The organism is Kitasatospora humi, assembly GCF_020907985.1.
In the GTDB taxonomy this organism is placed as follows: Bacteria; Actinomycetota; Actinomycetes; order Streptomycetales; family Streptomycetaceae; genus Kitasatospora; species Kitasatospora humi.
In genome coordinates this window covers 1-57,482 of sequence record NZ_JAJJPA010000034.1, presented here as the reverse complement: position 1 = coordinate 57,482, position 57,482 = coordinate 1, and the positions used below count along the sequence as shown (strand labels likewise).

The window sequence follows — 57,482 nt, the reverse complement described above, 5'->3', positions numbered from 1 at the left end:
CGCGCTGGACGGCACGCAGGTTTCCTACGAGGTCGTCGCGGTGGACGACGGCAGCGCCGACCGGACCGCCGAGCTGTTGGAGGAAATCCGGCTGACCTGGCCGGAGTTGCGCATCGTCAAGCTGCGGCGCAACTCCGGGCACCAGGCTGCGCTGACGGCGGGTCTGCACAGCTCGGTGGGTGCCTACGTGGCGAGCATCGACGCCGACCTGCAGGACCCGCCGGAGAAGATCCCGGAGATGCTGGACCTGGCGCGGGCTCAGCACCTGGACATCGTCTACGGCGTCCGCTCGGACCGGAGCACCGACACCGGGTTCAAGCGCTGGACGGCCGGCGCCTACTACTGGCTGATGCGCCGGATGGTCGGCAAGCGGGTGCCGTCCCAGGCGGGCGACTTCCGGCTGCTCAGCCGGGACGCCGTCGAGGCGCTCAAGGCGCTGCCGGACCAGCAGCAGGTCTACCGGCTGCTGGTGCCGTGGCTGGGCTTCCCGAGCGGGCAGGTCAGCTACTTCCGCGAGGAGCGGGTCGCGGGTGAGACCAAGTACCCGCTGAGCAAGATGGTCCGGCTGGCCGTCGACAGCATCACCAACTTCTCGGCGGCGCCGCTGCGGATCGCCACCTGGCTGGGGATCGCGAGCTTCTTCGGCTGCTTCGGCATGCTCGCCGCGACCCTGGGGATCTACATCGCCGGCCACACCGTGCCCGGCTGGACCTCGCTGTTCGTCGCGATGCTGTTCCTCGGGGGCATCCAGCTGATCTGCGTCGGTCTGCTCGGCGAGTACATAGGCCGGATCTACACCGCGGTGCAGAAGCGCCCGACCTTCTTCATCGGCTACGACTCGGCGAAGCAGGAGCAGGCCTCCTCGGTCGGCGTTCGCGGCTGAGACACGCACTCGGGCGGCCCGTGCTGTCGGCGCCGGGCCATAGACTCGAAGGGCCATGAGTAGCCTCTTTGACGACCTCCCGCTGCCCGGCTTCGAGCCCTTCGAGGCCAAGCCGGCGCCCGCCGACGCGGTGACCTTCGACTTCGCGGTGGAGCCGCCGCCTCCCGAGGAGGAGTACGGCGGCCATGGCTACGAGGAGGAGATCCCGGCCGACCTCTTCCAGACCGACTACGCGGCCCAGGCGGAGCGCGACGCCTACCACCGCAACGGGGCGCACCGCACCGTGGTCGATCCGGCGCAGCTGCTGGAGGGGATGAACGACCCGCAGCGCGAGGCGGTGCTGCACGCCGGCTCCCCGCTGCTCATCGTGGCCGGCGCCGGCTCCGGCAAGACCCGGGTGCTCACCCACCGGATCGCCCACCTGCTCGCCGCCCGCGGCGCGCACCCGGGGGAGATCCTGGCGATCACCTTCACCAACAAGGCGGCCGGCGAGATGCGCGAGCGCGTCGAGCAGCTGGTCGGCCCGCGGGCCCGGTCGATGTGGGTGGCCACCTTCCACAGCGCCTGCGTGCGGATCCTGCGCCGGGAGAGCAAGCGGCTGGGCTTCACCTCCAGCTTCTCGATCTACGACTCGGCCGACTCCCAGCGCCTGATGTCCCTGGTCTGCCGGGACCTCGACCTCGATCCGAAGCAGTTCCCGCCGAAGTCCTTCAGCGCCAAGGTCTCCAACCTCAAGAACGAGCTGATCGACCACGAGAGCTACGCGGCCCAGGCGGCCAACCCGATGGAGCGCAAGCTCGCCGAGGCGTACGCGCTCTACCAGGCCCGGCTGCGCGAGGCCAACGCGCTGGACTTCGACGACATCATCATGACGACGGTCAACCTGCTGCAGGCCTTCCCGGACGCGGCGGAGCACTACCGGCGGCGGTTCCGGCACATCCTGGTGGACGAGTACCAGGACACCAACCACGCCCAGTACATGCTGATCCGCGAGCTGACCGGCGGCGCGGCCGGCAGCGCGCCCAGGCGCACCGCGGACGGCGACTTCGTCAACCCGGCGCAGGCCGGGCTCGCCGAGCTGCCGCCGGCCGAGCTGTGCGTGGTGGGTGACGCCGACCAGTCGATCTACGCCTTCCGCGGCGCCACCATCCGCAACATCCTCCAGTTCGAGGAGGACTACCCGGACGCCACCACCATCCTGCTGGAGCAGAACTACCGCTCCACCCAGACCATCCTGTCCGCCGCCAACGCGGTGATCGAGCGCAACGCCAACCGCCGCGAGAAGAAGCTCTGGACGGCCGGCGAGCACGGCGAGAAGGTGGTCGGCTACGTCGCCGACGACGAGCACGGCGAGGCCCAGTTCATCGCCGACGAGATCGACCGGCTCACCGACTCGGGCGCGGCCCGACCCGGCGACGTGGCGGTCTTCTACCGCACCAACGCGCAGTCCCGGGTCTTCGAGGAGGTGTTCATCCGGGTCGGCCTGCCGTACAAGGTGGTCGGCGGGGTGCGCTTCTACGAGCGCAAGGAGGTCCGCGACGTGCTGGCCTACCTGCGGGTGCTGGCCAACCCGGAGGACACCGTGCCGCTGCGCCGGATCCTCAACGTGCCCAAGCGCGGCATCGGTGACCGGGCCGAGGCGATGGTCGAGGCGCTGGCCGCCCGGGAGCGGATCTCCTTCGCCCAGGCGCTGCTGCGGGTCGACGAGGCGTACGGGATGGCCGCGCGGTCCGCCAACGCGGTGAAGAAGTTCAACGCGCTGCTGGCCTCGCTGCGCGAGGTGGTGGAGTCCGGCGCCGGGCCCGCCGCGATCCTGGAGGCCGTCCTCGAGGAGACCGGCTACCTGGCCGAGCTGCAGGCGTCCACCGATCCGCAGGACGAGACCCGGATCGAGAACCTCCAGGAGCTGGCCTCGGTCGCCCTGGAGTACGAGCAGGACCCGGGGGAGCGGCCGGACGCCGACGAGGAGGGCGCGCCGCCGGTCGGCTCGCTGGCCGACTTCCTGGAGCGGGTGGCGCTGGTCGCCGACTCCGATCAGATCCCGGACGACGAGGAGGGGCAGGGCGTCATCACCATGATGACCCTGCACACCGCCAAGGGCCTGGAGTTCCCGGTGGTCTTCCTCACCGGCATGGAGGACGGGATCTTCCCGCACATGCGGGCGCTCAGCCAGGTCAAGGAGCTGGAGGAGGAGCGGCGACTGGCCTACGTCGGCCTGACCCGGGCCCGCAACCGGCTCTACCTGACCCGCTCGGTGCTGCGCAGCGCCTGGGGCCAGCCCGCCTACAACCCGGCCTCCCGGTTCCTGGAGGAGATCCCGGCCGAGCTGGTGGAGTGGAAGCGCACCGGCGCGGCCGCCGTACCGCCCGCCCGCGGCCTCTCCACGAGCGGCTCGCGCAGTGGCTCGGGCGGCTCCGGCGGCCTGAGCAGCACGGCCGGGCCGAAGGCCGGCTGGGGCCGGTCGGCGCGCACCATGACCGAGCGCGAGGTGGTCGGCCTGGCCGTCGGCGACCGGGTCAGCCACGACAAGTTCGGCCTCGGCACGGTCGCCGAGGTGGCCGGCAGCGGCGACCGGGCCAAGGCCACCATCGACTTCGGCTCGGCCGGCCGCAAGGTGCTGCTGCTGCGCTACGCACCGGTGGAGAAGCTGTGACCCGTCGGAGCTGACACCGCGGCACGCACCACGCACGGCCCAGGACTCGTCCGCCGGTCCTGGGCTGTGATTTTCTCATCACTTTGGCTCGGGGACGGTGGACCCGGGGGCACGGGCGCTAACCTCCCCTCAGGTCGGTTATTGCTGGTTAACGTGGAGGCAGTGATGGGTGTGTCTGGCCCGATCCGGGTCGTGGTCGCCAAGCCGGGGCTCGACGGCCACGACCGGGGCGCCAAGGTGATCGCTCGCGCACTGCGCGACGCCGGCATGGAGGTGATCTACACCGGCCTGCACCAGACGCCCGAGCAGGTCGTGGACACCGCGATCCAGGAGGACGCGGACGGCATCGGCCTGTCCATCCTCTCCGGTGCCCACATGACGCTCTGCGCCCGGGTGATCGAGCTGCTCAAGGAGCGCGACGCGGCCGACATCAAGGTGTTCTGCGGCGGGATCATCCCGGACGCGGACATCGCCGAGCTGAAGGCGATGGGCGTGGCGGACATCTTCACCCCCGGTACGCCCACCAGCGACGTGGTCGCCTGGGTCGAGGCCAACCTGCGTCACGCCGGCTGAGTCACCCACCAGCGGCGTGGTCGCCTGGGTCGAGGCCGACCTGCGTCACGCCGGCTGAGTCACCCACCAGCGGCGTGGTCGCCTGGGTCGAGGCCAACCTGCGTCACGCCGGCTGAGTCACCCGCGCCGGGTCGGTCCCGGCCGGGTGTCACCCCGGTGCCGCCGGGCCGGCCAGTTCCGCGAGCATCGCGGCCCGGAACCGCAGGGTCCGGGCCAGCCGGTCGAAGGTCTCGGCCCAGGCGGTGTCGGGGGCGGCGTCGGCCGCCAGCGCCGCCACGGCCGGCGCGGTGGCCGGCGCCAAGGAGCGCTCGGTCAGGCCGAGCACCCCGCTGTGGCTCCACGGGTAGGCGCCGGAGGCCGCGGCCCGCTCCAGCGCCGCCACCACCGCGGTGGACAGCGGCGGCGTCCACGGGGTGGCGCAGGCACCGAGCAGCTGGAAGGCGTCCCCCAGCCCGTGGCCGCGCAGGAACGCGGCCGTCCAGCCGGCCCGCTCGGCGGGCGGCAGCACCGCGAGCAGCTTGGCCGGCGCACCGGCCCCGCGCACCGGCCGGCCGTCCCTCGGCGCCGGACCGAGCAGCACCCGGGCCCAGCCGGTGTCGCGCTGGCGCACCGCGGCCCGGGCCCACGCCTCGTGCAGCTCCTCGCGCCACAGCGCCCCGCCGTCCGCGGCGTCGGCCACCGGCAGCGCCAGCAGCTGAGCCGGCGTCAAGCCGAAGGTGCCGGTCCAGGTGTCGAGCGGAGTGGCGGCCAGCACCTCGCCCAGCCGCCAGGCCTGCTCGCCGCGCCCGGTCGGGGAGTCGGGCGCCACGCCGTCGCGCCGCATCCGGGCCGTGACCTCGCCCGGCGGGGTGACCAGCAGCCGGCTGCCGTCCGCGGCCAACTCCACGGCGGCCAGCGCCCGCCGGGCCATCCGGCGGCCCAGCGCGGAGCCCGGCAGACCGGCCAGCAGCTCGGCGGCGGTGGCCCGCACGTTCTTGCTGCGATCGTCCAACGCGGCCTCCAGGAACGGCTCGTCGGCCAGGCTCAGACCCTCCTGCAGCGCGTCCAGGAAGAGCAGCCGGTCCTCGGCCCGCTCCCGCGCCCAACTGCCGGTCAGCAGCGCCAGCCCAGCGGCCGGATCGCGACGGCGCAGCCTGGTCAGATGGGTGACCCGCTCGGCGAACAGCCCCTCCTGCCAGATCCGGTCGGCCTCGGTGGGCGACTCGGCGGCGGTGGTGCGCAGCACGAACCGCCACTGCGGGTTCCGCTCGGCCAGCCAGCGGCCGAGCGGTCCGGCCAGCGCCACCGCGTCCGCCCGCACCTCGTTCCTGGCCCGCGCCGCCTCCAGCAGCCCGGGCACCAACGCGGCGGGCGGCCGGTAGCCGCGACTGCGGGCCTCGACCAGCCACTGCGGCAGCAACTCGGCGAGGTTGGCGGGGCCGCCACCGCCCCGGCCGGCCAGCAGCACGGTGAGCCGGCGGGCGGCGGCCTGGGGCAGCTCGGGGCGGGGGTCGGGTGCGGCGGGCACGGGCGCCCCGGTCGGGGCGGGCAGCGGCAGCAGACCGGCCCGGCGGCGCACGGTGGCCAGCGCCGCCTGCTCCAGCAGGGCGGTGGCGTGGTCCGGGCCGGCCAGCTCGGCGGCCGCCGCGCGGTAGGCGGGCGGGCCGGCGGGGGGCGGCAGGGGCCGGCGGTCGGTGCCGAGCAGGGCGGTGCCGAGCAGGGCGGACCAGTGGTCGGCAGCGGTGTCGGCGGTCATGCGGCTGCTCCCGTCGCCGGGGTGACGCTGCTCGGCCGGCCGGTGCCGTCCCACACCGTGACCGGACGGAACCCCTGGTGGCCGCACTCGCCGAAGACGGTCACCGGGTGGCCCCCGGAGACCGCCGCGAGCAGCCAGCGGGCGGCCTCGGGGGTGTCCGGGTGCAGCGGCAGGGCGTGTTGACCGCCGGACAGCAGCCAGCCGTCCGGCCCGGGCACCACGGCCACCTCCGACAGCACCACCGGCCAGGCGGTCTGCCACGGGTCGGCGGCGACCGCCTCGCCGTAGTCGGCGGCGGCATCGGCGGGGCCGCAGCCGGGCGGCGGGTCGAGCGGGCCGGGCTCGGGCACCCCGTAGGACGCACCGAGCACCGCGCGCAGCGGGGCGGCGGCCGGGTAGTAGGCCAGCTCCGCCTCCAGCACCCGGCCGACGGGCAGCGCGAGTTCGGGCAGCCGGCCGGGCGGGGCGTAGCACAGCAGCAGGGCGGGACGGCCGGTCTTGGTGCCGTGCAGCCAGATCCGGCGCTGCGTCAGCCGGTCGTCGGGCAGGTCCTGGCTGCCGAGCACCAGCCAGCGGTCGCGGACCGTGCGGCCGGCCAACAGCTCGGCGGAGTCGGTGGTGAAGCCGACCCGGGTGCGCACGGTGGCGGCCAGCGGCTCGGGCAGCTCGTCGACCCGCTGGTAGGCGGCGGCCAGCAGGTCCAGCAGGGCGATGCCGGCCAGCTGCTGGTCGCCCGTCAGCCCGGCCAGCTCGCGGGCGCCGGCGGCCAGTCCGGGGGCCTGCGCGTCGACCATCCGGGCCGCCACCTCTCCCCAGCCGCCCGCGGTGCCCGGATCGGCCAGGCCGCGCCGGATCCGGTCGGCCAGCCGCAGCCGCAGCTCCTGGGCGCCGGCCGCCACCCGGGCGGCGCGCCGCTCGGCCCGGCGGGCGGCGGCCGGGTCGGCCGGGGCGGTGCCGTGCGCGGTGCCCTCCAGCGGGCTCGGCACCCGCTCGGCCAGCCAGGAAGCCGCCCAGCCGGGCGGTTCGGTGCTGCCGGGCACCGCCTCGGGGCTCGCGGCCCACAGCAGCAGCAGGCCCAGCACGTGCCGGCAGGGGCGCTGCCGACCGGCGCACCCGCACTGCCAGTCGGGCCCGGCCGGCTCGACCACCACCCGGTACGGCGCCCTCCCGCCGCCCCGGCACAGCCCCCAGACCGCCCCCCGGCCGGCCCCGGCCAGCGCCCAGGGCGCCGGCTCGGCCAGCCGCTCGGCGGCCCGCAGCACGGCGCTGTCGGACGTCAGCGCGCGGACCCGGTCGGTGCTCCAACGTTCGTCCATGGAGGGAACGTTAGGGCGGGGGACTGACAGCGGGTCAGCGCGGCGGCTTGGGCGGGTAGACCTTGAAGGCGGAGGTGTCGAGGGGGAACGCGAACGGCTCGGGCAGCTCGATGGGTTCCCCGAACTCGCCGCGCTCGACGATCCGGTAGTCGCCGCCCCGGGCACCGGAGTGCAGCTCCCAGACACCGTCGTTCGGGTCGATGATCACGTAGAGCGGGACGCCGCTGATGGCGTACCAGAAGCGCTTCTTGGCGTAGTCGCCGTCGCGGTCGGTGGAGACGATCTCCACGGTGATGGCGGCGCGCTCGGCGGGGAACGGATTGAGGTTGTCGGCGGCCAACTCATGGGTGGTGACGGCGATGTCCGGCTTCGGCTCGAACGAGGCCTCCGGGGACACCAGGGCCTGCTCGGTCATGGCCCACCAGCCGCGTTGGATGAACTGACTCGCGGCATTGGCTTGGATGAAGTTGTGGAACGGGGCGGCGGACGGGAGCATCACGATCTTTCCGTCGATGAGCTCGACGCGGTAGGCGTCCAGCTCGGGGATCGATTCGAGCAGGCGCACCAGATCGTGTGCGTTGGTCGTCGCCATGGCGGTCATCTCCGCGCCTCCTCCAGCTCATCTTCATCGTAGCCGCGGCACCCTCCGACACCGGTGACTTGTCAGTCCCTGGGTGCAGAGTGGTTCCCGCAAGCCGGTCGCGGCGACCGCGCCGACGCCTGCCACCTGCAGTGATGCTCCCAGCCACCCACCGACCCCGGGCACCGTGCCCGCCGTGTCGGGCGACGAGGAGGAGCCCTCGAATGAGCGATGAGAAGACCACCGCACCGGTCCTGCGCGCCCACGCGGAGGAGGCGTTCGCCGGGGAGCTGGCGGCGCTGGCCGCGTCGGACGACCGGCCGCGCCCGCCGGGGTGGCGGCTGTCGCCGTGGGCGGTGGCCGCGTACCTGCTGGGCACCCGGCTGCCGGACGGCACCGTGATCACGCCGAAGTACGTGGGGCCGCGGCGGATCGTCGAGGTGGCGGTGAGCACGCTGGCCACCGACCGGGCGCTGCTGCTGCTCGGGGTGCCGGGGACGGCCAAGACCTGGGTGTCCGAGCACCTTGCGGCCGCGATCAGCGGCGACTCCACGCTGCTGGTCCAGGGCACCGCGGGCACCGCGGAGGAGGCCGTGCGGTACGGCTGGAACTACGCCCAGCTGCTGGCGAACGGTCCCAGCCGGGCCGCCCTGGTGCCCTCGCCGGTGCTCCGCGCGATGGCCGACGGCAAGATCGTCAGGGTCGAGGAGCTCACCCGGATGCCCTCCGACGTGCAGGACGCCCTGATCACCGTGCTGTCGGAAAAGACGTTGCCGATACCGGAGTTGAGCAGCGAGACTCAGGCTGTCCGCGGGTTCAACCTGATCGCCACCGCCAACGATCGCGACCGCGGAGTGCATGACGTCTCCAGTGCGCTGCGCCGCCGTTTCAACACGGTGGTCCTGCCGCTGCCGGCGACGCTCGACGACGAGGTCGAGATCGTCAGCCGACGGGTCGGGCAGCTGGGCCGCGCCCTGGAACTGCCCGAGCTGCCGGGCGGTGCGCAGGAGATCAGACGGGTGGTGACGGTCTTCCGCGAGCTGCGCGACGGCCTGACCATCGACGGCCGGACCAAGGTCCGGACCCCGACCGGCACCCTCTCCACCGCCGAGGCGATCTCGGTGGTCACCAACGGACTCGCGCTCGCCGCGCACTTCGGTGACGGCGTGCTGCGTCCGGCCGACGTGGCAACCGGCGTGCTGGGCGCGGTCGTTCGGGATCGGACGAGCGACCCGGCGGTGTGGCGCGAGTACCTGGAGGGGGTGCTGCGCGACCGGGACGGCTGGCAGGACTTCTACCGGGCGGCCCACGAACTGGCCGACTGAGCCAGGCGGTCGAAGGACGGCCGGGGCTCCGGCCGAGCAACGAAAAACAGGGGGAGAGGAACACGAAGATGACTGGCGAGGTGACCCTGCTGGGAGTGCGCCACCACGGGCCCGGTTCGGCCCGCGCGGTGGTCGCGGCACTGGCCGCGCTGCGGCCGGACGCGGTGCTGGTGGAGGGGCCCCCGGAGGCGGATCCGATCATCGCCCTGGCGGGGCGGGAGGAGATGGTGCCGCCGGTCGCGCTGCTGGCGCACGCGGTGGACGAACCGGCGCGCGCGGCGTTCTGGCCGTTCGCGGCGTTCTCGCCGGAGTGGGTGGCGATCCGCCACGCGCTGGACGCCGGCGTCCCGGTCCGGTTCATCGACCTGCCGGCCGCCACCGGCTTCGCCCTGGACCGGGCGGAATCCGCGCCAAGTCACGGTGACGGCAGGGGAATCGATCCGATCGTCCGACTGGCCGCGGTGGCCGGCCGGGCCGACGCGGAGGCCTGGTGGGAGGACGTGGTCGAGCACCGGGCCCCGGGGGAGGACCCGCTCGCCTGCTTCCACGCGGTGGCCGAGGCGATGGCCGCCCTGCGGTTCGACGATCCGGTGGGGACCCCGGGCTCGCCCGGGGTCGCCCCTGCCGGGCGGCGCGAGCAGCTGCGCGAGGCGTTCATGCGCCGGCAGCTGCGCGCCGCCCGGCGGGCGGGCCACCGGCGGATCGCGGTGGTCTGCGGCGCCTGGCACGTGCCGGCCCTGGCCACCGCGAGCGCCCCCGGCAGCGCGACCGCCGACCGGGAGCTGCTGGCCGGGCTGCCGAAGAAGGTGCGGACCGAGGTCACCTGGGTGCCGTGGACCCACCGCCGGCTGGCCCAGCACACCGGCTACGGCGCCGGCGTCGAGTCCCCCGGCTGGTACCAGCACCTGTTCGAGACCGCCGGGAGCCGGCCGGCGCGCGCCGTGGCCGGCTGGCTGGCCCGTGCCGCCGAGCTGCTGCGGGCCGCCGACCACCCGGTCTCCCCGGCCCAGGTGATCGAGGCGGTCCGGCTCGCCGAGACCCTGGCCGCCCTGCGCGGTCGGCCCCTCGCCGGGCCGGCCGAGACCATGGAGGCCGTGCGGGCGGTGCTCTGCGACGGTTCCGAGGTGGCCCTGGCCCTGGTGCACGACCGGCTGGTGGTGGGCGAGGCGCTCGGCACGGTGCCGCCCGACACCCCGACCGTGCCGCTGCAGCGCGACCTCACCCGGCTGCAGCGGTCGCTGCGGCTGCGCCCGGAGCCCGAGGAGCGCGAGCTCGTCCTGGACCTGCGCAAGGAGCTGGACGCCGACCGCTCCCGGCTGCTGCACCGGCTCCGGCTGCTCGGCCTGGGCTGGGGCACCGAGACCACCGGCCCGGGCCGCTCCACCGGCACCTTCCGGGAGAGCTGGCGGCTGCGCTGGGAGCCGGAGTTCGCGGTCCGGCTGGTGGAGGCCGCCGCCTGGGGCACCACCGTGGCCGCGGCGGCGACCGCCAAGGTGACCGAGCGGGCGGCGCGGGCCGAGCGGCTCGCCGACCTCACCCGGCTGGCCGAGCGGTGCCTGGTCGCCGCCCTGCCCGACGCCCTGCCCGCCGTGCTGCGCGCGCTCGCCGACCGCGCCGCCCTGGACACCGACACCGCACAACTGGCCGACGCCCTGCCGGCCCTGGTCCGCGCCCTGCGCTACGGCGACGTGCGCGGCACCGACGCCCGCGCCCTGCACGGTGTGGCCCGGAGTCTGGCTGACCGGATCCGCGTCGGCCTGGCCCCCGCCTGCACCGGACTGGACGCCGAGGGCGCCGCCGCCATGCGCCGGCGGATCGACGCCGTGCACACCGCCATCGGGCTGCTCGCCGAACCGGCCGACCGGTCGGTGGCGGACCGCTGGGCCGCCGCGCTGGCCGGGATCAGCCGGTGCGAGCCGGCCGCCGGGGCGGCCACCGGCGTGCCGGGCCTGCTGCGCGGCCGCGCGGTGCGGCTGCTGCTGGACGACGGGCGGCTGGACCCGGCCGCGGCCGGGCAGCGGCTGCGGCTCGCGCTCTCCCGGGCGAGCGCCCCGAGCGACGCCGCGGGCTGGGTGGAGGGCTTCCTGGCCGGCGGCGGCGCCCTGCTGCTGCACGATCCGCGGTTGCTCGCGCTGCTGGACGCCTGGCTGGCCGAGGTGCCCGAGGACGCGTTCATCGAGCTGCTCCCGCTGCTGCGGCGCACCTTCGCCGGCCTGGAGGCGGGCGTCCGGCGCGCCGTCGGGGCCAGGGTCGCCGCCGGCCCGCTCGGCGGCGCGGCACCGGCGCCGCCCGCCCCGCCCGTGGACGAGCGGCGCGCCGCCGCCGGCACGGCCACGGTGCTGCGGCTGCTCCGGCCCCACCCCGACGCCCCGAGCACCCCGACGCCGCCCGTCCGTCCGTGGATCCCCCGGCAGAGCGACCGCCGCGCCGCCTGACAGGAGCACCCGCATGACCAGTCCCACCCCCGCACCCGGCGGCGAACTGTCCGACGACGAGCGGCGGCTGCGCCGCTGGCGGCTGGTGCTCGGCGCGGAGGCGGAGAGCACCGGATGGACACCGACCGGCCGGGACGCCGCCGTCGACCGCGCCCTGGCCGCCGTCTACCGCGGCGAGCCGTCGACCGCCGGCGAGCCCGGGGGCCGCCGCACCGCCGGTCTGGGCGGCAGCGCTCCGCAGGTGGTCCGCTGGCTGGGCGACATCCGCAGCTACTTCCCGACCGGCGTGGTGCGGCTGCTCCAGCAGGACGCGATCACCAGGCTGGGCCTGGACCGGCTGCTGCTGGAGCCGGAGGTGCTGGCCGCCGTCGAGCCGGACGTCCGGTTGGTCGCCACCCTGCTGACGCTGAGGCAGGCGCTGCCGGAGAGCACCCGCCGCAGCGCCCGGGAGGTGGTCGCCGCGGTGGTGGCCGAGCTGGAGCGGCGGCTGGCCGACCGGACCAGGGCAGTGCTGACCGGCGCGCTGGACCGCAGTGCCCGCGGTGCCCGCCCGCGTCCGCACGACATCGACTGGGACCGCACCGTTCGGGCCAACCTGAAGCACTACCTGCCCGAGCGGCGCACAGTGGTGCCCGAGCGCCTGGTCGGCTACGCCCGGGCCCGGCGCGCCGCCGCCAAGGAGGTGGTGCTCTGCGTCGACCAGTCCGGTTCGATGGCCCCTTCGGTGGTCCACGCGGCCGTGTTCGGCGCGGTGCTGGCCTCGATGCCGGCCCTGGCCACCCGGTTGGTGGTGTTCGACACCTCGGTGGTCGATCTGACCGAGCACCTCGCCGACCCGGTCGACGTGCTGTTCGCGACCCGGCTCGGCGGCGGCACCGACATCGACCGGGCGCTGGCCTACTGCCAGTCCAGGATCACCCGTCCGGCGGACACCGTGCTGGTGCTGATCAGTGATCTCTACGAGGGCGGCGCCCGGGACGGGATGCTCGGCCGGGTGGCGGAGCTGACCGCGGCGGGCGTGCGGGTGGTGGTGCTGCTCGCGCTCTCCGACGAGGGCGCCCCCGCCCACGACCACGGACGGGCCGCCGCGCTGGCCGCGCTCGGGGTGACGGCCTTCGCCTGCACCCCGGACGCGTTCCCCGAGGTGATGGCCGCCGCCCTGGAGGATCGGGGGTACGGCGAGTGACACTCGTTGTGACGGTTCTCACCATGCACGGAACCGTCCCGGGTGAAGGAGTCCCGTCCCACGGGGATAACCTGCCAGACGGACGTGACGCGCGTGTTGATTGACGTGTGCGCCCGTGGCTGTGTGGGCCGCAAGGCCGTATCTTCTGCGTACCCGCACCGCCCCGACGACCCGCAGCGAAGATCCTGCCGTGGCACGCTCGTAGAGACACAATCCGCGACCACGAACAAGGACGAACACACGTGGACCTGTTCGAGTACCAGGCGAGGGACCTCTTCGCCAAGCACGGCGTGCCCGTGCTGGACGGCGAGGTCATCGAGAAGGCCGAGGACGCTGCCGCGATCGCCGAGCGCTTCGGCGGCCGCGCCGTCGTCAAGGCTCAGGTGAAGGTCGGTGGCCGTGGCAAGGCCGGTGGCGTCAAGCTCGCCGCCGACCCGGCCGACGCCGTCGCCAAGGCCGGGGCCATCCTCGGTATGGACATCAAGGGCCACACCGTCCACAAGGTGATGCTGGCCCAGACCGCGGACATCAAGGAGGAGTACTACGTCTCCTTCCTGCTGGACCGCGCCAACCGCACCTTCCTGGCGATGGCCAGCAAGGAGGGCGGCGTCGAGATCGAGGTCGTCGCCGAGGAGAACCCCGAGGCGCTCGCCAAGATCGCTGTCGACGCGAACGAGGGCTGCACCGAGGCCAAGGCCCGCGAGATCGTCGCGGCCGCCAAGTTCCCGGCCGAGATCGCGGACCAGGTCGTCGAGGTGCTGCAGAAGCTGTGGACCGTCTTCATCAAGGAGGACGCCACCCTCGTCGAGGTCAACCCGCTGGTCAAGACCGGTGACGGCACGATCATCGCGCTGGACGGCAAGGTCTCGCTGGACGAGAACGCCGACTTCCGCCAGCCGGAGCACGAGGCGCTGGTCGACCACGCCGCGGCCAACCCGCTGGAGGCCAAGGCCAAGGCCAAGGGCCTCAACTACGTCAAGCTGGACGGCGAGGTCGGCATCATCGGCAACGGCGCCGGTCTCGTGATGAGCACCCTGGACGTCGTCGCCTACGCCGGTGAGAACCACGGTGGCGTCAAGCCGGCCAACTTCCTCGACATCGGTGGCGGCGCCTCCGCCGAGGTGATGGCCAACGGCCTGGAGATCATCCTGGGCGACGCCGACGTCAAGTCGGTCTTCGTCAACGTCTTCGGTGGCATCACCGCCTGTGACGCGGTCGCCAACGGCATCGTGCAGGCCCTGGAGCTGCTGGAGGCCAAGGGCGAGGCCGTCACCAAGCCGCTGGTCGTCCGCCTGGACGGCAACAACGCGGAGCTGGGTCGCAAGATCCTCACCGACCGCAACCACCCGCTGGTGCAGCAGGTGGACACCATGGACGGCGCCGCCGAGCGCGCCGCCGAGCTGGCCAACAAGTAAGGAAGGGGACTTACAACCATGGCTATCTTCCTTACCGAGGACAGCAAGGTCATCGTCCAGGGCATGACCGGCTCCGAGGGCATGAAGCACACCCGCCGCATGCTCGCCTCCGGCACCAAGATCGTCGGTGGCGTGAACCCGCGCAAGGCCGGCACCACCGTTGACGTGGACGGCACCGAGGTGCCGGTGTTCGGCGGCGTCGCCGAGGCCATGGAGAAGACCGGTGCCGACGTCACCGTCATCTTCGTGCCGCCGGCGTTCACCAAGAGCGCCGTGGTCGAGGCGATCGACGCCGAGATCCCGCTCGCCGTGGTGATCACCGAGGGCGTCCCGGTGCACGACAGCGCCTCGTTCTGGGCCTACGCCGGCGAGAAGGGCAACAAGACCCAGATCATCGGCCCGAACTGCCCCGGCCTGATCTCCCCGGAGAAGTCGAACGCGGGCATCATCCCGGCCGACATCACCAAGTCGGGCCCGATCGGCCTGGTCTCCAAGTCCGGCACGCTGACCTACCAGCTCATGTACGAGCTGCGCGACCTGGGCTTCTCGTCCGCCGTCGGCATCGGTGGCGACCCGGTCATCGGCACCACCCACATCGACGCGCTGCGCGCGTTCGAGGCCGACCCGGAGACCAAGCTGATCGTCATGATCGGTGAGATCGGTGGCGACGCCGAGGAGCGGGCCGCGGCCTTCATCAAGGAGAACGTGACCAAGCCGGTCGTCGGCTACGTCGCGGGCTTCACCGCCCCCGAGGGCAAGACCATGGGCCACGCCGGCGCCATCGTCTCCGGCTCCTCGGGCACCGCGGCCGCCAAGAAGGAGGCCTTGGAGGCCGCCGGTGTCGCGGTCGGCAAGACCCCGTCCGAGACCGCGCGCCTGGCGCGCGAGCTCTACGGCAAGCTCGCCGGCTGATCCGCACCAGCTGACGCACCGGCAGTGCGCCCCGGACCGGTTGGTCCGGGGCGCACTGCCGTCCGGGGCCGGTCGAGCCTTTGACGGATCATCGGACCTACTGGGACACGACGGCCGGTGCGCGCAGTGGCGCGGGCGCCGGGTGGACCATGGCGGCATGACGCACCATCTGACCGGCCGTCAACCCCTGTTCCCGGCCACCCGGCCGGGCCGCGGGCCGGCGGCGGCCGGGGCCAAGGCGGCGCTGCTCGGGCTCGCGGTCACCGGCGTCCCGGTGCTGTGCTGCTGGCTGCTCTCGGCCCCGCCGCAGGACGGCGTCACGGACGCGGCGCGGCTGACCGGCGCGGTGTGGCTGCTGGCCCACGGCGGGCCGCTGGTCCGGGAACCGGGCGGCGCGCCGCTCTCGGTCACCCCGCTGACCCTCACCGCGCTCTGCGTGCTGCTGATCGCGCAGGCCGCCGCCCGGGTCGCCGCCCAGGCGCCGCCCGGTCGCACGGCGGCGGCCTGCGGGGCGCTCTGCGCGGGCTACCTCGCGGTCGCGTTGCCGGTCGCGCTCGGCTGCCGTGGCGCCGGGGCGCTGCGCGCCCAGCCGCTGCCCGACCTGCTGGCCGCCGCCGCGCTCGCCGGGTCGGCCGCCTGCCTGGGCGCCCGCCGGGGGACCGCCTGGTGGCGGGCCGGGCGACGGCGCCTGGCGGCCTGGCTGCGGCGCGGACCGCTGGTGCCCGCGCCGGCGGTGGACGGGGAGCCGCAGGAGGCGTCGCCGCGCCGGCTGCGGGCCTGGCTGGAGCACTGCCGGCCGCTGCCGGCGGGGGTGCTGCTGCCGACGGCCGGTGCCGGGCTGCTGGTGCTGCTGGCCGGCGGTGCGCTGCTGCTGGCCGCCGCCGCCGCGGTGCACTCGGTCGCCATCCAGGTGGTGGTGCGCGAGGTGGCCGCGGATAGCCTCGCCGGGCAGCTGGGACTGCTGCTCTGCTGCCTGCTGGTGCTGCCCAACGCGGCGCTCTGGGCGGTCGGCTACGCGCTCGGCCCGGGCTTCTGGCTGGGCGGCGACAGCCTGGTGGCCGCCGGTCGGGCGCACCCCGGCCCGGTGCCCGACTTCCCGCTGCTGGTGCTCACCCCCGAGTCCGGGTCGGCCTGGCAGCACCTGACCCAGGCGGTGCCGGTGCTGGCCGCCCTGACGGTGGCCGCGCTGCTGGGGCGGGCCGCCGCGGCGGGCGGAACGGCGCCGGACGGCGCCGGCGACCCGGACTCCGACCCGGACGGGCCCTGGTCGAACGCCACCACCGCCCGCACCGCGGCGGCGGTCGCGCTGCTGCTGGCCGCCGGGGTGGCGGTGGCCGGCTGGCTGGCCGGCGGCGCACTGGGCGCGGGCCGGATGGCGCGGCTCGGCCCGGCCGCCGGCTGCGGCCCGGCCGCCGCCGCGTGGTGCCTGCTGCTCGCCGTCCCCGGGGCGCCGGTGGTGCGCTGGTGGTTGCTGCGCCGGGCCCGCGCGGGGGAGGCGGACGGTGAGTGGGCGACGGCGGGGCGGTGACGGGATGCCGCCGCCGACCGGCGCCGGCTCAGTTCTGCTGGTCGGTCGCGCTCACCAGCCAGGCCGGGGCCAGGTTGTCGCAGCTCTGGGTGGCCTGCACGGTCAGCGCGTCGTTCACACAGGTGTAGTAGGGCCGGTAGGCCAGCTGCAGCAGGAAGGAGCCCAGCACCAGGGCCACCGCCACACCGCCGGTGAGCAGACCGCCCAGCGCGGCCGGCACCTGCGGGCGGCTGCGCTGGGCGTAGGGCCAGCCGGCCGGCGCAGTGGCGGTCGGGTTGCCCGGCTCGCCGGCGGCCGGCTCCCGGGTGCCGGTGCGGCGCAGCGCGCTGATGCCCCAGTAGAGCGCCAGCGCCCCGAACAGCAGGGCCAGCTCCTGCAAGCCGTAGAGGCCGCTGAACAGCGCCGCCATGCCGCTGGTCAGGCCGTACCGGGCGCGCCGGTGCACCGGGTCGGTGGGGTCGAACTTCGGCTGCGGCGGCCCCTGCGGCGGAGCCGGCCATCCGGGACCGCCACCGCCCTGCCAGTTGGGGCTCCACGGGTGCGGCGGCGGCACCGGAGGGCGGCCCGGCCCGCTGTCCGGCTGCTCCCCGCCGTCCTCGCCGTCACCGTCGGCCCGACCGCCTCCGGAGTTGCCCGCCTGCTGCGGGAGGCGCGGCTGCCACGGCTGCTCCGGGGCGTCCTGGGGCGGCGGCGCGAAGGGGTTGCGCTCGTCGCTGCTGTTGCCGCTGCTCATGTCGGTCCGGGTCCTCATCGTCGGGGGGCGTCACCGCCCGTCTGGTGGCCCCCGCGCGCGGGCGCCGCGACCCATGATCCCGCAGCCGTCCACACCCGTGCGGTCGGCCTGCCGTTGACCGGGGTCGGACCGGGGCAGCGGGGTGCTCGGAACGGTCGGCCGGGCCGGACGGGGCCCCGGCAGCGCCGACGCCGTTCGTCTACGCGCGTCAAGCAAATCCCAGGTACAACCCGCGTTCAACCAGCCGTTATCGTGGTGACGGTCAGCAGCTCACCCAGGTTCCCGGGCCTCGCAGCGCCGCGTGCGCACCGGCATCCTCCCCGGCCTTGGGCCGGGGGCCCCGACGACCGCCGACCTCCCGCCTGTCCGCAGTGGCCCCACCACCGGGTGGATGTACCAGCGGACGGCACCCGACATACGGAGACCCGCGCCCGTGGCCGCCGCACCCTCGCCCGTCTTCCCGCCCCCGTCCGGCCGTCCGGCCCGGCTGGTCGTCCTGGTGTCCGGTTCCGGCACCAACCTGCAGGCCCTGATCGACGCCGCGGCCGATCCGGCGTACGGCGCCGAGATCGTGGCGGTGGGCGCCGACCGGGGGTCGATCGCCGGACTGGAGCGGGCCGAGCGGGCGGGCATCGCCACCTTCGTCCACCGGGTCAAGGACTACGCGGACCGGGACGACTGGGACGCCGCGCTGACCGCCTCCGTCGCCGAGCGGCAGCCGGACCTGGTGGTCTCGGCCGGCTTCATGAAGATCCTCGGGCCGCGGTTCCTCGCCGCCTTCGGCGGCCGGATCGTCAACACCCACCCCGCGCTGCTGCCCGCCTTCCCCGGTGCCCACGGCGTCACCGACGCCCTCGCCTACGGGGTGAAGGTCACCGGCTGCACCGTCCACCTGGTCGACGCCGGCGTGGACACCGGGCCGATCATCGCGCAGGGCGTCGTCGAGGTGCTCGACGCCGACCACGCCGATGGCGGCGAAGCACTGCACGAGCGCATCAAGACCGTCGAGCGCCAGCTGCTCGTCGACGTCGTGGGCCGCCTGGCCCGCGAAGGTCACCGCATCGAAGACCGAAAGGTATGGATCCCGGCACATGAGTGAGCGCAGCGAACGGAACATCAGAAGGTGCGCGTTGCGCGAAGCGCCCGCCGAGCGCAGCGAGGTGGGAGCATGAGTGCCACCCACGCCACCCCTCCCGTCTCCGAGAACGTCCGCCCGATCCGTCGCGCCCTGATCAGCGTGTACGACAAGACCGGGCTGGAGGAGCTGGCCCAGGGCCTGCACGCCGCCGGGGTGGCGATCGTCTCCACCGGATCCACGGCCGGCCGGATCGCCGCCGCCGGGGTGCCGGTGACCGAGGTCTCCGAGCTGACCGGCTTCCCGGAGTGCCTGGACGGCCGGGTCAAGACCCTGCACCCGCGGGTGCACGCCGGCGTCCTCGCCGACCTGCGCCTGGAGTCGCACCGCGCGCAGCTGGCCGAGCTCGGTGTCGAGCCGTTCGACCTGGTCGTGGTGAACCTCTACCCGTTCACCGCCACCGTGGCCTCCGGCGCCACCCCGGACGAGTGCGTGGAGCAGATCGACATCGGCGGTCCGTCGATGGTCCGCGCCGCCGCCAAGAACCACCCGTCGGTGGCCGTGGTGGTCGACCCGGCCCGCTACTCGGACGTGCTCGAGGCGGTCAACGGGGGCGGCTTCGACCTGCTGACCCGCAAGCGCCTGGCGGCCGCCGCGTTCGCCCACACCGCCGCCTACGACGTCGCGGTGGCCCGGTGGTTCGAGACCTCCGGCTACACCGAGTCCGAGGAGTCGTTCCCCGCCTTCCTCGGCGCCACCTGGGACCGCGCCGACGTGCTGCGCTACGGCGAGAACCCGCACCAGAAGGCCGCGCTCTACGTCGACGGCACCGGCGGCCTGGCCGGCGCCGAGCAGCTGCACGGCAAGGAGATGTCCTACAACAACTACATGGACACCGACGCGGCCCGCCGGGCCGCGTACGACCACGCCGAGCCCGCCGTCGCCATCATCAAGCACGCCAACCCGTGCGGCATCGCCACCGGCCAGGACGTGGTCGAGGCGCACCGCAAGGCGCACGAGTGCGACCCGGTCTCGGCCTACGGCGGCGTGATCGCGGTCAACCGCACGGTCACCGCGGCGCTGGCCGAGCAGATCGCCCCGATCTTCACCGAGGTGCTGGTCGCCCCCGACTACGAGGACGGCGCCCTGGAGGTGCTGACCAAGAAGAAGAACCTGCGCATCCTGCGCGCCCCCGAGGCGCCCTGCGAGCGGCTGGAGGCCCGCCGGATCAGCGGCGGCGTGCTGCTGCAGCAGGTCGACAAGGTGGACGCGCCCGGTGACGACCCGTCGACCTGGACGCTGGCCGCCGGCGAGGCGCTGGACGAGGCCGAGCTGGCCGAGCTGGCCTTCGCCTGGCGGGCCTGCCGGTCCGTCAAGTCCAACGCCATCCTGCTGGCCAAGGACGGTGCCTCGGTGGGCGTCGGCATGGGCCAGGTCAACCGGGTGGATTCCTGCAAGCTCGCGGTGGAGCGCGCGGGGGAGCGGGCCGCCGGGTCGTACGCGGCCTCGGACGCCTTCTTCCCGTTCCCGGACGGCCCGGAGGTCCTGATCGCCGCCGGCGTCCGGGCGATCGTGCAGCCGGGCGGGTCTATCCGTGACGAGCTGGTGGTCGAGGCGGCCAAGGCGGCCGGCGTGACCATGTACTTCACCGGGACCCGGCACTTCTTCCACTGACCGGACCCGAGGAGGACCGAAGGGCCTCGGGATCGCCGATCCCGAGGCCCTTCGGGCTGAACCGCCCCGCGCTTACTGGACCTTGATGACCACGCTGCTGACCAGCTTGTCGGCGAAGGTCTGCCGCTTCTCGTCCCACAGCGGCCACAGGTAGCCGATGAAGCAGGCGATGGCGTCCAGCAGGTGCAGGATGCGCCGGCCTATGCCCAGGCCGGCGCCGAGCACGGTGCCGTCGGCGAGCTTCACGGTGCGCAGCCCGACCACCATCTTGCCCGGGGTCTGGCCGCGGGTGCCCTCCAGGAAGCCGAAGACGACCAGGACGATCAACTCGACCACGTAGCCGAGGGCCTGGCCGGCCAGGCTGGCGATCCCGGCCAGCACCGCGGTGATGACGAGGTCGACCAGGCCGGACGCGAACCGCAGCGGCCAGCCGGCCAGCACCGGGGCCGGGGGCTGCGGGGTGTAGACGTAATTGGGGTCGAGGTTCGGCTGGTACGGGTTGCTCATGGTGTTCCCCTGCGCATGAACGGTGGAATGGTGCGGATGCCGGGCGCCGGCGGTGCGGCCCCGGAGACGTGGGGCGCGGTCAGGCGCGGATCACCAGGCTGTTGGTGACCTTGTCGGCGAAGCACTGGCTCTTGTCGTCCCAGAGCGGCCACAGGAAGCCCAGGCCGCACAGGAAGCTGTCCAGGACGTGCGCGAGCTTGCGGACGAACGCCATGCCGAAGCCCAGCGTGCGGCCGTCGTGCTCGCGGACCAGACGGATGTTGAGCGCCTTCTTGCCCAGGGTCTGGCCGGTGCTGCCCTCGTTGACCAGCTGCCAGATGAGCAGCCCGAGGCTGATCAGCCAGCCGACGCCCATGATCGCCAGGCCGCCGCCGCTGAGCCCGCTGGAGGCGGTGGTGTGGAACGTGGGGATGCAGGGCACCGAGTTCGGGTCGCTCGGGTCGTAGGTCGGGCAGTCGCCGGTGCTGGTGGCGGTGTGGATGGACGTCACGACCATGGCGGCGCCGATGAAGTAGCAGATCATCCCGGGCAGTCCCGTGACCAGGGCGTCGATGAACCAGGCACCCACCCGGGAGCCCCAGCCCGCCAGCACCGGCGGCGGCACCGGCGCGTAGCCGTACGCCGGTTGCGGCTGCGCATAGCCGTAGGCCGGCGCCGCCTGCTGCTGCGGGTAGCCGTAGCCCGGAGGCTGCGCGTACGGCTGCTGCGGCACGCCGTACGGCTGCTGCTGCTGTCCGTAGGGATTGTTGGGGTCGGGCGGGTAGGACACGGTGAAGCCTCCGGGCAGACGTGCACGTCGGTGGTACGGGGACGGTGGGACAGCGGGTGACACTAGCGGAGCGTCATGACAGGTGGACGCCCAGCCGATTGAGCTGCCAGACCCAGGCGACGACCAGGGCGGTGGCGATCACCGCCGAGCGCCGACGGCTCGTCAGCGCCCACCAGCGGGCGCCTGAGCCGAGCGGCGCGGTGAGCAGCCCGAGCACCGCGATCACGGTGACCGGATTGGCCGTCAGGGCGGCCGACCAGTGCGCGTGGCCGGCCTCGATGAAGACCGTGGTGCTGCCGCAGGCCGGGCACGGGATCCCCGTGAAGCGGCGCAACGGGCAGAGCACCCCGGGGTCGTGCACGTCGTGCAGGACAGCGACCCCGACGGCCGCGGTGGCGGCCAGCAGGCAGCGCAGCGCGGTGCGGGCGAGACGGACGCGGAGCGGCCCCGGCGCGGGCCGGGCGGTCTGGACCGGCGCGGTCACGGGCTTTGCTGCTGGTACGGATCGCTCACGGTCTCTTCCCCCCTGGTCAGTGCTAGCGCCTATGGTCGATCGCAGGAACGGCGGTGTCCAGCAGATTGACGCGGTGCGGACGCAACTGTGGCGCAACCGCAACCGGGTCAACACGTTCCGTTTCGATCGGGGCTTATGCTACGCGCGTGGATCCGGAGCAGCCCCGATGATCCGGGAGGATGGGGCCATGACTGCCCATACTCTCGACGGCCAGGCCAGCGCAGCAGGGAAGAGCAGATGAGCGCGGTACGAACGAGCAGGTCCACCCGCCGGCGGCCGTCCGCCACCACCGGGACGCTCCCGCCCGAGGGATCCCGCGCGGCGCTGGACCGCGGCCACCCGCTGCCGATCCGGCAGTGGCCGGTGACGCTGGTGACCGCCGTGGTCGGCGCCGGCCTGCTGATCACCTGGGCGGCGGACTTCCGCTACGGCCTGCTGGTGGTGGGCGCCGGGTTCGTGCTCGGCGCCGGCCTGCGACTGCTGGTGCCGGAGGTCGGCCTGCTCGCGGTGCGCAGCCGGTTCACCGATGTGGCGGTGCTGCTCTTCTTCGGCCTGGTGATCCTGCTGCTGGCCCTGATGGCCCCGCAGAACCCGTGGCTGCGGCTGCCCGCGCTGGACGACCTCGGCCGGTGGATCGGCGGCAAGCGGTGACAGCGGCGGCGGGCGGGGGCGAACGGTCCGTCGTCGCGTACGGCGGGTTGTGACGCACCAGCCACGCCGCCAAGCACCGCCGTCGGCCGGCCTTGCGATAACCTGACGCCGGTTCTCTCGATGTCGAGAGAAAACATCCTCGGCTCCAGCGCCGGCGTGCCTGGGGCATGCCAGCGATCCTGGAGAAGGAAACCATGACTCGCACCCCCGTCAACGTCACCGTCACCGGCGCGGCCGGCCAGATCGGCTACGCGCTGCTGTTCCGCATCGCCTCGGGCCACCTGCTGGGTGCGGACGTGCCGGTGAACCTGCGTCTGCTGGAGATCACGCCGGCGCTCAAGGCGGCCGAGGGCGTCGCGATGGAGCTGGACGACTGCGCCTTCCCGCTGCTGCGCGACATCACCATCACCGACCAGCTGAACACCGCCTTCGACGGCACCAACGTGGCCCTGCTGGTCGGCGCCCGCCCGCGCACCGCCGGCATGGAGCGCGGCGACCTGCTCGCGGCCAACGGCGGCATCTTCGGTCCGCAGGGCAAGGCCATCAACGAGAACGCCGCGGACGACATCAAGGTCCTGGTGGTCGGCAACCCGGCCAACACCAACGCCCTGATCGCCCAGCGCAACGCGCCCGACGTGCCGGCCGACCGCTTCACCGCGATGACCCGCCTGGACCACAACCGCGCGGTCGCCCAGCTGGCCAAGAAGGCCGGCGTGACCGTCGACCAGGTCAAGAAGGTCACCATCTGGGGTAACCACTCCGCCACCCAGTACCCGGACGTGTTCCACGCCGAGATCGCCGGCAAGAACGGCTTCGAGGCCGTCGGCTCGGACCAGGCCTGGCTCGAGGACTTCTTCATCCCGAAGGTCGCCAAGCGCGGCGCCGAGATCATCGAGGTCCGTGGCGCCTCCTCGGCCGCCTCGGCCGCCAACGCCGCCATCGACCACGTCCACACCTGGGTCAACGGCACCGCCGAGGGCGACTGGACCTCGATGGGCATCGTCTCCGACGGCTCCTACGGCGTGCCGGAGGGCATCATCTCCTCCTTCCCGGTCACCACCAAGGACGGCAAGTTCGAGATCGTCCAGGGCCTGGAGATCTCCGACTTCTCCCGCGGCAAGATCGACGCCTCGGTCGCCGAGCTGGTCGCCGAGCGCGACGAGGTCACCAAGCTCGGCCTGATCTGAGCCGACGCCGCCCGAGGGCCCGGCGCTCCCCACCCGGAGCGCCGGGCCCTCGGCCGTCCCAGCGGGCCGTTTACACTGGCCGACCGTGACCGAAACCCTCCAGGACGCGGCTCTCGTCCTGGTCTTCATCGTGCTGGGCGGCCTGTTCAACATCGCCGAGATCTCGCTGATCTCGCTGCGCGAGGGGCAGATCCGGGCCCTGGCCGAGCGCGGCACCAAGCGTGCCTCGCGGGCTGCCCACCTGGCCGCCGACCCCAACCGCTTCCTGGCCGCGGTGCAGGTCGGGGTGACCTGCATGGGGTTCCTGTCGGCGGCGTTCGGCGCCGACACGCTGGCCGGCAAACTCTCCCCGGTGTTCGTGCGGATGGGTCTGTCCAAGGAGGTCGCGGACCCGGTGGCGCTGGTCGGGCTGACCCTGCTGATCTCCTACATCTCGCTCGTGCTGGGCGAGTTGACGCCCAAGCGGATCGGCCTGCAGCGCGCCGAGTCGCTCGCGCTGCTGGCCGCGCCGGTGGTCGACGTGATGTCGGTGGTGCTGCGGCCGGTGATCTGGCTGCTCGGCCGCTCCACCAACCTGATGGTCCGGCTGCTCGGCGGCGACCCCAAGGCCGGGCGCGGCAGCATGAGTTCCGAGGAGCTGCGCGGCCTGGTCGCGGCCAACACCGAACTGGGCAGCGACGAGCGGGCGTTGATCGCCGACGTGTTCGCGGCCGGGGAGCGCCAGCTGCGCGAGGTGATGGTGCCGCGCACCGAGGTGACGTTCCTCGACGCCGACCAGCCGCTCACCGAGGTCCGGGAGGAGACCAGCACCTCGCCGCACTCCCGCTACCCGGTGGTGGACGGCTCCTACGACTCGGTGGTCGGCTTCGTGCACGTCCGCGACCTGTACCGGGCGCGCGGTGAGCAGGCGCTGCGGGTGCGCGAGATCGCCCGCCCGGTGAAGCTGCTGCCGGCCACCAAGAAGGTGCTGGAGGCGATGAGCGAGATGCGCCGGGAGGGCCACCACCTGGCGATCGTGGTGGACGAGTACGGCGGCACCGCCGGGATCGTCACCCTGGAGGACCTGGTCGAGGAGGTGATCGGGGAGATCCGGGACGAGTACGACGCCCAGGAGACCACCGCCACCCGGCGCCTCGCCGGCGGCGGCATGGAGGTCAACGGCCTGCTCAACCTTCCCGACTTCACCGAGGAGACCGGGGTCACCCTCCCGGAGGGCCCGTACGAGACGGTGGCCGGCTTCGTGGTGGCCGAGCTGGGCGCGCTGCCGGAGCTCGGCGACGTGGTGCGCACCTCGAACGGGCTGCTGCTCACGGTGGCCGGGCTGGACGGCCGCAGGATCGCCCGGATCCGGGTCACCGCACCGCCCGCGGCGCAGCCGCCCGCCGACGGGTCGGCCGGGATCGGGTCCTGACTGTCGCCGGAAGCTGGAACAATGGGGGCCATGGTCAACGACGCGCGCATCACCGAGGAGAAGGCTCGGCCCCGGGTGCTCTCCGGCATCCAGCCCACCTCCGGCTCCTTCCACCTGGGCAACTACCTCGGCGCGGTGCGCCAGTGGGTGGACCTCCAGAAGGACAACGACGCCTTCTACATGGTCGTCGACCTGCATGCGATCACGGTCCCGCAGGACCCGGCGGCGCTGCGTGAGAACAGCCGGGTCTCGGTCGCCCAGCTGCTCGGCGCCGGCGTCGACCCGGAGCACTGCACCCTCTTCCTCCAGTCGCACGTGCCCGAGCACGCCGAGCTCGCCTGGGTGATGAACTGCCTCACCGGCTTCGGCGAGGCCGCCCGGATGACCCAGTTCAAGGACAAGTCCGCCAAGCAGGGCAGCGACACCACCACGGTCGGCCTGTTCACCTACCCGGTCCTGATGGTCGCCGACGTGCTGCTCTACCAGGCCGACGCGGTGCCGGTCGGCGAGGACCAGCGCCAGCACCTGGAGCTCACCCGGGACTTGGCCGAGCGCTTCAACACCCGGTTCCAGCCGACCTTCACGATCCCCAAGCCGTACATCCTCAAGGAGACGGCGAAGATCATGGACCTCCAGGACCCGGCCGCCAAGATGAGCAAGTCGGCCGCCAGCCCCAAGGGCCTGATCAGCCTGCTGGACGACCCGAAGGTGAGTGCCAAGAAGTTCAAGAGCGCGGTCACCGACACCGACACGGTCGTCTCCTACGACGAGGAGAAGAAGGCGGGCGTCTCCAACCTGCTGCGGATCCACTCGGCGCTGAGCGGCCAGAGCATCGAGCAGCTGGTGGCGCACTTCGAGGGCAAGATGTACGGCGCCCTCAAGACCGAGCTGGCCGAGCTGTTCACCGAGTGGGTGGGCCCGTTCCAGCAGCGCACCCGCGAGTTCCTGGACGACCCGGCCGAGCTGGACCGGGTGCTCGCGGTCGGCGCCGCCAAGGCCCGCGAGGTCGCCGCGGTGACGCTGGAGACGGTCTACGACCGCATGGGCTTCGTGCCCGCAGCGAAGCGATAGATGGGGGAGCCTGGGCTGATGGCGGCGCTCGGGCCTGCCGACGGCGCCGACCGGTCACCGGCCGGCGCCACCGGTTCCGCACTGACCATCGGGGTGGCGGTCACCGTTCCGGAGCCGTTCGGTTCCGCGATCCAGGACGCCCGCGCCGGGCACGGCGATCCGCAGGCCCGGGCGATACCCACCCACGTCACGCTGCTGCCGCCGACCGAGGTGGCCGCCGACCGGCTGCCCGAGGTGCGTGCGCACCTCGCGGCGGTGGCGGCCGCGCGGCGGCCGTTCCGCATGCTGCTGCACGGCAGCGACACCTTCCGCCCGGTCTCCCCGGTGGTCTTCATCCGGGTCGAGGAGGGCGCCCAGCAGTGCCGGGAGTTGGAGGCGGCGATCCGTTCCGGCCCGCTCGCCCGGGAGCTGGCGTTCCCCTACCACCCGCACGTGACGGTCGCGCACAACCTGCCGGACCTGGTGCTCGACCAGGCGCTCGCCGACGCCCGGACCTTCCACGCGGCCTTCACGGTGCCGGGTTTCACGCTGTCCCGGTTCGGTGCGGACGAGGTCTGGCGGCCGTGGCACGGATACGCCTTTGGTGCACACTGATTACTCGCGCCATTCTGTTAATAGCGATTCCCAGGGTTCTCACAGGATTCCCGAGGCCATGGACTTTCATTACTGAGCCATTCACTGCGCCGTGTGCTGAACGTTATACTCGGCCCTCAATGGCCACGGGGGGCCTGGTAGGCCAGAATGCACACCGTCCTGGAGTGATGATGCGCTGTCCCCGTACGGCCCGGCAGCTACTGCGTGCTGTGGCCCGCCGGGTTCGACGGGTCGGTTTGCTACCGACCGTAATCGTACCCAGGCAGCGGACCGCCCCGGAATCGGAGCACGTGGCGGTGCCCGAAGCGGCGCCCGAGCCCGAGCCGGCGCCGCCCACACCCGAGGAGCTGCGTGCCGCCCGGGAGGCGCAGCTGCTCCAGGCATCGCCCCAACTGGTGCGCGCCAAGGGCCGGTTGGCCGAAGTGCGGGACGACCTGCTGTCCGGTGACGCCTACCTGCGCAACTTCACCGAGGTCGCTCGGCTGCTGACCGGGGCCGGGGTGCGGTTCGCTCCGATCGGCGGCCGGTGGACCCGCCAGTGGGTGGCGATCGCGCCCGGCCAGCGGGAGGCGGTGCTGGCCGCCTGCGCCGAGGCGTTCGAGGGGCTGCCGGTCTACGCGGACCTGCTGGGCCACGACGTGACGCTCGGTTCGGTGCTGGCCGAGGAGCTGCCGGCCGCCGTCGCCGCCCTGGAGTGGCCCGACGGGCTGCCCGGGGAGCCCTCGGACCGGCAGTCCGACGGACCGTCGGACGAACGGGCCGCCGCGGAGACCGCCGACGACCAGGCCGGGCAGGCGCCGGACGACGAGCCGGCCGAGCCCCGGGTGCGGGTCAAGGGCGTGCGGATCTACCGGCCGGTGACGACCAGTGGCGGGACCCTGGTCTACGGCGCCGAGCACGGCTGCGACCTGGACTTCTGGGATGCCGACGGAGACGGCCGTGGCGGGGTCGCGGCGATCCACGAGCCGCCGTTCGGCTGGTGGGTGCCGTCGTTGGAGGCCGACGCGGTGGCGCGGATCGGCGGCAGCGACTACCCGGTGCCGCAGGCCTTCGTCCAGCCGCGGCTGGACGACGTGACCTTCCCGGTGGACGCCGTGATCACCTGGGTCGACGACACCGATCCGGCCTGGCGGGAGCGCCGGGCGGAGCGGCTGGCCGCGATGTCCGTCCGCCCGGCCACCGGGGACGGCGTCGAACGCTTCCGCAACCGGGACGAGCTGCGTTACTGCCTGCGGTCGATCGCGATGTACGCGCCGTGGATCCGCCGGATCCACCTGGTGACGGACGGTCAGTGCCCCGACTGGCTGGCGACCGAGCACCCGGACGTCACCGTGGTCGCCCACCAGCAGTTGTTCGCCGATACGACGATATTGCCGGTATTCAACTCGCACGCCATCGAGACCCAGATCCATCGAATTCCGGACCTCACCGAACATTTCCTCTATTTCAATGACGACATGTTCCTCGGTCGACCGGTCCGGCCGGAGCAGTTCTTCCAGGGCAACGGCGTGCCGCTGGTCAACCTCGACTCACGGGTGATCCCGCCCGGCCCGGTGACGGCGGACGACGACGAGTACGTCGCACCGCAGAAGAACACCCGGGCGCTGATCCGGCGCGAGCACGGCCGGGAGACCAGCCAGGTGCTCAGCCACACCCCGTACCCGCTGACCCGCTCGCTGCTGACCGACTGCGCCGAGCTCTTCGCGACCGAGCTGGCCGCCACCGCACGCTCGCCGTTCCGCTCCCGCTCGGACGTGGCACCGATCACCCTGGCGGTCGGCCACGGCTACCTGACCGGCCGCGTCGCCTGGGGCCGGCTCGACCACCGCTACCTGGACGTCGACCGGTACTCCGAGCTGGAGCGGCTGCCGGAGCTGCTGCGGTGGCGCGACACGGACAGCTTCTGCCTCAACGACGGTGATCTGGACGGAGTGCCGCCCGAGGAGCAGGACCGGCAGGTCACCGTCTTCCTCCAGGACTACTTCCCGGTGAGCGGCCCGCTTGAGCGCACCCCGCCGGTGCCGGCCGCGCGCGTCCCGCTGGTCGTGGCCGAGCCGGAGCAGGAGGCTGCCGAGGAGTCGGCCGAGCCGGAGCAGGAGGCTGCCGAGGAGTCGGCCGAGCCGGCCGAGGCGGAGCACCAGACGGTCTGACCGGCCGGGCACGACCGAGCCCGTGGGGCCCGCACATCGCGGGCCCCACGGGCTCACTGCCGTCCGCGACCGGTCAGCCGAGCAGGCCGTCCACCACCCGGGCGGCGGCGTGGCCGTCGTCCAGGTCGCAGTACTCGGACCGGAACCGGTCATAGGCCTCGCGGTACTCCTTCGCCACCTCGTCGACCCGGCCCAGCGCCTCGACCACCTCCTGGGAGGTGCGCAGCAGCGGACCGGGTGCCTGCTCGGCGAAGTCGAAGGTGAAGCCGCACAGGTTGTCCCGGTAGTGCTCCAGGTCGTAGGTGAAGAACAGCACCGGGCGGCCGGTGTTCACGAAGTCGAACACCGAGGCCGAGTAGTCGGTCACCAGCACGTCGGCGATCAGCAGCAGGTCGGCCATGTCGGGGTAGCGCGAGACGTCCCAGACGTAGCCGTTGCCGGCCTCCGGCACCGGGCCGAAGCAGTTGTGGTGCGGGCGGACCAGCAGCACCTGGTCCTCACCGAGCGCCTCCCGGGCCGCGGCGACGTCCAGGCGCAGGTCGACCTGGTAGCCGCCCTGCGGGCGCCTGCGGTCCTCCCGGTAGGTCGGCGCGTACAGCACCACCTTCTTGCCCTCCGGCAGGCCGAGCCGGCGGCGCACCTCGGTGGCCCGCTTCTCCCGGTCGGGGGAGAACAGGATGTCGTTGTGCGGGTAGCCGGTCTCCAGCAGCTCGCCCTTGAACCCGAAGGCGCGGCGCAGCACCGGGGAGGCGAACGAGGCCCCCGAGACGAGCTTGGTCCAGTTCGGCACCTCGCGGTCCAGGTGCTTGAGGTAGTTGCTGTCGATGAACCAGATCTTCTCGAAGTCGTGGCCGATCCGCTTCAGCGGGCTGCCCACCCAGGTCTGCAGCACCACCTGGCCCGGCCGGCTCGTCACGAAGTCGGGCAGCTGGGCGCTGGTGACCACGTACTTGGCGGTGGCCAGCGCCTCGAACCACTCGGGGCTCCACTGGCGCAGCGCGCGGGCGCTCTGCGGCAGCTCGGCCTGGCCGTCGTCCACCGTCCACAGGTGCTCCAGCGGCAGGCCGCGGCGGACCAGCTCCTCGTGGATGGCGCGCGGCGAGCCCGCGTACTGGCCGCCGCCCGCCACGTTGTAGACCACCGCGTCGCGCAGCGGCTTCTGCTGGCCGGCGGGGTAGATCTCCTTGCGCAGCAGGCGCTGCCGGTAACCGCTGCGCTCGTGCGGGCCCAGGTTGGAGTGCGACTCCAGCGACAGGATGTCGAAGAAGCGGCGCTCCAGGGCCACCTCCTTGCCGCGGGAACGGATCCGCATCGGCAGCCGGTCGTGGGCTTCCAACCCCACCAGCACATTGGGCCAGGTGACGTCCGGGTCGCCGCCGACCGGGCGGAAGAACAGGTCCCAGGTGCCCTTGAGCAGCGGCACCCGGCCGGTGTGGGCGCCCAGCGGCACGGCCGGCAGCCGCACCTCGAACCGGCCGTCCTCGACCACCAGCGGGTGCAGGAACTCCTCCTCGCGCCAGTTGTGCCGCAGCACCAGGTCGTAGCGGTGCTCGCCGGGCAGCGGGAACCGGCCGGACAGCGTGAAGCCGTCCTCGTCGGCCGCGGTCAGGCCGGTGACCACGGGCTGCACCAGCTGGTCGACGAACTGCAGGTGGCCGGTCTCGGTGGGCTTGGAGACCAAGGTGCGGGCGGTGCCCAGCGGGGCCTCGGGGTTGAGCGGCAGGTCGAGGTGGTCCAGCGGCACCCGGTCGTCCACCATCAGCTTCAGCACGTCGCCGTTGGCCAGCAGCAGGCCGGCGTCCCAGTGGTCGCTGGTGCGCTCCTCGGCCGCCGGGTCCAGGTTCTGCCAGCGGTCGCGCACCTCGGCCAGCGAGGTCAGCGGGATCCGCGCGGTGAACGGCACGGGGCGGCCGGCCGGGGTGCCGAACTCCACGGGGAAGTCGACCTTGATGCCGGACTCGGTGTGGTGCAGCTGCAACCGCATCCCGGCCAGCTCGGAGGCGCTGCGCACGGCGCCGGTCAGCTCGATCGCGCCGTCGCCCGCCTTGATCGAGCCGACCGCGGCGCGCAGCCTCTCGACCACCAGGTGAAGGAAGCCGTCCTTCAGCCGGGGGACCACCCGGGTGGTGGCGTCCACCCAGTGGATCGGGTAGCTCTGCGCGCTGTCGGCCCAGCCGCCGCAGACCCGGCCCTTGTAGACGCCCGCCTTGCCGGCACCGGCGACCAGCACCCGCCAGGTGCCGTCCTGCCACTGGCCGTGCTTCTTCAGCTTGGCCGGGTCGATCAGCACGGAGAAGCCGGACCAGTCGCAGCTGTACAGGTCGTGCGGCGACGAGGCGGTGGCCTCCGGGGAGTACATGGTCTTGGTGGAGAAGGTGACGAACCGCTTCCCCTTGGCCTCGCGCAGCACGATCATCTTGACCAGGTCGTGCTTGCCCTCGGCACCCAGGTGCTCGGGGAAGGCGTGCCCGGTCAGCTTGAGCTTGCCGCCCTCCCAGGACGACTCGTAGACCCGGCTGCGCATCACCAGCGCATTGTCCAGCCGCAGCACGTCGGCCGGCACGCTCTTGCGCCCGCCGCGCAGGAACGGGTAGTCGGCGTACGGGCGCAGCAGGCCGCGGGCCGGGGCGGCGCCGTTGCTCTCCGACTCGAAGCGCATCTGCTCGACGAACTCGTCGATCCGGCCCTGCAGCGTCAGGTAGTACTTCAGCCGCAGCGGGGCCCGCAGCTTCTTGACGTGCTCCGGACCGATCGCCCGGAGCAGCCGGCCCACGCACTGCACGTAGGCGTCGCGGTAGTCCTGCTCGCCGTCGACCACCGACCAGAAGAACATCGGGATCTCCTCGACGAGGTTGTTCTCGTCGTAGGAGTGCAGGTAGTCGCGGTACTTGGGCTCGGGCTGCTTGCCCAGCCAGGCGCGGACCAGCTCCATCGAGGTGACCCGGTCGATCAGGCCCTTGGGGTTGGTGCGCATCTGAGTGATCGACATCTCGCCGACCTCGCGCTCGCGCCAGTGGTAGATCGGGTCGGCCAGCACGTCCACGCGCTTGGCCATGTAGTGGTGCGGCACGCTGACCGGAGCGTCCTCGTAGAGGATGCCCTCGGGGTAGAGCAGGCCCGCCCTGTCCCAGAACGACCGGCGGTACACCTTGTTCCACGCGGTCCGGTCGGTGACCAGCTCCGGGCGCTCGGTGATGTGGGTCTTCAGCACGGTCTCGCGGAACGGCTTGGCGTGGCCGCCCGACTGGTAGTAGCCGACCGCGCGGAAGCGCAGCACGTTGCCGGTGCAGAAGTCGGAGCCGGTCTTGTCCAGCGTGCTGATCATCAGCTCGTAGGCGCTGGGCGGCAGGGTGTCGTCACTGTCGACGAAGGCCAGGAACTCGGTGCCCTCGGTCAGGTGCAGCAAGCCGGTGTTGCGGGCCGCCCCCAGGCCCGCGTTCTGCTTGCGGACCAGCCGGAAACGGGAGTCCCGGGCGGCGAAGGCCTCGGCGATGGCGGCACTGCCGTCCTTGGAGCCGTCGTCGACCATGATGCACTCGAGGTCGCCCATGGTCTGGGCGGCGATCGATTCCAGACATTCCTGCAGGTACCGCTCGACGTTGTAGATCGGAACAACGACGGAGAGACGGGGGGCCATCAGCTGTGCAGGCCTTTCATCGGCGGATGGAGACGACCAGCCGGCCTGTGGCCCGGGGCCCGGCACAGCGGCTCTACCGCGATCCTATCGTTTGGTCCAAGCCATCCTCCGGCTCGCAATCCGCGCGGCCGGGCGACGGAACTGCCAGGCTGGCCCGCATGGGATTCCTCAGCAAGCTGCCGGTGGTCGGGCCGGTGGTCGCTGCGGTGCAGCGCAGCCGCCCGTACCGGGTGTTCCGGCACTTCTCGGCGGTCCGGGGCGACCGGCTGGCCGGCGCGGTCACCTTCTACGGCTTCCTGGCGCTGTTCCCGCTGTTGACGGTGGTCCTGGCGGTCGCGGTCTCCACCCTCACCCCGAGCCAGGTGGAGTCGCTCAAGCACCGGATCGCCGAGCAGGTGCCGGGGCTGGCCGACGCGCTGGGGCTGGACTCACTGATCGCCAACGCAGCCACCGTCGGGGTGATCAGTGGTCTGGTCCTGGTGGTCTCCGGCCTCGGCTGGGTGGACACCATGCGCGGCTCGATCCGGGAGATCTGGCAGTTGCCCGAGGACGGCCGCAACGTGGTGCTGCGCAGGCTCTCCGACTGCCTGGTGCTGGTCGGCCTCGGCGGCGTCTCGATCGTCTCGCTGGGCGCCTCGGTGCTGGCCACCCGGTTGGCCGGGCAGCTGGCCGGGGCGCTGGGCCTGGCCGGGTCGGGGCCCGGGCACTGGCTGCTGGCGGTGGCCGGCTTCGTCATCGCGGTCGGCTCCGACCTGCTGCTCTTCCTCTACCTGCTGGCGCCGTTCCCCGGCATCGAGGGGCAGCACCGGCGCGACCTGCTGACCGCCGCGCTGATCGGCGCGGTGGGTTTCGAGGTGCTGAAGCTGGCGCTCTCCTCCTACCTGGGCTACGTGGCGGGCCGGAGCCTCTACGGCGCCTTCGGGGTGCCGGTGGCGCTGCTGCTGTGGATCAACTCCCTCTGCCGGCTGCTGATGTACTGCGTCTCCTGGACCGCGGTGGCCGACCCGGAGCAGGCCTCCGCCCGGGCACTGGCCAGGGCGGAGGCCGCCTACCGGGCGGTGGTCGGCCCGGCGCCCGGCCGCTAGCGGCGGCCCATGGCGGTCGAGCCGCCGGCCGCCGGCGGTTCGTCGGGGGGCGGGGCGTCGCCGGGGACCGACTGCAGGGCGGCCCGGCGCCGGCGCCGGTTCAGCAGCCAGCCCGCCGCGGCGGCGCAGAGCGTGACCGCGCCGACCGCCGCCCAGTCCGCGGCACCGACCCCCCGGACGTTGGAGGTCGACGCCTGCACGGTGGGCACCCGGCCGGCCGCCGCCGGGGAGGCCGACCGGGGGGCCGCGGACGGCGTCGGGGTGGGCCGGGGGGCCACCAGGGTGCCGATCGGACGGGCCTGCTTCCCCGCCGCGAAGCCCCAGTCCAGCAGCGCGGCGGCCTCCTCGTAGACCTTCATGTAGGTGTCCGGGTGCATCACCGCGACCAGCAGGGTGCGGCCGTCGCGCTGCGCGGCGCCGACGAAGGTGGAGCCGGCGTTGCTGGTGTAGCCGTTCTTGACCCCGATCAGTCCGGGGTACTTGCCGAGCAGCCGGTCGGTGTTCTGGATCCCGAAGGTGGCGCGCTGCCCGGTGGTCTTGTCGACCGCGCCGGGGAACTGGGCGTCCTTGGTGCCGCAGTAGGAGCGGAAGTCGGCGTTGCGCAGGCCCTCGCGGGCGAAGAGCGTCAGGTCGTAGGCCGAGCTCAGCTGGCCGTCCTCGTCGTAGCCGTCGGGGGAGACGACCTGGGTGTCGGTGGCGCCGAGCGCCCGGGCCTTCTCGTTCATCTCCCGGACGGTCTTGTCGACCCCGCCGTTCATGTGGGCCAGCACGTGCACCGCGTCGTTGCCGGAGGGCAGGAAGACGCCCCGCCACAGGTCCTCGACCGTGTAGTCCAGGTCCTCCTTGACACCGACCAGGCTGCTGCCCGGACCCATGCCCGCCAGGTCCTCCGGCACCACCCGGTGCACGACGTTGCGCGGGAACTTGGGCAGCACGGTGTCCGCGAAGAGCATCTTCAGGGTGCTGGCCGGGGGCAGCCGCAGATGCGGCCGGTAGGCGGCGAGCACGTCACCGGTGTCGGCGTCCGCTACCAGCCAGGACATCCCGGTCAGCCCCTCGGGCAGCTTGGGCGCCTCGGGGGAGACCTGCACCCCGGACTCGCCCAGCCGATCGCCGCCGACCACGTGGCCGGACGGCTCGCCGCCGGCCACCTGGCCGGACGGCGACGGATCGGCGGAGGTGCCCCGCACTCCGGACTCGCCCAGCCGCTCGCCGCCGGCCACAAGGCCGGACGGCTCGCCGCCGACCACCTGGGCGGACGGCGACGGATCGGCGGCGGCGCTGCCGGCGGTGGCCAGCACCAGGGCGGTGGCCAGCGCTGCCGCCAGCCGACCAGTACGACTCATCAGTTGATCATTCGAATACACACGAGGTCTCTACCCGCCGGGACGGCCCGGTGTCCGGCAGTGCCACGAGCGTCGCTCCAACCGGGGACCCCCGACTGGGCCGAACGGCCGCGCGCCCATACTGGACGGACAGGCTCGACCCCTCCCGAAGGACTCACCGCCATGACGCTCAGCCGCCGCACCTCCTGGTTCCTCACCGCCTTCGGCGTCTGGTCGGTGATCATCTGGACGACTTTCGTCAAGAACCTCTGGGCCGACTCCGGCCACCAAGCCTTCACCAACGGCGACCACTCCCACCCCACCGCCTTCTTCTGGATCCACCTGACCCTCGCCATCACCTCCTTCGCCCTCGGCGTCTTGGTCGGCCTGGTCGGCGTCCGCGGGCTGCGCCCGGCCAACACCGCAGCCTGACGGACCGTCGGCCGCAGCGGCCGCGGACGGCCGCAGAACGCCCGAGGGCCCGCCCGGTACGCACCGGGCGGGCCCTCGGGGGTTGCTGGGCAGGCGTCAGAAGCGGCGCGTCACCAGGGCGCGCTTGACTTCCTGGATGGCCTTGGTGACCTCGATGCCACGCGGGCAGGCCTCCGAGCAGTTGAAGGTGGTGCGGCAGCGCCACACGCCCTCGCGGTCGTTGAGGATCTCCAGGCGCTGCTCGGCGCCCTCGTCACGCGAGTCGAAGATGAACCGGTGCGCGTTGACGATGGCGGCCGGGCCGAAGTACTGGCCGTCGTTCCAGAAGACCGGGCAGGACGAGGTGCACGCGGCGCACAGGATGCACTTGGTGGTGTCGTCGAAGCGCTCGCGGTCCTCGGCGGACTGCAGGCGCTCCCGGGTCGGCTCGTTCCCCTTGGTGATGAGGAACGGCATCACGTCCTTGTAGGCCTGGAAGAACGGGTCCATGTCGACCACCAGGTCCTTGAGGACGGTGAGGCCCTTTATGGCCTCGATGGTGATCGGCTTCTCCGGGTTGACGTCCTTGAGGAGCGTCTTGCAGGCGAGCCGGTTGCGGCCGTTGATCCGCATGGCGTCGGAGCCGCAGATGCCGTGCGCGCAGGAGCGGCGGTAGGTGAGGGTGCCGTCCTGCTCCCACTTGACCTTGTTGAGGGCGTCGAGGACGCGCTCCTTCGGGTCCATCAGGAGCTGGTAGTCGACCCACACCGGGTCCGGGTGCTCCTCCGGGTTGAACCGGCGGATCCGCAGGGTGACGGTGATCAGCTGGGACGCGCCGTTCTCGGCCGCGTCCAGGGCCGCCGAGTGCGGGGCGTCCATCGTGGGGGCGCTCATCAGTACTTACGCTCCATCGGCTGGTAGCGGGTCGTGACGACCGGCTTGTAGTCGAGGCGGATCGAGGTGGTGCCGTCCTCGGCAACCTCCTGGTACGCCATGGTGTGCTGCATGAACTTCACGTCGTCACGGGTCGGGAAGTCCTCGCGGAAGTGGCCACCGCGCGACTCCTCGCGGGCCAGCGCGGAGACGACCAGCACCTCGGCCAGGTCGAGCAGGTTGCCCAGCTCCACGGCCTCCAGCAGGTCGGTGTTGTAGCGGAAGCCCTTGTCCTGGATCGCCACGTTCTTGTAGCGCTCGCGCAGCGCCGCGATGTCCTCGCGGGCCTGCTTCAGGGTGGCGCCGGTGCGGTAGACCATGGCGTTGACGTCCATGGTCTCCTGCAGCTCCTTGCGGATCTGCGCGACCGACTCGGTGCCGGCGGACTCGCGCAGGCCGTCGACCAGGGCCTGCACCTTCTCAGCCGGGTTGGCCGGCAGCGGCACGAAGTCGGCCTTGTTGGCGTAGTCCGCGGCGGCGATGCCCGCGCGGCGGCCGAACACGTTGATGTCCAGCAGCGAGTTGGTGCCCAGGCGGTTGGCGCCGTGCACCGACACGCAGGCGACCTCGCCGGCCGCGTACAGGCCCGGGACGATGTCGGTGTTGTTGCGCAGCACCTCACCCTCGACGTTGGTCGGGATGCCGCCCATCGCGTAGTGCGCGGTGGGCTGGATCGGAATCGGGTCCGTGTAGGGCTCGATGCCGAGGTAGGTGCGGGCGAACTCGGTGATGTCCGGCAGCTTGGCGTCCAGCTGCTCCGGCGGCAGGTGGGTCAGGTCCAGGTAGACGTGGTCGCCGTCGGGGCCGCAGCCGCGACCCTCGCGGATCTCGGTGTAGATCGCGCGGGAGCAGACGTCACGGGAGGCCAGGTCCTTCATGACCGGCGCGTAGCGCTCCATGAAGCGCTCGCCGTCCTTGTTGCGCAGGATGCCGCCCTCGCCGCGGGCGCCCTCGGTGAGCAGGATGCCCATGCGCCAGATGCCCGTCGGGTGGAACTGGAAGAACTCCATGTCCTCCAGCGGCAGGCCGCGGCGGTAGACCAGCGCCTGACCGTCACCGGTGAGGGTGTGGGCGTTGGAGGTCACCTTGTAGAACTTGCCGGTGCCACCGGAGGCGAAGACCACGGCCTTGGCCTGGAAGACGTGGATCTCGCCGGTGGCCAGCTCGTAGGCCACGACGCCCGCGGTCTTGCCCTCGTTGAGCAGCAGGTCGAGGACGTAGAACTCGTTGAAGAACTCCACGCCCTCCTTGACGCAGTTCTGGAACAGCGTCTGGAGGATCATGTGACCGGTGCGGTCGGCCGCGTAGCAGGAGCGGCGCACCGCGGCCTCGCCGTGGTTGCGGGTGTGACCGCCGAACCGGCGCTGGTCGATCCGGCCGGCCTCGGTGCGGGAGAAGGGCAGGCCCATCTTCTCCAGGTCGAGGACCGCGTCGATGGCCTCCTTGCACATGATCTCGGCGGCGTCCTGGTCGACCAGGTAGTCACCACCCTTGACCGTGTCGAAGGTGTGCCACTCCCAGTTGTCCTCCTCGACGTTGGCGAGGGCGGCGCACATGCCGCCCTGGGCCGCGCCGGTGTGGGACCGGGTGGGGTAGAGCTTGGTCAGCACCGCGGTGCGGCTGCGCTTGGTCGACTCGATGGCCGCGCGCATGCCGGCGCCGCCGGCGCCGACGATGACGGTGTCGTACTGGTGAATCTGCATGAGTGTTGACTCGCCTCTGGTCCTGCGCCGATTAGATGTTCGGGTCGAAGGTGAAGATCACCAGGGTGCCGAGCAGGACCGTGAAGACGGTCGCGGCGCCCATCAGACCCTTCAGCCACATCCGGGTGGAGTCCTTCTCGGCGTAGTCGTTGATGACCGTGCGCATGCCGTTGGCGCCGTGCAGCATGGCGAGCCAGAGCATCAGCAGGTCCCAGCCCTGCCAGAAGGGGGAGGCCCAGCGGCCGGCCACGAAGGCGAAGTTGATCTTCGAGACGCCGCCGTCGAGGGTCAGCATGATGATCAGGTGGCCCAGGATCAGGACCACCAGCACGATGCCGGACAGGCGCATGAAGAGCCAGGCGAGCATCTCGAAGTTGGTCCGGGTGCGGCGCGGGGTCTTCTTGGTGCGGACCCGGGGCGGCTCGATCACGAAGGCGTCGGCGGGGTTGCCGGTGCCCAGGCCCTTGCCGGTGTGGGCCTGCGAGGAGGCGACCAGTTCGAGGTCGGTGGTGTCAGTCGACATGCCGGATCACTTCCCGAACCAGGTGAGCAGGGTGTGCTGGAGAATCGGGTAGAACGCGCCCGCCATCAGGACCACCCAGACGCCGACGACGCTCCACAGCATCTGCTTCTGGTACTTGGGGCCCTTGGACCAGAAGTCGACCGCGACGACCCGCAGGCCGTTGAGCGCGTGGAACAGGATGGCCGCCGTCAGGGCGTACTCCATCAGGTTCACCAGCGGGGTCTTGTAGGTCTGGATGGTCGAGTCGTACGCGTGGGGCGAGACCCGGACGAGTGCGGTGTCGAGAACGTGGACGAGAAGGAAGAAGAAGATGAGGACGCCGGTGACTCGATGAGCCACCCAGGACCACATGCCTTCGCGGCCGCGGTACAGCGTTCCAGCCGGCACGGGAAACCCTCCGGGTGCGGTTGAAGGGCTCGGCCGGCTTCGGTGTCGGTCAGCCCGGCCGGGTACGGTCCACCGGCCGCGGACATCCTATCGACGCCTTCACGGGAACCGCCTTCGGGGGGTTTGAGTGTGATCAATCAGGCACGCCGGGCGCAATAATTCACCCCGCCGGGTGATGGCGGGGTGGGGAGGTTGACCTGTCGGTGGCCGGGGCGGGGGCGTCAGGAGCTGCCGCTGGCGACCAGGTGCTCCAGCCGGTGCAGCGCGATCCGGCGCAGCTGCTCGGCCGCGACCAGCCGCTCCTCGTCCGGCTCGTTGGCCAGCCGGGTGCGTATCGAGCTGAGCACGGTGTCCAGCATCTCCTCCGGTTCGACCCCGTCCAGGCAGACCACGAAGACATGGCCGAAGCGGGCCTCGTAGGCGGCGTGCGCGGCCCGCAGCGCGGTGTGCGCGGCCTGGCTGCCGGGCGCCCGCATGCCGAGCAGCGGCTGCGGCATCCAGCTCTCGTCCGCCAGCGCCTCGGCCAGGTCGCTGGGGCGCAGGTCGTAGGAGGCCTCGCTGGCTGCGGCGAGTAAGGACTCCAGGTCGGGGTAGGGGCGGTGGGCGGTCAGCCGCAGGGCCCAGCGGTGGCTGCCGCAGCAGGCGAGCAACGCCTCCTCGGCCGCACCGGGGTCGGCCTCGTTGAACCGGTGCAGTCCGACGGCCGGCGGCTCGGGGCGGCCGGTGGCGCCGGCGGTGGCGGTGGGGCGGGGCGTGGGGATGCCGACCTGATCGTGAGCGCGATCAGGAGGGGTGTCGCTGGCCAGCGGGTCCTCCTCGGGAGGGCAAGAGGGCGTCAGGGTGGCGGTGAGGTCGTCGTAACCAGCATGGATCACGGCACGGCGCGGACGAGGTCACCCACGCGGGGCCGTGCTCCTCCCGGGCAGCGGCACCACGGTAGTTGAGCGCTCATCAGTTGGGGAGGGGACGGGTCGAATTCACCCCGGCGAGCTATCAAGTTGTGACCGGTGGGCTACCGGGTTGTCCGGCCGCGCGCAGCGGGTCCGGTCCGGCCGCCCGGCCGCGCGGACCGGACCGCTCCGATCACTGGGGACAGCTGGTCCCCCGGGCCGGCACCGTGCCGCTGACCAGGTAGCCGTCCAGCGCCCGGTCCACACACGGGTTGCCGCTGCCGAAGGCCGCGTGTCCCTCGCCCTGCCGGGTCAGCAGGGTGGCGTTGGCGAAGCCCTTGGCCAGGTTGACGGCCTGCTGGTAGGGGGTGGCCGGGTCGTCGGTGGTGCCGATCACCAGAATGGGTGCGCTGCCGTCGGCCCGGACGGTGTGCGGCTGCTCGGTGGTCCGGTACGGCCAGTCGGCGCAGGCCGGGGTCGACAGGTCGGCGGCGGTGGTGTCCCGGTTGAGCAGCGGGGCCTGCTGCTTGAGCTCGGCCAGCACCCGCCGCACCTGGTCCGGCGAGGGCGTCACGCTCGGCGTGTCGGCGCAGCTGATCGCGGTCTGGGCGTCGTCCGAGGCGGTGTAGTGGCCGTTCTGGCGGCCGTTGTAGGCGTCCGCGGCGGACAGCAGGGCCGAGCCGTCGCCCAGCTTCATCGCGGTGAACAGCGCCTCTCGCAGCTGCCGCCAGCCGGTGTCCTGGTCGCCGTAGAGGAAGAGCAGAGTGCCGGTCCAGCCCAGGTTCGAGGTGAGCCTTCGGTTGCCGGGGTCGCCGGTGGGCAGCGGCTTGTCGCGCAGGCCGTCCAGGAAGGCGGCGGCCTGCTCGCCGGCTGCGGCCGGGTCGTCCCCCAGCGGGCACTCGTCGCGGTGGTTGGTCACGCAGTCGGTGGCGAACCGCTCCAGCGACTTCTCGAAGCCGATCTGCTGCTGCACGTCGGCGTCCAGCCGGTCGGCGGCCGGGTCGACCGCGCCGTCCAGCACCAGCCGCCCGGTGTTGTGCGGGAACTGCTCGGCGTAGAGCGCCCCCAGGTAGGTGCCGTAGGACACGCCCAGGTAGTTCAGCTTGGCGTCGCCGAGCGCCTGGCGCAGCGCGTCCATGTCGCGGGCGGTGTTGCGGGTGCCGACGAACGGCAGCAGCTTGCCGGCCGCCCGCTCGCAGGCCGCCGCGTAGTCCTTGGCCTGCTGGGCCCGCTTGGCGGCGCGGGCCGCGGGGTCCGCCGGGTCGTCCTGCTGGTCCTGGGCGTCCCGCTGCCGGTCGGTCAGGCAGTGGATCGGCGAGCTGTCGCCGGTGCCGCGCGGGTCGAAACCGACGATGTCGAAGTGGTCGTGCAGCGGACCGTCGAACCGGGCGGTGGAGTCCTTCACCATGGCGACGCCGGACTCGCCCGGGCCGCCCGGGTTGACGACCAGCGAGCCGACCCGGGCGGCCGGGTCGCGGGCCGGCTCCCGGATCAGCGCCAGCTGGAGGCTGTCGCCGTCCGGGTGGGCGTAGTCCAGCGGCACCCGCAGCTTGCCGCACTGCAGGCCCGACCCGCAGGAGGTCCAGTGGATCGGGCCGCCCGTCCGGGCCGGCGCGGGTGTGCCGGGGCTGCCGGAGCAGCCGGCCAGCAGCACCGCGCCGAGCGCGGCGGCCACCGCGAGGCGTCGCATCAGTCCCGGTGCACCTTGTAGTTGGAGGCCTGGGCGCGCGGCCGCACCACCAGCAGGTCGATGTTGACGTGCGAGGGCCGGGTGACCGCCCAGGCCACCGTGTCGGCGATGTCCTCCGAGGTGAGCGGGTGCGACACGCCCTGGTAGACGGCGGCCGCCTTGGCCTCGTCGCCGCGGAACCGGGTGACCGCGAAGCCCTCCGACTTGACCATGCCCGGAGCGATCTCGATCACCCGGATCGGCTCGCCGACCAGCTCCAGCCGCAGCGTGGCGGCGATGGTGTGCGCGGCGTGCTTGGCCGCGACGTAGCCGCCGCCGCCCTCGTAGGCGGCCAGCGCGGCGGTGGAGGAGAGGATCAGCACGGTGCCGTCGCCGCCGGCCCGCAGCGCCGGCAGCAGCGCCTGCGTCATGTGCAGCACGCCCAGCACGTTCACCTGGTACATCGCCAGCCAGTCGGCCGGGTCGCCCTGCTCCACCGAGTCGGCGCCGAACGCCCCGCCGGCGTTGTTGACCAGGACGTCGACCCGGCCGACCTCCCGGGCGAAGGCGTCGACCGCGGTGCGATCGGTGACGTCCAGGGTGACCGCGGTCGCGGTGCCGCCGCGCGCCTCGATCTCCTTGGCGAGCTCCTCGATCCGCTCGGTCCGACGGGCGGTCAGCACCACCGAGAAGCCCTCCGCGGCCAGCCGCCGCGCCGTCGCCGCGCCGATCCCGCTGCTCGCCCCGGTGACCACCGCGACCTTCTGCCCAGCGCTGCCCATTGCCGTCCTCTCGTCGTACCCGTGTACGGGCCCAATGATGGCAGGCGGCTGTGAGGAAGGTCCCAGAATGGAAGCCTGTCATCCTGCGAGCAGCGGCCCCTACAGTCCGTAACGACAGCTGAACTGTGATCAGCATGATCCGGAGGTTCCTCCCATGGCGCCCGAACCACGCCGTACCGAGTCCGGCTTCTTGATCGACCCCCTCTACGGTCCCGAGCAGCCGATCGAGCGGCTCGGCGTGCCCGGGGAGTACCCCTTCACCCGCGGCGTCTACCCGTCGATGTACACCGGACGGCCGTGGACCATGCGCCAGTACGCCGGCTTCGGCACCGCGGCGGAGTCCAACGCGCGCTACAAGCAGCTCATCGCCAACGGCACCACGGGCCTGTCGGTCGCCTTCGACCTGCCGACCCAGATGGGGTACGACTCGGACGCGCCGGTCGCGGCCGGCGAGGTCGGCAAGGTCGGCGTGGCGATCGACAGCATCGAGGACATGGGCGTGCTCTTCGATGGCATCCCGCTGGGTGAGGTCTCCACCTCGATGACCATCAACGCGCCCGGCTCGCTGCTGCTGCTGCTCTACCAGCTGGTCGGCGAGTCGCAGGGGGTGCCGTCGAACAAGCTCACCGGCACCATCCAGAACGACGTGCTCAAGGAGTACATCGCCCGCGGCACCTACATCTTCCCGCCCAAGCCGAGCCTGCGGCTGATCGCGGACGTCTTCCAGTACTGCCGGGCCGAGATCCCCAAGTGGAACACCATCTCCATCTCCGGCTACCACATGGCCGAGGCCGGGGCGAACCCCGCGCAGGAGATCGCCTTCACGCTGGCCAACGGCATCGAGTACGTGCGCACCGCGGTGGCCGCCGGAATGGACGTGGACGACTTCGCGCCGCGGCTGTCGTTCTTCTTCGTCTCGCGCACCACGCTGCTCGAGGAGGTCGCCAAGTTCCGTGCCGCACGGCGGATCTGGGCCCGGCTGATGCGTGACACCTTCGGCGCCAAGAACCCCAAGTCGCAGATGCTGCGGTTCCACACCCAGACCGCCGGCGTCCAACTCACCGCCCAGCAGCCCGAGGTGAACCTGGTCCGGGTCTCCGTCCAGGCGCTCGCCGCGGTGCTCGGCGGCACCCAGTCGCTGCACACCAACAGTTTCGACGAGGCCATCGCGCTGCCCACCGAGAAGTCGGCCCGACTGGCGCTGCGCACCCAGCAGGTGCTCGCCTACGAGACCGACATCACCGCCACCGTCGACCCGTTCGCCGGCTCCTACGTGGTGGAGGCGATGACCGACCAGCTCGAGGCCGCCGCCGTCGAACTCATCGAGAAGGTCGAGGAGATGGGCGGTGCGGTGGCCGCCATCGAGAACGGCTACCAGAAGTCGGAGATCGAGCGCACCGCCTACCGGGTCCAGCAGGAGACCGACTCCGGCGAGCGCACCGTGGTCGGCGTCAACCGCTTCCAGCTGGACGCCGAGGAGCCCTACGAGCCGCTGCGGGTCGACCCGGCGATCGAGGCGCAGCAGGCCGAGCGGCTGGCCCGGCTGCGGGCCGAGCGCGACTCCTCGGCGGTGGACCGCGCCCTGACCGCGCTGCGCAAGGCGGCCGGGGGCAGCGACAACGTGCTCTACCCGATGAAGGAGGCGCTGGCCGCCAAGGCCACCGTCGGCGAGGTCAGCGACGCGCTGCGGGAGATCTGGGGCACCTACACCCCGGTCGACCGGTTCTGACCCGCGGTCGCAGCGATGCGACGGGGCCCGCGACCGGATCGGTCGCGGGCCCCGCCCGTCAGGTCAACCGGCCTTACTGCTGGTCACCCTGGTTGTCGTCGTCCTGGCCCAGGGCGTTGCCGTGCCGCAGGCTGAAGGACTTGAAGAACCCGGCACCCGGGGAGCCGACACCGGTCGCGGTGTCGTAGCCCTTGGCGGCCGCCAGGCCCTGGTCGGCGCCGATCTTGTACAGGCGCACCTTGAGCACGCCGCCCACGGTGCCCAGGTCCACCACGTTGCCGCGCGCGGTGTGCACCGCGGCGTCGTTGACGTCGTTGAAGGCGCGGGTGCCGGCCCGGTCGTAGAGCGAGGGGTTGGCGAAGCCGACCGGACGGCCGCCGCGGGCCTGGATCGCGTCGGCCATCATCGCCGCGAACTCCGGCGAGGAGACCGAGGTGCCGCCGTAGCCGCCCTCGCTGTAGGCGCCGCCGGCCGGGGTGTAGCCGACCAGGGTGGCCGCCACCAGGTCACCGCTCATCGCGACGTCCGGGGTGGCGCGCAGCGGGGTGGCCGACTTGGTGCCGTCCGCCGCCACGGTGGAGATGTTGTTCGGGACGACGCCCTGCTGGTACCACGGCTGCGGGAAGTCCTTGGAGACACCGCCGCCGCCGCCGAAGTAGAAGTTGCCGGGGAACGGGGTCCAGGACTGCTGGTCGGTCGAGAGCACCGAGCGGCGGTCGCCCATCGAGACCTCGTGGCCGTAGCTGCCGGACTTGTCCTTCAGCTCCAGGGCGGTGCCGCCGACGCCGGTGATCCACGGCGAGGCCGAGGGCCACTGGGTCTGCGCCTGGTTGGTGTCGGCCTGGCAGTTGACGCCGGTCGCGGCGGCGGTCGGCGAGTTGTCGCCGCAGTCGCCGGCGGAGGCCATGAAGGTGATGCCCTCGGCCGCGCCGCGCTCCAGCGCCTGGTTGTCGGCCGCGATCACACCCGGGTCCAGGTCACCGCTCTTGCCGTGCATGATCTCGCCCCAGGAGTTGGAGACGATGTCGGCGAGGTGGTTGTCCACGATCTTGTTCAGCGCGGCGGTCAGGTCCTGGTCGTAGCAGGAGTTGGCACCGACGTAGACCACGTTGGCGTCCGGCGCCAGGCCGTGCACCATCTCGACGTCCAGCGCCTCCTCGCCCGACCAGTCGCCGCAGTCGGCCTGGTGCTGCCACTGGTCCGGGGTGACGACCTCGGAGTACTGGCCCGGCGCGAACGGCTTGTCGCCGTGGGCGGCGGAGAAGTGGTCGGCGTCCGCCTCCATGGTGCCCAGCCCGTAGGCGTCGACGATGGCGACCCGGGCGCCCTTGCCGGTCAGGCCGGACTTGGTGACGCCGTAGGCCTTGCGGAGCTGGCTCGGCACGTAGGAGCAGGGGGCGAAGGGCTCGTTCTTCTCGTAGCCCTGCGGCGCGCCGTAGGCGATCTTGGAGCCGAAGCCGTTGTCCGAGCAGGTCGGGTCGGTCGGCAGCGAGGTCTGCCGGCCGGCGGTCGCGGCCTTGGCACCGGACTGGCCGGCGGACTCGGCGGCGGACTGCGAGACGGCGTTCGAGGTGGCCTTCTGCACCGAGTCGGCCAGGCCAGAGACGCCCGCCACGTCGGCGGCGACCTGGGCCGGGACCACCGCGTCGGCGGCCGGGGCCTTGTGCACGCCGTCCGGGGTGCGGTAGTTGCGGAACTGGGTGCCCAGCGCCCGGGTCAGCTGGTCGGTGGTGCCGCTGACCTGGATGTAGTGCTGGTTGGTCTCGGTGATGCTCAGGCCGGCGCCGGTCAGCCACTGGCTGACGGCCTTGACCTGCTCCGGGCTGGTGCCGAACCGGGACTGCACCTGGTCGGCCGAGAGGAACTGGCCGTACTGCGGCGAGTTCGGGTCGGAAACGGCCTTGGCGAAGGCGTCCAGACCGGCCTGGTCACGGCCGGCCAGGTAGATCCGGGCGGTGGCGGCGGTGCCCGCGGGCACCGCGCCCGTGTCGGCCTGCGGGGTGGCCCAGTCCGGGTGGGTGCCCGGCAGTGCCTTGGCGGTGACGGGCCCCGACGGGTTGGAGTCGGCGATCGCCGGGGTGGCGACGGCGATCGTTCCCAGGACGAGGGCGGCGGCGGCCGGGGCCGCCACGGTTATCCGGGAGAGCCGGCTGCGATTGGCTGGCACGTGGGTTCCCCACTCTCACTTGGGTCACCTCGACTGCGGGGCAGCGGGTGACTGCGCCGTGGCCGCACTTTGTAGGCGCTGCCGGGACGCGGGCAGGACGGATCGCCCCGGCGACCGGGCTCCTGAGGGAGGGTCGGCGGTGCGGAGTATGACTGTGCGGACGTTGTCTATTGGTTCGAATGGCCGAAGCTCAAGACTTCGCCTGAATTCTTTGCCAGTACATGACCTGGCCGTCCGCATGCCGATACGCGCCGGTCACCATCGCGTGGCAGGCCCGCCACCCGGTGCCGCCGGGCCCGGTTGACCAGCCGTTACCTGCGGCGGCCCGCCTCGTTGCACAGGTTCATCACCCGGGCGTCCGCGTGGGAAGGAGGCGGCTGAAACGTGACGTCATACCCACCTGCCGGCCGCGTATGCGCCGAATCGGGGCGGGATTCGGCCGAAGTCCGGCCAAACTCGGCTCGGCGCCATAGTCTTGTTGAGGTGAACGTTCCTCAGACAATGACGCTCCGCTCGCGGGTGGCGGCGCTGGAGGCCGAGCTGGTGGCCTTCCGCCGCGATCTGCACCGCCATCCCGAGCTGGGCCGTCAGGAGTTCCGCACCACCGGCAAGTTGATCGACCGTCTGGTCGCGGCTGGTCTCACACCCCGGGTGCTGCCCGGCGGCACCGGGCTGATCGTCGACCTGGTCCCGCCCACCGCCGACCCCGGCGCCCCGATGATCGCCTTCCGCGCCGACATCGACGCGCTGCCCATCGAGGACGCCAAGAGCGAGGCGCCGTACCGCTCCACCGTCCCCGGGGTGACCCATGCCTGCGGGCACGACGTGCACACCACGGTGCTGCTCGGCACCGCGCTGGTGCTGGCCGAGGCGCTGCGGGACGGGCGGCTGACCCGGCCGGTGCGGCTGATCTTCCAGCCCGCCGAGGAGGTGATGCCCGGCGGCGCGTTGGACGTGATCGCGGCCGGCGGGATGGCCGGGGTCGGGCGGATCTTCGCGGTGCACTGCGACCCCAAGGTGACGGTCGGTCGGATCGCCCTGCGCACCGGCGCCATCACCTCGGCCGCCGACGCCGTGCTGCTGCGGCTGGACGGCCCCGGCGGCCACACCGCCCGCCCGCACCTGACCACCGATCTGGTCACCGCGGTCGCCCGGCTGGCCGCCGACCTGCCCGGCGCGTTGGCCCGTCGGATGGACCCTCGTTGGGGCGTCTCGCTGGTCTGGGGCCGGATCGAGTCCGGCTCGGCTCCCAACGTGATCCCGCAGCACGCCGAGCTGGAGGGCACGGTGCGCTGCCTGGAGCTGGCCGGCTGGCACGAGGCGCCGGACCTGCTGCACGAGTTGGTCACCAAGATGGCCGAGACCTATCTGGCGAAGGTGAGCCTGGACTACCGGCGCGGTGTCCCGCCGGTGGTGAACGAAGCGGCGTCCATCACCCAGCTGGAAACGGCGATGACGCGGCAGTTCGGTGTGCGGGGTGAAGAAGTCGTGGAGCCGACCGAGCAGTCGCTCGGCGGTGAGGACTTCTCCTGGTACCTGGAGCACGCGCCGGGCGCGCTGGCCCGGCTCGGAGTCAGGGCGCCGGACGAGACCCAGGTGCGCGACCTGCACCAGGGCCGGTTCGACGTGGACGAGCGGGCGATCGGGATCGGGGTGGAGCTGTTCGGCTCGCTGGCCCTGGAGCACGCGGAGGTGTAGGCGCCGGCCGGGCCTGACCGCCCGGCCCGCCGGTGGGGGAGGGCCGCCGCTCGCCCGGTGGCCGGCGGCGCGCCTTCAGCGCCTTTATTAAGGGGGCGCCTTTCCGGACGCAGGGGTCCGGGAACCGTTGGGCAACCGGGGGGGCGAACTCCCCGGGCGTTGTGTGGGAGACTCGGCGATCGGTTGGCGCCCGGTGTGTCCGCTGGGCGTCGCGCCACGTTTTGATAACAACCCGAGTGGCGTCCCGCTCCGTGACACAACCGTGTTCTACGCGCGTTACGGTGGCGTCCGATCACGCCAAACGGGTGTGTAGAAGGAGATATTCCCTTGCGCCGTTCAGTAAAGCTCGCCGCGGTGGTGCTCTCGGGCTCCCTGGGCATCGCCTCGCTCGCCGCTTGCGGCGCAAAGAGCACCAGCACCTCTTCTTCCGCCGCCGGTGGCTCCGGCCTCAAGGTCGGCATGGCCTACGACGTCGGCGGCCGTGGCGACCAGGGCTTCAACGACTCGGCCGCGGCCGGTCTGGACAAGGCCAAGAGCCAGTTCAACATCACCACCAACGAGGCCGAGGCCAAGCCGGGCGAGTCCGACTCGGACAAGCAGAGCCGCCTGGAGCAGCTGGTCAACGCCGGCTACAACCCGGTCATCGCGGTCGGCTTCGTCTACCAGAGCGCGGTGGAGAAGGTCGCCAAGGAGCACCCGAACACCAAGTTCGCGATCATCGACTCCGACTCGCCGACCCAGCCGTCCAACGTGACCTCGCTGGAGTTCACCGAGCAGCAGAGCTCCTACCTGGCCGGTATCGCCGCCGCCCTCAAGACCCAGAAGAAGCAGGTCGGCTTCATCGGCGGTGTGCAGTCCGAGCTGATCAAGAAGTTCGAGGCCGGCTACCGGGCCGGTGTGGCCTCCGTCGACCCGAACATCAAGGTCGACGTGACCTACCTGACCACCCCGCCGGACTTCACCGGCTTCAGCGACCCGGCCAAGGGCAAGTCCGCGGCCCAGGGCCAGCTGGACAAGGGCGATGACGTGATCTACGCCGCCGCCGGCGCCTCCGGCACCGGTGCGATCCAGGCCGTGGCCGCCAAGCAGGGCGCCTGGGTGATCGGTGTCGACTCCGACCAGGCCAAGCAGACCGCGCTGTCCGCGTACAAGAACTCCATCCTGACCTCCGCGGTGAAGAACGTGGACACCGCGGTGTTCTCGTACATCCAGAGCGTCAAGAACGGCACGCCGGAGACCGGCGTCCAGCGCTTCGACCTGAAGTCGGGCGGTGTTGGCCTGGCCACCACCGGCGGCCACATCGACGACATCAAGGCCAAGCTGGACGCCGCCACCCAGCAGATCGTCTCCGGCGCGACCCAGATCCCGACCGCTCCGCCGGCCGGCTGATCCGGATCCGCCACAGCAGTAGCACCGAGCAGTAGGTAGCAAGGGAGGGGCCCGGTGGGTCGCGCGCGAGCGCACTCCGCCGGGCCCCTCCCGTCTCCGCCACCCCCCGCGCCGCCCCTCCCCGTCGGCCGCGCACCACACCCCCCGGCCCTCCCCGGCGCAAGGACGCGCCCGCCACCACCAGGAGACCGCCATCAGCGCATCCACCCCCTCCCTGCGCAAGGGAGGTAACCCCGGCGCGGGGGCCGCGGCCGTCGAGCTGCGCGGCATCACCAAGCGCTTCCCCGGAGTCGTGGCCAACCACGACATCAACCTGACCGTGCGCACCGGCACCGTGCACGCCCTGATGGGTGAGAACGGCGCCGGCAAGTCGACCCTGATGAAGATCCTCTACGGCATGCAGAAGCCGGACGAGGGCACCATCACCATCAACGGTGAGCAGGTCGAGTTCGCCACCCCCGGCGACGCCATCACCCGCGGCATCGGCATGGTCCACCAGCACTTCATGCTGGCCGACAACCTGACCGTGCTGGAGAACGTGGTCCTCGGCAGCGAGAAGCTGTACGGCATCGGTGCCAGGGCCAAGGCGAAGATCAAGGAGATCTCCGACCAGTACGGCCTCGGAGTCCGCCCGGACGCCCTGGTCGAGGACCTGGGCGTGGCCGACCGGCAGCGCGTCGAGATCCTCAAGGTGCTCTACCGCGGCGCCCGGATCCTCATCCTGGACGAGCCCACCGCGGTGCTGGTGCCGCAGGAGGTGGACGCGCTCTTCGACAACCTGCGGGACCTCAAGTCCGAGGGCGTCACCGTCATCTTCATCTCGCACAAGCTGCACGAGGTCCTCTCGGTGGCCGACGCGATCTCGGTGATCCGCCGCGGCACCACGGTCGGCGACGCCGACCCCGGCAGCGTCACGGCCCGCGAGCTCGCCGAGCTGATGGTCGGCAGCGAGCTGCCCAGCCCGGAGAGCCGCGAGTCCACGGTCACCGACGTCGAGATGCTCAAGGTCGAGGGCCTGCGGATCGCCAAGGCGGATGCCGAGGGCATCGAGCGCGTGGTGCTGGACGACGTCTCGCTGACCATCCGCAAGGGCGAGATCCTCGGCGTCGCCGGGGTCGAGGGCAACGGCCAGGCGGAACTGGTCGAGGCCATCATGGGCATGCTGCCGCTGGACGCCGGCACCGTGGTGCTGGACGGCCAGGACCTGACCGGCAAGCTCACCCGGGCCCGCCGCGAGGCCGGCATCGGCTACGTCCCGGAGGACCGGCACCGGCACGGCCTGCTGCTGGAGGCCCCGCTCTGGGAGAACCGGATCCTGGGCCACGTCACCGAGACGCCCAACTCCAAGGGCTTCGTGCTGGACCCGGCCGCGGCCCGCCGCGACACCGAGCGGATCGTGCGCGAGTACGACGTCCGCACCCCGGGCATCGAGGTCACCGCGGCCTCGCTCTCCGGCGGCAACCAGCAGAAGCTGATCGTCGGCCGCGAGATGAGCCACAACCCCAAGCTGCTGATCGCCGCCCACCCGACCCGCGGTGTGGACGTCGGCGCCCAGGCGCAGATCTGGGGCCAGATCCGTGCGGCGCAGCAGGAGGGGCTGGCGGTGCTGCTGATCTCCGCCGACCTGGACGAGCTGATCGGCCTCTCCGACACCATCCGGGTGATCTACCGCGGCCGGCTGGTCGCGGACGCCGACCCGGCCACCGTCACCGCCGAGGACCTCGGCACCGCGATGACCGGTGCGGCCGCCGGCCGCATCGAGTCCGCCGATGAGGCGCTCGCCGAGGCGGCGGTCGTCGCCGAGGCCGCCGCCGTGGTCGAGGACGCGGCTGCGGCCGAGGCTGCCGTCGCGGCCGAGGGTGCGGCTGTGACCGAGGCTGCGGCCGTGACCGAGGACGCGGGCACGGCCGAGGCTGCCGTCGCGGCCGAGGGTGCGGCCGTGACCGAGGGTGCGGCTGCGACTGCGGCTGTGACCGAGGATGCCGTCGTGGCCGAGGACGTGCCCGGCGAGGACGCCACCACCACCGACACCGCCGGCGACGACGCTCAGGCGGGGGAGTGACCGACATGACCACTTCGACCGAACCCTCCCCCGGCCTCGGGCTGGGAGGCGCCCCCAGGCGCGGCCGGTTCCAGCGGATCGACCGCGAGCGACTGCTGCTGGCCATCGCGGCACCCGTGCTGGCCGTCGTCATCGCGTTCGCGATCAGCTCGCTGCTGCTGGCCATCTCCGGCAAGGACCCGTTCCAGGCGTTCAGCCTGATGGGCAACTACGGCCTCGGCACCTCCGACGGGCAGGTGGCCGTCCTCAACAAGGCGACCACCTACTACATCGCGGGTGTCGCGGTGGCCTTCGGCTTCCGGATGAACCTGTTCAACATCGGTGCCGACGGCCAGTACCGGCTGGCCGCGCTCTTCGCCGCCTTCGTCGGCGGCGCGGTCAACCTGCCGTCGTTCATCGAGATCCCGCTGGTGCTGATCACCGCCATGCTGGTCGGCGGCCTGTGGGCGGCCATCGCCGGTGTCCTCAAGGTCACCCGCGGGGTCAGCGAGGTGATCTCGACGATCATGCTGAACGCGATCACCACCGGCGTCATCGGCCTGCTGCTGGTGCCGGGCCGCTTCGTGCCGAGCGTCGGCGGCGGCGGCAGCAGCAACAGCGTCCAGACCAAGATGATGGCGCCGTCCAGCGACTTCTTCACCCTCAACACCCAGGGCGGACAGCTCTACGGCTTCATCATCGTCGCGGTGCTGATCGGTGTGCTGTTCCAGCTGGTGCTGAGCCGCACCCGGTTCGGCTTCGACCTGCGGGCCACCGGTCGCTCCGAGGAAGCGGCCGGCGCCAGCGGTGTCAACGTCAAGCGCATGGTGCTGACCAGCATGTGCATCTCCGGTGCGCTGGCCGGTCTGATCGGCATGCCGGACCTGCTGTCCGCGGACACCGGCCACTACTTCGGCCAGAGCTTCCAGGCCGGCGTCGGCTTCACCGGCATCGCGATCGCCCTGCTCGGTCGCAACACCCCGGTCGGGATCGCCTTCGCGGCCCTGCTCTGGGCGTTCCTGGACGCCACCAACGGGCAGCTGTCGACGAACAACTACCCGCCGGAGATCGCCAACGTCATGCAGGGCACCATCGTCATCTGCGTGGTCGTCGCCTACGAGCTGGTCCGCCGCTTCGGTCTGAAGCGCCAGCAGCAGAAGGTCGGCGCCCAGCTCGCCGCTCAGGCCGCCGCGGCGGCGAAGAAGGAGGTGGCGGCATGACCGACCTCACGAACTACACCGAACGAATCCGCAAGTCGGCGTTCCCCGGCACGAAGCCGACCAAGAAGAAGCTCACCTGGCCGATGGTGCTGCTGCTGTCGGCCGGTGCCCTGGTGCTGTTCTCGGTGGTCGGCATGATCACCGGCAACCACAGCCTGACCTCCTCCGGCCAGGTCTCCGCCGCCCTCGGTGCCGCGGTGCCGATCGGCATGGCCGGCCTCGGCGGCCTCTGGTCCGAGCGGGCCGGCGTGGTCAACATCGGCCTCGAAGGCATGATGGTGGCCGGCACCTTCGCCGGCGCCTGGACCGGCTACCTGGTCAACCCCTGGGTCGGCCTGCTGGCAGGCATGGCGGCGGGCGCCCTCGGCGGTCTGCTGCACGCGGTGATCACGGTCGGCTTCGGCGTCGACCACATCGTCTCCGGTGTCGGCATCAACCTGCTGATCCCGGGCATCTGCCTGTACGTCAACCGGATCTACTACACGGACTACGTGAGCGCCGGCGCCGGTGCCTCCAAGTCCCCGCCGACCGCCGCGCTGCCGACCATCACCGTGCAGCACCTGTCGCAGTGGCTGGACGGCATCGAGAAGCACCACTGGTTCGTGGTCTCCGACCTGGCCGGTGTGCTCGGCGGTCTGGTCACCGAGCTCTCGGTGGTGACGCTGATCGCGGTCGCCATGCTGGTCGCCAGCTACTTCGTGCTCTGGCGGACCTCCTTCGGCCTGCGGCTGCGCTCCTGCGGTGAGAACCCGACCGCGGCCGAGTCGCTGGGCGTCAACGTCTACAAGTACAAGTACATCGCGGTGATCGTCTCCGGTGCCTTCGCCGGTCTGGGCGGCACCTACCTGTCGATGGTCGCGGCCAACGTCTACCAGGACGGGCAGACCGGCGGCCGCGGCTACATCGGTCTGGCCGCGATGATCTTCGGCAACTGGCTGCCCGGCGGGCTGGCCACCGGTGCGGGCCTGTTCGGCTTCACCGACAGCCTGCAGCTGCGCGACCCGAGCTCGGTGCACGTGCTGCTGCTGGTCCTGGCGATCGTCCTGGCGCTGCTGGGGCTGTGGAACCTGTACCGGCGCAAGTGGGTCGGTGCCGCGGCCACCCTGGTGGCCTCGGGTGCGCTCGCCCTCTGGTACGCGACCACCAGTACCGTGGAGCGTCCGCTGATCGTCGCCTCGCCGTACATCATCACCCTGGTGGTGCTGACGCTCTCGGCCCAGCGGCTGCGGATGCCGAAGGCGGACGGCCAGATCTACCGGAAGGGCCAGGGCAAGTGACGGTGCCCCAGGAGGCGGCGATCGACTGGGAGCGGCTGCGGGTCGCGGCCCGGGACGCGATGTCCCGGGCGTACGCCCCCTACAGCAAGTACCCGGTCGGCGCGGCGGCGCTGGTCGACGACGGCCGGGTGGTGACCGGCTGCAACGTGGAGAACGCCTCCTACGGCCTCGGCCTGTGCGCCGAGTGCGGGCTGGTCTCCGCGCTGTACGCGTCCGGCGGCGGCCGACTGGTCGCGTTCACCTGCGTGGACGGCGCCGGACAGCTGCTGATGCCGTGCGGCCGCTGCCGCCAGCTGCTCTGGGAGCACGGCGGTCCGGAGCTGCTGGTCGAGCTGCCCAGCGGGATCAAGCCGATGACCGAGGTGCTGCCCGACGCCTTCGGTCCGGAGCGGCTGTAGCCGGTGACACGCCGGAGTGGCCGCAGTCGGCAGTACTGCGGAACACCTGTAGTCAGCAGTACTGTGACGCGCGTAGAGTGACGCGTGGGGCGGCCGAGCAGTGGCCGCCCCACGCGTTCCTCGCTTTTTACGGGGTCCCGGCGGGCCCCCTTCCTTCCCCTGGAGCCAAGCCATGGACGTCATCTCCGTCATCCGCGCCAAGCGTGACCGCCAGGAGCTGACCGATGATCAGATCGACTGGGTGATCGACGCCTACACCCGCGGTGTCGTGGCGGACGAGCAGATGTCCGCACTGGCCATGGCGATCCTGCTGAACGGGATGAACCTGCGCGAGATCAGCCGCTGGACCGACGCGATGATCCGCTCCGGAGTCCGGATGGACTTCTCCGGGCTCAGCCTGCCCACCAGCGACAAGCACTCCACCGGTGGCGTCGGCGACAAGATCACCCTGCCGCTGGCCCCGCTGGTCGCCGCCTGCGGTGCCGCCGTGCCGCAGCTCTCCGGGCGCGGCCTCGGCCACACCGGCGGCACCCTGGACAAGCTGGAGTCGATCCCCGGCTGGCGGGCGCTGCTCTCCAACGAGGAGATGCTCCAGGTGCTGGAGGACACCGGCGCGGTGATCTGCGCGGCCGGTGACGGGCTGGCCCCCGCCGACAAGAAGCTCTACGCGCTGCGGGACGTCACCGGCACCGTCGAGGCGATCCCGCTGATCGCCTCCTCGATCATGTCTAAGAAGATCGCCGAGGGCACCGGCGCGCTGGTGCTGGACGTCAAGGTCGGCTCCGGCGCCTTCATGAAGAACCTGGCGGACGCCCAGGAGCTGGCCCGCACCATGGTCGGCCTGGGCCGCGGGGCCGGGGTGAACACGGTGGCGCTGCTCACCGACATGTCCACCCCGCTCGGCCTGACCGCCGGCAACGCGCTGGAGGTCCGCGAGTCGGTCGAGGTGCTGGCCGGCGGCGGTCCCGCCGACGTGGTCGAGCTGACGGTCGCGCTGGCCCGGGAGATGCTGGCCGCCGCCGGGGTGCAGGGCAAGGACCCCGCCGACGCCCTGCGGGACGGCTCGGCGATGGACCACTGGCGCCGCATGATCAGCGCACAGGGCGGCGACGTGGACGCGCCGCTGCCGGTCGCCAAGGAGCGGCACGTGATCCCGGCCCCGGCCACCGGTGTGCTGACCGCCCTCGACGCCTACGCGGTGGGCGTCTGCGCCTGGCGCCTCGGCGCCGGCCGGGCCCGCAAGGAGGACCCGGTGCAGGCCGGCGCGGGCGTCGAGATGCACGCCAAGCCGGGCGACACCGTGACCGCCGGCCAGCCCCTGCTCACCCTGCACACCGACACCCCCGAGCGCTTCGACTACGCCATCGAGGCGCTGGCCGGCGGCATCGAGGTCTCCCCGGTCGGCACGGAGTACACCCGCACGCCGCTGATCCTCGACCGGATCGGCTGAGGCGGAACCTCGGCGTTCGGTCGGCGGCTGCCGGCCGAACGCCGCCGGGGTCAGTTGCGGCCAGCGCCGTACGTCATCAGCTCGCCGGTGTCGATCGTCCACGGGCCGACGCTGATCCGGTCGCCGAAGGTGAACTTCTCCGGCGCGGTGTAGTCGGGCTGGGAGTGCACGATCCCGGTGCCGTCGCGCGGATCGACCAGGAGGTAGTGCGGGATGCCCGTGGCGGCGTAGTCGCGGACCTTGCCGTGGTAGTCGTTCTCCGGGTTCGACTGGGAGACGACCTCGACGACCAGGAGCACCTCGGGTGGCAGCAGCGCCGGGGTTTCGAGGTCCAGGGCAGCCTCGGCGAAGACCATCAGATCCGGGCGGCGCAGACCCAGGCCGGCATCCTCAAGATCGGCACCAGGATGCGCGATGAACCCCGGGTGAGTCGTCGGTAGTTGGGCGTTCAACTGCCGGGCGATCTGCAGGACGGCCCGTTCATGTCGCCGGACCGGAGACGTCATCATGACGATCTCCCCGTCAGCGATCTCGACCTTCCCCATCCCGGGGAACTGCGGAAGCATGTCAGCGATCTCGCGGAGCCTGGCGAACGTCGCGGCCTCCATGCTCATACCGGAAGCGTACCCACGGCCGCCGACCGCCGGGCCGCAATCGCCCGCCGCGTCGCGTAGAGGGTGACGCCCGCCGCGAGGGCCATCGCGGTGAGGCCGACCGCCGCCGAGCCGGGCCAGCCGACGGCGTGGTAGGCGTCGGCGCCCAGGGTGCCGCCGAGGCTGTTGCCCAGGTAGTAGGCGATCAGGTAGAGGGCGGAGGCCTGGGCGCGGCCGTGGGTGGCGGTGCGACCGACGGCGGAGGATGCGGTGGCGTGGCCGGCGAAGAAGCCGGCCGTGATCAGCACCAGGCCGAGCAGGGCGCCGGGCAGCGAGTCGGTGAGGGAGAGCAGCAGGCCCGCGGTGGTGCAGCCGATCGCGGTGTAGAGCGCACCGCGGCGGCCCAGGCGGGCGACCAGTCGGCCGGCGCCGGCCGAGGACGCGGTGCCGACCAGGTAGACCACGAAGATCGAGGCCGCCACCGACTGCGGCAGGTGGAAGGGCGCGGCGATCAGCCGGAAGCCGACGGTGTTGTACACCGCGCCGAAGACCGCCATGAAGAGCAGGCCCAGGCCGTAGAGCCGCAGCAGCAGCGGGTTGCGCAGATGGGAGCCGACGGTGCGGCGCAGCGCCCGGGCGTCCACCGGGGTGCGGCGGAAGTGCCGCGCAGGCGGGATCAGCAGCCGGAAGGCCACGGTGGCGGCCAGGGCCAGCAGGGCCGAGGCGACCAGGCCCCAGCGCCAGCCCCAGACGGCGGCGGACCAGCCGGCGACCAGCCGTCCGCCCATGCCGCCGATGCTGTTGCCGGCTACGTAGAGCCCCATCGCGGAGGCCAGGGCACTGGGGTGCACCTCCTCGGCCAGGTACGCCATCGCGGTGGCGGGCAGCCCGGCCAGCGCCGCGCCCTGGACGGCGCGCAGGGCGACCAGGGTGGTGAGGCCGGGTGCGAACGGCAGCGCGACGGCGATCAGCGAGGCGGCCACCATCGAGCCGGTCATCACCGCGGTGCGGCCGAAACGGTCGGAGAGCGCGCTGGCCGGCAGCAGGCCGAGCGCCAAACCCAGGGTGGCGGCGGAGGCGGTCCAGCTGGCCTGACCGGGCGTCAGCGAGAGGTCGGCGGCGAGCAGCGGCAGCAGGCCCTGGGTGGAGTAGAGCAGTACGAAGGTGGCGATACCGGCCGCGAAGAGCGCCAGGTTGGAGCGGCGGAAGTCGCGCTGTCCGGGCAGGAGGCGGGCGTCGGCCTGGGGGCGTGGGTCGGCCTGAGGGTGGGGGTCGGCCGGCGTTGCGGATCACCTGGA

The 57,482-nt window shown here is 72.4% G+C and carries 46 protein-coding genes (1 of these 46 running past the window's edge); 27 read left to right on the top strand and 19 right to left on the bottom strand.

Annotated features, from left to right (window positions below; all coding sequences use genetic code 11):
- The 3 genes from LN042_RS26290 to icmB all read left to right on the top strand — a co-directional run.
- On the top strand, positions 1-883 hold the 3' portion of the coding sequence (locus LN042_RS26290) for a glycosyltransferase family 2 protein (protein WP_230053855.1). It extends 95 nt beyond the left edge of the window; the window shows 883 of its 978 coding nt (coding positions 96-978); its start codon lies off the left edge, out of view; the stop codon is at positions 881-883.
- Between the two features lie 55 nt (positions 884-938).
- Positions 939-3,536 (top strand): DNA helicase PcrA, encoded by a 2,598-nt coding sequence (gene pcrA / locus LN042_RS26285; RefSeq protein ID WP_230053854.1) that lies wholly within the window; start codon positions 939-941, stop codon positions 3,534-3,536.
- 165 nt (positions 3,537-3,701) lie between these two features.
- Positions 3,702-4,109 (top strand): coenzyme B12-dependent isobutyryl CoA mutase small subunit, encoded by a 408-nt coding sequence (gene icmB, locus LN042_RS26280; protein WP_230053853.1) that lies wholly within the window; start codon positions 3,702-3,704, stop codon positions 4,107-4,109.
- A gap of 148 nt (positions 4,110-4,257) precedes the next feature.
- On the opposite strand, the gene LN042_RS26275 is transcribed toward icmB, so the two are convergent.
- From LN042_RS26275 to LN042_RS26265, 3 genes are read right to left on the bottom strand one after another with little or no spacing between them, the layout of a single operon-like run.
- Positions 4,258-5,844, bottom strand: a complete 1,587-nt coding sequence (locus LN042_RS26275; RefSeq protein ID WP_230053852.1) for a DUF5691 domain-containing protein — start codon at positions 5,842-5,844, stop codon at positions 4,258-4,260.
- Positions 5,841-7,160 carry an SWIM zinc finger family protein gene (locus LN042_RS26270; protein WP_230053851.1) on the bottom strand — a complete coding sequence of 440 codons (1,320 nt, stop codon included), beginning with the start codon at positions 7,158-7,160 and terminating at the stop codon, positions 5,841-5,843. The genes LN042_RS26275 and LN042_RS26270 overlap by 4 nt, the downstream gene beginning before the upstream one ends.
- Positions 7,161-7,194: 34 nt before the next feature.
- The gene (locus LN042_RS26265; RefSeq protein WP_230053850.1) at positions 7,195-7,761 is read right to left on the bottom strand and encodes a Uma2 family endonuclease; all 567 of its coding nucleotides are present in this window, start codon (positions 7,759-7,761) and stop codon (positions 7,195-7,197) included.
- A 203-nt stretch (positions 7,762-7,964) separates the two neighbouring features.
- Here LN042_RS26265 and LN042_RS26260 point away from each other — a divergent pair, with 203 nt between their 5' ends.
- The 6 genes from LN042_RS26260 to LN042_RS26235 all read left to right on the top strand — a co-directional run bounded on the left by LN042_RS26260 (position 7,965) and on the right by LN042_RS26235 (position 16,541).
- A complete protein-coding gene (locus tag LN042_RS26260) occupies positions 7,965-9,065 on the top strand; it encodes an ATP-binding protein (protein WP_230053849.1) in 1,101 nt (366 codons plus the stop codon).
- 68 nt (positions 9,066-9,133) lie between these two features.
- Entirely contained in the window at positions 9,134-11,500 is a 2,367-nt protein-coding gene (locus LN042_RS26255) for a DUF5682 family protein (protein WP_230053848.1), read from the top strand.
- Positions 11,501-11,513: 13 nt separating this feature from the next.
- The gene (locus LN042_RS26250) at positions 11,514-12,686 is read left to right on the top strand and encodes a VWA domain-containing protein (RefSeq protein WP_230053847.1); all 1,173 of its coding nucleotides are present in this window, start codon (positions 11,514-11,516) and stop codon (positions 12,684-12,686) included.
- Between the two features lie 242 nt (positions 12,687-12,928).
- A complete protein-coding gene (sucC, locus tag LN042_RS26245; protein ID WP_230053846.1) occupies positions 12,929-14,101 on the top strand; it encodes an ADP-forming succinate--CoA ligase subunit beta in 1,173 nt (390 codons plus the stop codon).
- An 18-nt stretch (positions 14,102-14,119) separates the two neighbouring features.
- Positions 14,120-15,013, top strand: coding sequence for a succinate--CoA ligase subunit alpha (gene sucD, locus LN042_RS26240; RefSeq protein ID WP_230053845.1), 894 nt, complete (start codon positions 14,120-14,122; stop codon positions 15,011-15,013).
- 157 nt (positions 15,014-15,170) lie between these two features.
- Positions 15,171-16,541, top strand: a complete 1,371-nt coding sequence (locus LN042_RS26235; RefSeq protein ID WP_230053844.1) for a cell division protein PerM — start codon at positions 15,171-15,173, stop codon at positions 16,539-16,541.
- A 28-nt stretch (positions 16,542-16,569) separates the two neighbouring features.
- Here LN042_RS26235 and LN042_RS26230 read toward each other — a convergent pair whose 3' ends face one another.
- Positions 16,570-17,274, bottom strand: a complete 705-nt coding sequence (locus LN042_RS26230; RefSeq protein ID WP_230053843.1) for a hypothetical protein — start codon at positions 17,272-17,274, stop codon at positions 16,570-16,572.
- Positions 17,275-17,665: 391 nt separating this feature from the next.
- Here LN042_RS26230 and purN point away from each other — a divergent pair, with 391 nt between their 5' ends.
- Positions 17,666-18,373 carry a phosphoribosylglycinamide formyltransferase gene (purN, locus tag LN042_RS26225; protein WP_372495822.1) on the top strand — a complete coding sequence of 236 codons (708 nt, stop codon included), beginning with the start codon at positions 17,666-17,668 and terminating at the stop codon, positions 18,371-18,373.
- A gap of 69 nt (positions 18,374-18,442) precedes the next feature.
- Positions 18,443-20,023 (top strand): bifunctional phosphoribosylaminoimidazolecarboxamide formyltransferase/IMP cyclohydrolase, encoded by a 1,581-nt coding sequence (gene purH / locus LN042_RS26220; RefSeq protein ID WP_230053841.1) that lies wholly within the window; start codon positions 18,443-18,445, stop codon positions 20,021-20,023.
- A 72-nt stretch (positions 20,024-20,095) separates the two neighbouring features.
- Here purH and LN042_RS26215 read toward each other — a convergent pair whose 3' ends face one another.
- The 3 genes from LN042_RS26215 to LN042_RS37810 all read right to left on the bottom strand — a co-directional run bounded on the left by LN042_RS26215 (position 20,096) and on the right by LN042_RS37810 (position 21,783).
- Complete coding sequence (locus LN042_RS26215) at positions 20,096-20,530, bottom strand: RDD family protein (RefSeq protein WP_230053840.1); 435 nt, start codon at positions 20,528-20,530, stop codon at positions 20,096-20,098.
- A gap of 79 nt (positions 20,531-20,609) precedes the next feature.
- Entirely contained in the window at positions 20,610-21,299 is a 690-nt protein-coding gene (locus tag LN042_RS26210) for an RDD family protein (protein ID WP_230053839.1), read from the bottom strand.
- A gap of 73 nt (positions 21,300-21,372) precedes the next feature.
- Complete coding sequence (locus tag LN042_RS37810) at positions 21,373-21,783, bottom strand: DUF2752 domain-containing protein (protein WP_230053838.1); 411 nt, start codon at positions 21,781-21,783, stop codon at positions 21,373-21,375.
- Positions 21,784-22,050: 267 nt separating this feature from the next.
- On the opposite strand from LN042_RS37810, the gene LN042_RS26200 reads away from it, so the two are divergent.
- From LN042_RS26200 to LN042_RS37390, 6 genes are all read left to right on the top strand, one after another.
- Complete coding sequence (locus LN042_RS26200; RefSeq protein ID WP_230053837.1) at positions 22,051-22,464, top strand: DUF3017 domain-containing protein; 414 nt, start codon at positions 22,051-22,053, stop codon at positions 22,462-22,464.
- 194 nt (positions 22,465-22,658) lie between these two features.
- Entirely contained in the window at positions 22,659-23,651 is a 993-nt protein-coding gene (locus LN042_RS26195) for a malate dehydrogenase (RefSeq protein WP_230053836.1), read from the top strand.
- Between the two features lie 85 nt (positions 23,652-23,736).
- On the top strand, positions 23,737-25,062 hold the full coding sequence (locus LN042_RS26190) for a hemolysin family protein (RefSeq protein ID WP_230053835.1): 1,326 nt from the start codon (positions 23,737-23,739) through the stop codon (positions 25,060-25,062).
- Positions 25,063-25,092: 30 nt separating this feature from the next.
- The gene (gene trpS, locus LN042_RS26185) at positions 25,093-26,133 is read left to right on the top strand and encodes a tryptophan--tRNA ligase (protein WP_230053834.1); all 1,041 of its coding nucleotides are present in this window, start codon (positions 25,093-25,095) and stop codon (positions 26,131-26,133) included.
- Between the two features lie 18 nt (positions 26,134-26,151).
- The gene (locus LN042_RS26180; RefSeq protein WP_230053833.1) at positions 26,152-26,727 is read left to right on the top strand and encodes a 2'-5' RNA ligase family protein; all 576 of its coding nucleotides are present in this window, start codon (positions 26,152-26,154) and stop codon (positions 26,725-26,727) included.
- Positions 26,728-27,017: 290 nt separating this feature from the next.
- Complete coding sequence (locus LN042_RS37390) at positions 27,018-28,877, top strand: stealth family protein (protein ID WP_230053832.1); 1,860 nt, start codon at positions 27,018-27,020, stop codon at positions 28,875-28,877.
- Positions 28,878-28,950: 73 nt separating this feature from the next.
- Here LN042_RS37390 and LN042_RS26170 read toward each other — a convergent pair whose 3' ends face one another.
- Complete coding sequence (locus LN042_RS26170; RefSeq protein WP_230053831.1) at positions 28,951-32,514, bottom strand: bifunctional glycosyltransferase/CDP-glycerol:glycerophosphate glycerophosphotransferase; 3,564 nt, start codon at positions 32,512-32,514, stop codon at positions 28,951-28,953.
- Positions 32,515-32,672: 158 nt separating this feature from the next.
- On the opposite strand from LN042_RS26170, the gene LN042_RS26165 reads away from it, so the two are divergent.
- Entirely contained in the window at positions 32,673-33,599 is a 927-nt protein-coding gene (locus LN042_RS26165; RefSeq protein ID WP_230053830.1) for a YihY/virulence factor BrkB family protein, read from the top strand.
- Here LN042_RS26165 and LN042_RS26160 read toward each other — a convergent pair.
- Positions 33,596-34,945: a D-alanyl-D-alanine carboxypeptidase family protein gene (locus tag LN042_RS26160; protein ID WP_230053829.1), complete on the bottom strand. Its 1,350-nt coding sequence runs from the start codon at positions 34,943-34,945 to the stop codon at positions 33,596-33,598. The two genes, LN042_RS26165 and LN042_RS26160, sit on opposite strands and share 4 nt — an antisense overlap.
- A 162-nt stretch (positions 34,946-35,107) precedes the next feature.
- On the opposite strand from LN042_RS26160, the gene LN042_RS26155 reads away from it, so the two are divergent.
- Positions 35,108-35,356 (top strand): SCO4848 family membrane protein, encoded by a 249-nt coding sequence (locus LN042_RS26155; RefSeq protein WP_230053828.1) that lies wholly within the window; start codon positions 35,108-35,110, stop codon positions 35,354-35,356.
- Between the two features lie 96 nt (positions 35,357-35,452).
- Here LN042_RS26155 and LN042_RS26150 read toward each other — a convergent pair whose 3' ends face one another.
- The 7 genes from LN042_RS26150 to LN042_RS26120 form a co-directional block, all read right to left on the bottom strand.
- Positions 35,453-36,214: a succinate dehydrogenase iron-sulfur subunit gene (locus LN042_RS26150; protein WP_372495824.1), complete on the bottom strand. Its 762-nt coding sequence runs from the start codon at positions 36,212-36,214 to the stop codon at positions 35,453-35,455.
- A gap of 14 nt (positions 36,215-36,228) precedes the next feature.
- Positions 36,229-37,971, bottom strand: coding sequence for a succinate dehydrogenase flavoprotein subunit (gene sdhA, locus LN042_RS26145; RefSeq protein WP_230053826.1), 1,743 nt, complete (start codon positions 37,969-37,971; stop codon positions 36,229-36,231).
- 31 nt (positions 37,972-38,002) lie between these two features.
- Positions 38,003-38,494, bottom strand: a complete 492-nt coding sequence (locus LN042_RS26140) for a succinate dehydrogenase hydrophobic membrane anchor subunit (protein WP_230053825.1) — start codon at positions 38,492-38,494, stop codon at positions 38,003-38,005.
- Positions 38,495-38,500: 6 nt separating this feature from the next.
- The gene (gene sdhC / locus LN042_RS26135; protein ID WP_230053824.1) at positions 38,501-38,881 is read right to left on the bottom strand and encodes a succinate dehydrogenase, cytochrome b556 subunit; all 381 of its coding nucleotides are present in this window, start codon (positions 38,879-38,881) and stop codon (positions 38,501-38,503) included.
- Positions 38,882-39,102: 221 nt separating this feature from the next.
- A complete protein-coding gene (locus LN042_RS26130; protein ID WP_372495823.1) occupies positions 39,103-39,642 on the bottom strand; it encodes a 2-oxo-4-hydroxy-4-carboxy-5-ureidoimidazoline decarboxylase in 540 nt (179 codons plus the stop codon).
- Between the two features lie 322 nt (positions 39,643-39,964).
- Positions 39,965-41,461 (bottom strand): alpha/beta hydrolase, encoded by a 1,497-nt coding sequence (locus tag LN042_RS26125; protein WP_230053823.1) that lies wholly within the window; start codon positions 41,459-41,461, stop codon positions 39,965-39,967.
- A complete protein-coding gene (locus tag LN042_RS26120; protein ID WP_230053822.1) occupies positions 41,461-42,222 on the bottom strand; it encodes an SDR family NAD(P)-dependent oxidoreductase in 762 nt (253 codons plus the stop codon). Before LN042_RS26120 ends, LN042_RS26125 begins: the two co-directional genes overlap by 1 nt.
- Positions 42,223-42,376: 154 nt before the next feature.
- Here LN042_RS26120 and LN042_RS26115 point away from each other — a divergent pair, with 154 nt between their 5' ends.
- On the top strand, positions 42,377-43,951 hold the full coding sequence (locus LN042_RS26115; RefSeq protein ID WP_230053821.1) for an acyl-CoA mutase large subunit family protein: 1,575 nt from the start codon (positions 42,377-42,379) through the stop codon (positions 43,949-43,951).
- Positions 43,952-44,024: 73 nt separating this feature from the next.
- Here LN042_RS26115 and LN042_RS26110 read toward each other — a convergent pair whose 3' ends face one another.
- Complete coding sequence (locus LN042_RS26110; protein WP_230053820.1) at positions 44,025-46,118, bottom strand: S53 family peptidase; 2,094 nt, start codon at positions 46,116-46,118, stop codon at positions 44,025-44,027.
- 501 nt (positions 46,119-46,619) lie between these two features.
- Here LN042_RS26110 and LN042_RS26105 point away from each other — a divergent pair.
- From LN042_RS26105 to LN042_RS26075, 7 genes are all read left to right on the top strand, one after another.
- The gene (locus LN042_RS26105; protein WP_230053869.1) at positions 46,620-47,816 is read left to right on the top strand and encodes an amidohydrolase; all 1,197 of its coding nucleotides are present in this window, start codon (positions 46,620-46,622) and stop codon (positions 47,814-47,816) included.
- Positions 47,817-48,143: 327 nt separating this feature from the next.
- Entirely contained in the window at positions 48,144-49,205 is a 1,062-nt protein-coding gene (locus LN042_RS26100) for a BMP family lipoprotein (protein WP_230053819.1), read from the top strand.
- A gap of 292 nt (positions 49,206-49,497) precedes the next feature.
- Positions 49,498-51,267 carry an ABC transporter ATP-binding protein gene (locus tag LN042_RS26095; RefSeq protein ID WP_230053818.1) on the top strand — a complete coding sequence of 590 codons (1,770 nt, stop codon included), beginning with the start codon at positions 49,498-49,500 and terminating at the stop codon, positions 51,265-51,267.
- Positions 51,268-51,272: 5 nt separating this feature from the next.
- On the top strand, positions 51,273-52,466 hold the full coding sequence (locus LN042_RS26090) for an ABC transporter permease (RefSeq protein ID WP_230053817.1): 1,194 nt from the start codon (positions 51,273-51,275) through the stop codon (positions 52,464-52,466).
- The gene (locus LN042_RS26085) at positions 52,463-53,743 is read left to right on the top strand and encodes an ABC transporter permease (protein ID WP_230053816.1); all 1,281 of its coding nucleotides are present in this window, start codon (positions 52,463-52,465) and stop codon (positions 53,741-53,743) included. The genes LN042_RS26090 and LN042_RS26085 overlap by 4 nt, the downstream gene beginning before the upstream one ends.
- Positions 53,740-54,141 carry a cytidine deaminase gene (locus tag LN042_RS26080; RefSeq protein WP_308191872.1) on the top strand — a complete coding sequence of 134 codons (402 nt, stop codon included), beginning with the start codon at positions 53,740-53,742 and terminating at the stop codon, positions 54,139-54,141. Before LN042_RS26085 ends, LN042_RS26080 begins: the two co-directional genes overlap by 4 nt.
- A 172-nt stretch (positions 54,142-54,313) precedes the next feature.
- Complete coding sequence (locus LN042_RS26075; RefSeq protein ID WP_230053815.1) at positions 54,314-55,591, top strand: thymidine phosphorylase; 1,278 nt, start codon at positions 54,314-54,316, stop codon at positions 55,589-55,591.
- 50 nt (positions 55,592-55,641) lie between these two features.
- Here LN042_RS26075 and LN042_RS26070 read toward each other — a convergent pair whose 3' ends face one another.
- On the bottom strand, positions 55,642-56,205 hold the full coding sequence (locus LN042_RS26070; RefSeq protein WP_230053814.1) for a Uma2 family endonuclease: 564 nt from the start codon (positions 56,203-56,205) through the stop codon (positions 55,642-55,644).
- A complete protein-coding gene (locus tag LN042_RS26065; RefSeq protein ID WP_230053867.1) occupies positions 56,202-57,410 on the bottom strand; it encodes an MFS transporter in 1,209 nt (402 codons plus the stop codon). The genes LN042_RS26070 and LN042_RS26065 overlap by 4 nt, the downstream gene beginning before the upstream one ends.
- Positions 57,411-57,482 lie beyond the last annotated feature (72 nt).

Excerpts from the sequence above, each read along its gene's own strand:
- sucD (WP_230053845.1), top strand. The coding sequence starts at position 14,120 with ATGGCTATCTTCCTTACCGAGGACAGCAAGGTCATCGTCCAGGGCATG.
- LN042_RS26215 (WP_230053840.1), bottom strand. The coding sequence starts at position 20,530 with ATGAGCAACCCGTACCAGCCGAACCTCGACCCCAATTACGTCTACACC.
- sdhA (WP_230053826.1), bottom strand. The coding sequence starts at position 37,971 with ATGCAGATTCACCAGTACGACACCGTCATCGTCGGCGCCGGCGGCGCC.
- LN042_RS26070 (WP_230053814.1), bottom strand. The coding sequence starts at position 56,205 with ATGAGCATGGAGGCCGCGACGTTCGCCAGGCTCCGCGAGATCGCTGAC.
- LN042_RS26140 (WP_230053825.1), bottom strand. The coding sequence starts at position 38,494 with ATGTCGACTGACACCACCGACCTCGAACTGGTCGCCTCCTCGCAGGCC.
- LN042_RS26075 (WP_230053815.1), top strand. The coding sequence starts at position 54,314 with ATGGACGTCATCTCCGTCATCCGCGCCAAGCGTGACCGCCAGGAGCTG.
- LN042_RS26150 (WP_372495824.1), bottom strand. The coding sequence starts at position 36,214 with ATGGACGCCCCGCACTCGGCGGCCCTGGACGCGGCCGAGAACGGCGCG.
- LN042_RS26125 (WP_230053823.1), bottom strand. The coding sequence starts at position 41,461 with ATGCGACGCCTCGCGGTGGCCGCCGCGCTCGGCGCGGTGCTGCTGGCC.
- LN042_RS26155 (WP_230053828.1), top strand. The coding sequence starts at position 35,108 with ATGACGCTCAGCCGCCGCACCTCCTGGTTCCTCACCGCCTTCGGCGTC.
- pcrA (WP_230053854.1), top strand. The coding sequence starts at position 939 with ATGAGTAGCCTCTTTGACGACCTCCCGCTGCCCGGCTTCGAGCCCTTC.
- LN042_RS26270 (WP_230053851.1), bottom strand. The coding sequence starts at position 7,160 with ATGGACGAACGTTGGAGCACCGACCGGGTCCGCGCGCTGACGTCCGAC.
- LN042_RS26260 (WP_230053849.1), top strand. The coding sequence starts at position 7,965 with ATGAGCGATGAGAAGACCACCGCACCGGTCCTGCGCGCCCACGCGGAG.
- LN042_RS26160 (WP_230053829.1), bottom strand. The coding sequence starts at position 34,945 with ATGAGTCGTACTGGTCGGCTGGCGGCAGCGCTGGCCACCGCCCTGGTG.
- LN042_RS26200 (WP_230053837.1), top strand. The coding sequence starts at position 22,051 with ATGAGCGCGGTACGAACGAGCAGGTCCACCCGCCGGCGGCCGTCCGCC.
- LN042_RS26250 (WP_230053847.1), top strand. The coding sequence starts at position 11,514 with ATGACCAGTCCCACCCCCGCACCCGGCGGCGAACTGTCCGACGACGAG.
- LN042_RS26105 (WP_230053869.1), top strand. The coding sequence starts at position 46,620 with ATGACGCTCCGCTCGCGGGTGGCGGCGCTGGAGGCCGAGCTGGTGGCC.
- LN042_RS26180 (WP_230053833.1), top strand. The coding sequence starts at position 26,152 with ATGGCGGCGCTCGGGCCTGCCGACGGCGCCGACCGGTCACCGGCCGGC.
- trpS (WP_230053834.1), top strand. The coding sequence starts at position 25,093 with ATGGTCAACGACGCGCGCATCACCGAGGAGAAGGCTCGGCCCCGGGTG.
- LN042_RS26255 (WP_230053848.1), top strand. The coding sequence starts at position 9,134 with ATGACTGGCGAGGTGACCCTGCTGGGAGTGCGCCACCACGGGCCCGGT.
- LN042_RS26115 (WP_230053821.1), top strand. The coding sequence starts at position 42,377 with ATGGCGCCCGAACCACGCCGTACCGAGTCCGGCTTCTTGATCGACCCC.
- LN042_RS26170 (WP_230053831.1), bottom strand. The coding sequence starts at position 32,514 with ATGGCCCCCCGTCTCTCCGTCGTTGTTCCGATCTACAACGTCGAGCGG.
- LN042_RS26195 (WP_230053836.1), top strand. The coding sequence starts at position 22,659 with ATGACTCGCACCCCCGTCAACGTCACCGTCACCGGCGCGGCCGGCCAG.
- LN042_RS26265 (WP_230053850.1), bottom strand. The coding sequence starts at position 7,761 with ATGACCGCCATGGCGACGACCAACGCACACGATCTGGTGCGCCTGCTC.
- icmB (WP_230053853.1), top strand. The coding sequence starts at position 3,702 with ATGGGTGTGTCTGGCCCGATCCGGGTCGTGGTCGCCAAGCCGGGGCTC.
- LN042_RS26120 (WP_230053822.1), bottom strand. The coding sequence starts at position 42,222 with ATGGGCAGCGCTGGGCAGAAGGTCGCGGTGGTCACCGGGGCGAGCAGC.
- LN042_RS26235 (WP_230053844.1), top strand. The coding sequence starts at position 15,171 with ATGACGCACCATCTGACCGGCCGTCAACCCCTGTTCCCGGCCACCCGG.
- LN042_RS26085 (WP_230053816.1), top strand. The coding sequence starts at position 52,463 with ATGACCGACCTCACGAACTACACCGAACGAATCCGCAAGTCGGCGTTC.
- purH (WP_230053841.1), top strand. The coding sequence starts at position 18,443 with ATGAGTGCCACCCACGCCACCCCTCCCGTCTCCGAGAACGTCCGCCCG.
- purN (WP_372495822.1), top strand. The coding sequence starts at position 17,666 with ATGTACCAGCGGACGGCACCCGACATACGGAGACCCGCGCCCGTGGCC.
- LN042_RS26275 (WP_230053852.1), bottom strand. The coding sequence starts at position 5,844 with ATGACCGCCGACACCGCTGCCGACCACTGGTCCGCCCTGCTCGGCACC.
- LN042_RS26165 (WP_230053830.1), top strand. The coding sequence starts at position 32,673 with ATGGGATTCCTCAGCAAGCTGCCGGTGGTCGGGCCGGTGGTCGCTGCG.
- LN042_RS26230 (WP_230053843.1), bottom strand. The coding sequence starts at position 17,274 with ATGAGCAGCGGCAACAGCAGCGACGAGCGCAACCCCTTCGCGCCGCCG.
- LN042_RS26090 (WP_230053817.1), top strand. The coding sequence starts at position 51,273 with ATGACCACTTCGACCGAACCCTCCCCCGGCCTCGGGCTGGGAGGCGCC.